General features: G+C 61.0%; 43 protein-coding genes and 1 tRNA gene. 26 read left to right on the forward strand and 18 right to left on the reverse strand.

Annotation, left to right across the window (positions count from 1 at the left end):
• Positions 1-6: 6 nt before the first annotated feature.
• Entirely contained in the window at positions 7-513 is a 507-nt protein-coding gene (locus tag DJ70_RS03865; protein WP_094530323.1) for a restriction endonuclease, read from the reverse strand.
• A 162-nt stretch (positions 514-675) separates the two neighbouring features.
• On the opposite strand from DJ70_RS03865, the gene DJ70_RS03870 reads away from it, so the two are divergent.
• Complete coding sequence (locus tag DJ70_RS03870; RefSeq protein WP_094530325.1) at positions 676-1494, forward strand: polysaccharide deacetylase family protein; 819 nt, start codon at positions 676-678, stop codon at positions 1492-1494.
• Between the two features lie 28 nt (positions 1495-1522).
• Here DJ70_RS03870 and DJ70_RS03875 read toward each other — a convergent pair whose 3' ends face one another.
• Positions 1523-2953: an MATE family efflux transporter gene (locus DJ70_RS03875; protein WP_094530327.1), complete on the reverse strand. Its 1431-nt coding sequence runs from the start codon at positions 2951-2953 to the stop codon at positions 1523-1525.
• Positions 2954-3121: 168 nt separating this feature from the next.
• Between DJ70_RS03875 and phoU the strand changes: the two genes are divergently transcribed.
• The 12 genes from phoU (at position 3122) to DJ70_RS16640 (ending at position 14147) form a co-directional block, all read left to right on the forward strand.
• Positions 3122-3796, forward strand: coding sequence for a phosphate signaling complex protein PhoU (gene phoU, locus DJ70_RS03880; RefSeq protein ID WP_094530329.1), 675 nt, complete (start codon positions 3122-3124; stop codon positions 3794-3796).
• A 60-nt stretch (positions 3797-3856) separates the two neighbouring features.
• Positions 3857-4252 carry an acyl-CoA thioesterase gene (locus tag DJ70_RS03885; protein ID WP_094530331.1) on the forward strand — a complete coding sequence of 132 codons (396 nt, stop codon included), beginning with the start codon at positions 3857-3859 and terminating at the stop codon, positions 4250-4252.
• Positions 4253-4296: 44 nt separating this feature from the next.
• Positions 4297-4536 carry a glutaredoxin family protein gene (locus DJ70_RS03890; RefSeq protein WP_094530333.1) on the forward strand — a complete coding sequence of 80 codons (240 nt, stop codon included), beginning with the start codon at positions 4297-4299 and terminating at the stop codon, positions 4534-4536.
• Positions 4533-5066 (forward strand): cob(I)yrinic acid a,c-diamide adenosyltransferase, encoded by a 534-nt coding sequence (locus DJ70_RS03895; RefSeq protein ID WP_094530335.1) that lies wholly within the window; start codon positions 4533-4535, stop codon positions 5064-5066. Before DJ70_RS03890 ends, DJ70_RS03895 begins: the two co-directional genes overlap by 4 nt.
• A gap of 66 nt (positions 5067-5132) precedes the next feature.
• Positions 5133-5411: a DUF7553 family protein gene (locus tag DJ70_RS03900; RefSeq protein WP_094530337.1), complete on the forward strand. Its 279-nt coding sequence runs from the start codon at positions 5133-5135 to the stop codon at positions 5409-5411.
• Positions 5412-5508: 97 nt separating this feature from the next.
• A tRNA-Val gene (locus DJ70_RS03905) sits at positions 5509-5583 on the forward strand.
• A gap of 372 nt (positions 5584-5955) precedes the next feature.
• Positions 5956-6516, forward strand: coding sequence for a hypothetical protein (locus DJ70_RS16635; protein ID WP_143420922.1), 561 nt, complete (start codon positions 5956-5958; stop codon positions 6514-6516).
• A gap of 160 nt (positions 6517-6676) precedes the next feature.
• A complete protein-coding gene (locus DJ70_RS03910) occupies positions 6677-8179 on the forward strand; it encodes a type I restriction-modification system subunit M (RefSeq protein ID WP_094530339.1) in 1503 nt (500 codons plus the stop codon).
• A complete protein-coding gene (locus DJ70_RS03915) occupies positions 8172-9512 on the forward strand; it encodes a restriction endonuclease subunit S (protein ID WP_094530341.1) in 1341 nt (446 codons plus the stop codon). Before DJ70_RS03910 ends, DJ70_RS03915 begins: the two co-directional genes overlap by 8 nt.
• Positions 9505-12480 (forward strand): type I restriction endonuclease subunit R, encoded by a 2976-nt coding sequence (locus DJ70_RS03920; protein WP_094530342.1) that lies wholly within the window; start codon positions 9505-9507, stop codon positions 12478-12480. The genes DJ70_RS03915 and DJ70_RS03920 overlap by 8 nt, the downstream gene beginning before the upstream one ends.
• Entirely contained in the window at positions 12473-13204 is a 732-nt protein-coding gene (locus DJ70_RS03925) for a M48 family metallopeptidase (protein WP_094530344.1), read from the forward strand. The genes DJ70_RS03920 and DJ70_RS03925 overlap by 8 nt, the downstream gene beginning before the upstream one ends.
• A gap of 136 nt (positions 13205-13340) precedes the next feature.
• Entirely contained in the window at positions 13341-14147 is an 807-nt protein-coding gene (locus DJ70_RS16640; protein WP_143420923.1) for a hypothetical protein, read from the forward strand.
• A gap of 1800 nt (positions 14148-15947) precedes the next feature.
• On the opposite strand, the gene DJ70_RS16645 is transcribed toward DJ70_RS16640, so the two are convergent.
• Together DJ70_RS16645 and DJ70_RS03930 are read right to left on the reverse strand one after the other, a co-directional pair.
• Entirely contained in the window at positions 15948-16634 is a 687-nt protein-coding gene (locus DJ70_RS16645) for a hypothetical protein (RefSeq protein ID WP_143420924.1), read from the reverse strand.
• A gap of 342 nt (positions 16635-16976) precedes the next feature.
• The gene (locus DJ70_RS03930; protein ID WP_094530346.1) at positions 16977-17213 is read right to left on the reverse strand and encodes an HTH domain-containing protein; all 237 of its coding nucleotides are present in this window, start codon (positions 17211-17213) and stop codon (positions 16977-16979) included.
• A 275-nt stretch (positions 17214-17488) separates the two neighbouring features.
• Between DJ70_RS03930 and DJ70_RS03935 the strand changes: the two genes are divergently transcribed.
• On the forward strand, positions 17489-18346 hold the full coding sequence (locus DJ70_RS03935) for a hypothetical protein (RefSeq protein WP_094530348.1): 858 nt from the start codon (positions 17489-17491) through the stop codon (positions 18344-18346).
• 6 nt (positions 18347-18352) lie between these two features.
• Here DJ70_RS03935 and DJ70_RS03940 read toward each other — a convergent pair whose 3' ends face one another.
• Together DJ70_RS03940 and DJ70_RS16650 are read right to left on the reverse strand one after the other, a co-directional pair.
• Positions 18353-18997, reverse strand: coding sequence for a hypothetical protein (locus DJ70_RS03940; RefSeq protein WP_094530350.1), 645 nt, complete (start codon positions 18995-18997; stop codon positions 18353-18355).
• Positions 18987-19916 carry a hypothetical protein gene (locus DJ70_RS16650; RefSeq protein WP_143420925.1) on the reverse strand — a complete coding sequence of 310 codons (930 nt, stop codon included), beginning with the start codon at positions 19914-19916 and terminating at the stop codon, positions 18987-18989. Before DJ70_RS16650 ends, DJ70_RS03940 begins: the two co-directional genes overlap by 11 nt.
• A 178-nt stretch (positions 19917-20094) precedes the next feature.
• Here DJ70_RS16650 and DJ70_RS03945 point away from each other — a divergent pair, with 178 nt between their 5' ends.
• Positions 20095-21771, forward strand: coding sequence for a hypothetical protein (locus DJ70_RS03945; protein ID WP_143420926.1), 1677 nt, complete (start codon positions 20095-20097; stop codon positions 21769-21771).
• Between the two features lie 164 nt (positions 21772-21935).
• Here DJ70_RS03945 and DJ70_RS03950 read toward each other — a convergent pair whose 3' ends face one another.
• Together DJ70_RS03950 and DJ70_RS03955 are read right to left on the reverse strand one after the other, a co-directional pair.
• Positions 21936-22970 carry a tyrosine-type recombinase/integrase gene (locus DJ70_RS03950; protein ID WP_094530354.1) on the reverse strand — a complete coding sequence of 345 codons (1035 nt, stop codon included), beginning with the start codon at positions 22968-22970 and terminating at the stop codon, positions 21936-21938.
• 662 nt (positions 22971-23632) lie between these two features.
• A complete protein-coding gene (locus DJ70_RS03955) occupies positions 23633-24427 on the reverse strand; it encodes a CPBP family intramembrane glutamic endopeptidase (RefSeq protein ID WP_179233953.1) in 795 nt (264 codons plus the stop codon).
• Positions 24428-24750: 323 nt separating this feature from the next.
• Between DJ70_RS03955 and DJ70_RS03960 the strand changes: the two genes are divergently transcribed.
• The 4 genes from DJ70_RS03960 (at position 24751) to DJ70_RS03975 (ending at position 27099) form a co-directional block, all read left to right on the forward strand.
• Positions 24751-25092 (forward strand): ArsR/SmtB family transcription factor, encoded by a 342-nt coding sequence (locus DJ70_RS03960; RefSeq protein WP_094530357.1) that lies wholly within the window; start codon positions 24751-24753, stop codon positions 25090-25092.
• Positions 25089-25421, forward strand: coding sequence for a DUF7521 family protein (locus DJ70_RS03965; protein ID WP_094530359.1), 333 nt, complete (start codon positions 25089-25091; stop codon positions 25419-25421). Before DJ70_RS03960 ends, DJ70_RS03965 begins: the two co-directional genes overlap by 4 nt.
• A 363-nt stretch (positions 25422-25784) precedes the next feature.
• Positions 25785-26828 (forward strand): aspartate-semialdehyde dehydrogenase, encoded by a 1044-nt coding sequence (gene asd / locus DJ70_RS03970; RefSeq protein WP_094530361.1) that lies wholly within the window; start codon positions 25785-25787, stop codon positions 26826-26828.
• 64 nt (positions 26829-26892) lie between these two features.
• Complete coding sequence (locus DJ70_RS03975) at positions 26893-27099, forward strand: hypothetical protein (protein WP_094530363.1); 207 nt, start codon at positions 26893-26895, stop codon at positions 27097-27099.
• A 46-nt stretch (positions 27100-27145) separates the two neighbouring features.
• Here DJ70_RS03975 and DJ70_RS03980 read toward each other — a convergent pair whose 3' ends face one another.
• Complete coding sequence (locus tag DJ70_RS03980; protein ID WP_094530365.1) at positions 27146-29116, reverse strand: 3-hydroxyacyl-CoA dehydrogenase/enoyl-CoA hydratase family protein; 1971 nt, start codon at positions 29114-29116, stop codon at positions 27146-27148.
• Between the two features lie 147 nt (positions 29117-29263).
• On the opposite strand from DJ70_RS03980, the gene DJ70_RS03985 reads away from it, so the two are divergent.
• The gene (locus DJ70_RS03985) at positions 29264-29860 is read left to right on the forward strand and encodes a DNA-3-methyladenine glycosylase family protein (protein ID WP_094530367.1); all 597 of its coding nucleotides are present in this window, start codon (positions 29264-29266) and stop codon (positions 29858-29860) included.
• Between the two features lie 23 nt (positions 29861-29883).
• Here DJ70_RS03985 and DJ70_RS03990 read toward each other — a convergent pair whose 3' ends face one another.
• Entirely contained in the window at positions 29884-30297 is a 414-nt protein-coding gene (locus DJ70_RS03990; protein ID WP_094530369.1) for a Rieske (2Fe-2S) protein, read from the reverse strand.
• A gap of 9 nt (positions 30298-30306) precedes the next feature.
• Positions 30307-31656, reverse strand: a complete 1350-nt coding sequence (locus tag DJ70_RS03995) for a RimK/LysX family protein (protein WP_179233955.1) — start codon at positions 31654-31656, stop codon at positions 30307-30309.
• A gap of 120 nt (positions 31657-31776) precedes the next feature.
• Between DJ70_RS03995 and DJ70_RS04000 the strand changes: the two genes are divergently transcribed.
• Together DJ70_RS04000 and DJ70_RS04005 are read left to right on the forward strand one after the other, a co-directional pair.
• Positions 31777-32802, forward strand: coding sequence for a succinylglutamate desuccinylase/aspartoacylase family protein (locus DJ70_RS04000; protein ID WP_094530371.1), 1026 nt, complete (start codon positions 31777-31779; stop codon positions 32800-32802).
• Positions 32803-32911: 109 nt separating this feature from the next.
• Positions 32912-33655, forward strand: coding sequence for a hypothetical protein (locus DJ70_RS04005; RefSeq protein WP_245810676.1), 744 nt, complete (start codon positions 32912-32914; stop codon positions 33653-33655).
• A gap of 40 nt (positions 33656-33695) precedes the next feature.
• On the opposite strand, the gene DJ70_RS04010 is transcribed toward DJ70_RS04005, so the two are convergent.
• The gene (locus DJ70_RS04010; protein ID WP_094530375.1) at positions 33696-34172 is read right to left on the reverse strand and encodes a hypothetical protein; all 477 of its coding nucleotides are present in this window, start codon (positions 34170-34172) and stop codon (positions 33696-33698) included.
• 131 nt (positions 34173-34303) lie between these two features.
• On the opposite strand from DJ70_RS04010, the gene DJ70_RS04015 reads away from it, so the two are divergent.
• Both DJ70_RS04015 and DJ70_RS04020 read left to right on the forward strand, forming a co-directional pair.
• Positions 34304-35155: a TatD family hydrolase gene (locus DJ70_RS04015; RefSeq protein WP_094530377.1), complete on the forward strand. Its 852-nt coding sequence runs from the start codon at positions 34304-34306 to the stop codon at positions 35153-35155.
• Between the two features lie 84 nt (positions 35156-35239).
• Entirely contained in the window at positions 35240-35818 is a 579-nt protein-coding gene (locus tag DJ70_RS04020) for a DUF2150 family protein (protein WP_094530379.1), read from the forward strand.
• Between the two features lie 147 nt (positions 35819-35965).
• Here the strand turns inward: DJ70_RS04020 and DJ70_RS04025 are convergent, their stop codons facing one another.
• The 3 genes from DJ70_RS04025 to DJ70_RS04035 form a co-directional block, all read right to left on the reverse strand.
• A complete protein-coding gene (locus tag DJ70_RS04025) occupies positions 35966-36796 on the reverse strand; it encodes a DUF63 family protein (protein ID WP_094530395.1) in 831 nt (276 codons plus the stop codon).
• A 68-nt stretch (positions 36797-36864) separates the two neighbouring features.
• A complete protein-coding gene (locus DJ70_RS04030; protein WP_094530381.1) occupies positions 36865-37314 on the reverse strand; it encodes a universal stress protein in 450 nt (149 codons plus the stop codon).
• A 76-nt stretch (positions 37315-37390) separates the two neighbouring features.
• The gene (locus tag DJ70_RS04035; protein WP_094530383.1) at positions 37391-38320 is read right to left on the reverse strand and encodes a DNA adenine methylase; all 930 of its coding nucleotides are present in this window, start codon (positions 38318-38320) and stop codon (positions 37391-37393) included.
• A gap of 96 nt (positions 38321-38416) precedes the next feature.
• Here DJ70_RS04035 and DJ70_RS04040 point away from each other — a divergent pair, with 96 nt between their 5' ends.
• Both DJ70_RS04040 and DJ70_RS04045 read left to right on the forward strand, forming a co-directional pair.
• Entirely contained in the window at positions 38417-38674 is a 258-nt protein-coding gene (locus tag DJ70_RS04040) for a DUF5789 family protein (protein ID WP_094530385.1), read from the forward strand.
• Positions 38671-38856 (forward strand): DUF7130 family rubredoxin-like protein, encoded by a 186-nt coding sequence (locus tag DJ70_RS04045; protein ID WP_094530387.1) that lies wholly within the window; start codon positions 38671-38673, stop codon positions 38854-38856. Before DJ70_RS04040 ends, DJ70_RS04045 begins: the two co-directional genes overlap by 4 nt.
• 31 nt (positions 38857-38887) lie before the next feature.
• Here DJ70_RS04045 and DJ70_RS04050 read toward each other — a convergent pair whose 3' ends face one another.
• From DJ70_RS04050 to DJ70_RS04060, 3 genes are all read right to left on the reverse strand, one after another.
• Positions 38888-39133: a hypothetical protein gene (locus DJ70_RS04050; RefSeq protein ID WP_094530389.1), complete on the reverse strand. Its 246-nt coding sequence runs from the start codon at positions 39131-39133 to the stop codon at positions 38888-38890.
• Complete coding sequence (locus DJ70_RS04055) at positions 39130-41121, reverse strand: TRAP transporter permease (RefSeq protein ID WP_094530391.1); 1992 nt, start codon at positions 41119-41121, stop codon at positions 39130-39132. Before DJ70_RS04055 ends, DJ70_RS04050 begins: the two co-directional genes overlap by 4 nt.
• A 74-nt stretch (positions 41122-41195) precedes the next feature.
• Positions 41196-42195: TAXI family TRAP transporter solute-binding subunit (locus DJ70_RS04060; protein ID WP_245810678.1), on the reverse strand; the 1000-nt coding region annotated here is incomplete at its 5' end.

The raw sequence follows: 42195 nt of genomic DNA on the forward strand, positions 1-42195 counted from the left end.
GAATATTTAGCTGACAGTATTACTACCAGGAACGTTGCCCGAGAGTACGATTCTGTCTACGGTTCGTGGTGTGTTGTCTTCGGAGCGATCTAGAGAAGGCTCACCAGATCGGATAGCAGATCCACCGTGTTCATGTATGAGCTCAGCGAGTTTCCGCCCATGAATGAGGCGGACGTCAAGATCGTGAGCGAGTATTATCGCTTCATCGGTGAATGAACTGGTCGTGACCAGCACGACCTCATCAATATCAGAATCTTGGAGATATAATGTCGCGTATCTCCGGATCTCTGGACTTCCAATCCGATTTTCCTTCTGATTACGTTTTACCTGTATAGCTTCTATTTTCTCAGATTCCACAGCACGAGCAACGACGTCGATCCCTCGGTCCCCACTATTGCTCGTTGATTTGGCGTGATACCCCATACTGTTCCACAGATCTGCGACAATGTCTTCCAACTCATAAGGAGAAACAGAAACGAGCCTACTTTGAATATCCTCTATCAGATCTCCCATACTAGGTGATCAGGGTAGTCATACTAATAATCAACACACAATCATCTCACTGTGGTCTTACGACACTGAACTAACCCTCTACGTCCCGTACGCAAGACCTGTCGTTTCGAGAGGATCGCAGCCGCCTCGAAGATTTATGCCTCCCGCCGAAGAGTACGCGGTATGTCACACAGCGTCTGTCTCACGTACGACTTCGACGCCGTTTCCGGGTGGACGAGCGCCGGGATGCCGGAGTACCGCTCGTGGGGCGTGTACGGCGCCGAGACCTGCGTTCCACGGCTGCTCGACCTCCACGACCGGACCGGCGTCTCCTCGACGTGGTTCGTTCCGGGACACACGATAGAGAGCTTCCCCGAGGCCGCCGGCGCGATCCACGACCGCGGCCACGAGATCCAACACCACGGGTGGAGCCACGACCCGCTCCCGTCCTTCGACTCGCGGGACGCCGAGCGCCGCGACTTCGTCCGCGGCATCGAGGCGATCGAGGAGTTGACCGGCGAGCCGCCGACCGGGTTCCGGAACCCCGCCGGCGGCTTCTCGGAACACACGGTCGACCTGCTCCGCGAGTTCGGCTTCGAGTGGGACTCGAGCGGCACCGAGCGCGACCTCCGGCCGTACTACCTCCGTGAACCGGGGACCGTCGAGCACGACCGGCCGTACCGGCGCGGCGATCGGACCGGGATCGTCACGGTTCCGGTCCCGTGGCACCGCGACGACTGGCTCCAACTGTTCCCCGTGGCCTCCGACCCGCAGTTCGTCTCCTACGGCCACGAGCCGGACGTGTTCCACCGCTGGCGGACGGAGCTGGAGTGGATGCGCGACCACGTCGAGGAGGGCGTGCTGACGCTGCTTTTACACCCGCAGTGTGCCGGGCGCGCCCCGTTCGTCGCCGAGCTCGAGGCGTTCATCGAGGACGTGACCGATCTCGACGACACGGGGTTCGCCGACGTCTCGACGGTCGCGGCGTCGTTCCGGTCGTAGGGGAGGACCCACGAACGCCGCCGTCCTCTCAATCGCTTCCCGCTCCCGACCGGTAGCGTCGGCTGACGGCCTTCCAGCGACCGGACCGGAACAGCCCGTAGTTGATCGCGCCCGGAACGAACGGCTCCAATATCAGCGCCAGGTAGAGCCCGACGACGCCGAGCGGCGTGACGAGTCCGACGAGCGCGGCGGGGAGCGCGAAGACGTACCGGCCGAGCAGCGAGGCGACGAAGGGCCACCGCGTGTCGCCGGCCCCCACGAGCGCGCCCGACGCGGTACCGTCGAGACCGAGTCCCACCGCGCTGACCGCGGCGACGCCGATGAACGCCGCGGTCGCGGCGATCTCCTCGGGCCCGGAGACGAACAGCTCCGCGAGCGGCGACGCGAAGAGGATCACGACCGCGGCGAGGAGCACGTAGATCACCATCGCGAGCCGGATGATCTCCGCGCCGTAGGCGCCCGCCTCCTCCTCCTCGTCGGCACCGAGTCGCTGGCCGACGAGGGAACTCGACGCCAGGGACATCCCCCAGTTGACGCTGTTTATCATCGCGCGAACCCGACGGGCGACCTCGAAGGCGGTCACGACGACCGGGCCGAACGAGGAGGCGACCCACAGGAGCGGGAAGACCACGAGCCCCTGGGCGAGCCGCCGGCCGATCTCCGGGGCGGACACCTCGAGCAGCTGTCTGACGATCGCCGCGTCCACGATCGGCTCCGACACCGAGACGGGAACCGGACTCGGCTCCATTCCCAGTCCGCCGTACGATCGGCCGAGCATCCCCCAGCCGAGGACGACCGTCACCGCGCCGGTCGAGAGCGTCGTCCCCAGCGCGACGCCGGCGACGCCCATGTCGAGCCCGAAGATGAACAGCGCGCTGAGCACGACGTTGAGCACCGCGCCGCCCGTCCGGGCGACCATCTCGGTGAAGGTGTCGCCGACGCCGGTGTACGTCCGGCTGGCGATGAGGTTCAGGGTCTCGAACAGCACGGCCGGCGTGACGTACAACAGGTACACCGTGCCGTACCGGAGCGACTCGGGCTCGGCACCCAACACGGCGATCAGCTCGGGCGCGAACCCCACGAAGAGCCCCATGATCGGCAGCGACATCCCCGCCGCGAGCAGCGTGCTCTGTGTGACCACGCGGGAGGCGCGGTCGGTCCGGCCGCCTCCGTAGTTCTGCGAGACGAGGCTCACCGTCCCGCCCGCGAGCCCGAGCCCCAACAGGACGACGATGCTCCAGTAGCCGAGCGCGAACGCCAGTCCGGCCGTCCCGGCGGTCCCGATGGCGATGCCGACCATCGCCAGGTCCGCGGTCTGTTTCGACATGATCGCGAAGCCCGTGACGATGCGCGGCCAGGCGAGGTCGAGCGTGGGACGGAACCGCTCGGCGGCGATGATCCCCCAGCGATCGAGGAGGCTGCCGAGGGCGTCGACCGGATCGTCACGAGGGATCGACATGGTCGGTACTGGCCCGGACGACACTTCGCTCTGGCGACTTCCCGAGTCGGTTGCCGGGGCCGCCGCGGGGCCCGTCGACGGCCGATCGGACCGATCGGGACGGGGCCGGCAGGCGGATCGGGTAGACGACGTGTTTTTAACCGTTCGGCGTGGTCTTCGACCGAGACGATGCCACGGGAACAGTATCAGACGAAACTGGAGAACCTCCGCGAGGACGTCCTCTACATGAGCGAACTCGTCGCCGACCGGCTCAGAATGAGTCTCGACGCCCTCGAGCGCCAGGACGCCGACCTCGGCGAACGGGTGATCACGGGCGACGCCGAGGTCAACGAGCTCTACCTGGAGCTGGAACGACAGTGTACGGACCTCATCGCGCTACAGCAGCCGGTCGCCGGCGACCTGCGGTTCATCGCGGCCTCGTTCAAGATCATCACCGACCTCGAGCGTATCGCCGACCTCGCGACGAACCTCGGCGAGTACGCCGGCGAGGCCGAACGCGAGGTGTTCCCCGACGTCGACGTCCAGCGGATCGGCGACGACACGCTGGAGATGCTCGACGTCGCGATGACCGCCTACGCCGAGTCCGATCCGGACCAGTGTCACGCGGTCGCCGAGATGGACGACGACCTCGACGCCGCCTGCGAGGCGGCGAGCGACCTCGTCGTCCGGGACCTGATAGAGCAGAACCACCTCGACGAGGACGCCGACGTGGAGACGACGATGGCGAACGTCTCCCGGCTGCTGTTGACGATCCGCGACCTCGAGCGCGTGGGCGACCACGCGGTCAACATCGCCGCCCGCGCGCTGTACATGATCGAGAACGACGACGAGCTGTTGTACTGACGCTCCCCGTCGATCGGCGACTTCCGACGCGTACATATCCCACCCCGGCGAGATGCGGGCATGAGCACGTACACCACGGAGGTTCCCGTGCGCTTCCGCGACATCGACGCGATGGGCCACGTCAACAACGCCGTGTACGCGACGTACCTCGAACAGGCGCGGACGGACTACTTCCGGGACGTCCTCTCGGCGGACCTCTCGGACGTCGCGACCGTCCTCGCGTCGGTGTCGATCCAGTTCCGGCGGCCGGTCGAGCTGGGAGACGGGGCGGTGGCCGTCGGGATCGACGTGCCCGATCTCGGCGAGTCGAGCGTGCCGATGACCTACGAGGTCCGGACCGGAGGGGACGTGGTCGCCGAGGCGGAGTCGGTCCAGGTCGCCGTCGACGACGAGGGGGCCTCGCGGCCGATCCCCGCGGCGTACCGGGAGGCGATCGAGGCGTACCACGGACTCTGAGCCGGACACGTACCTTCTTGCCCGCGCGGGCCCACGGTTCACGCATGTCGATCCGACTGTATGCCCTGGATGGCTGTCCGTGGTGTGAGAAGGTTCACGACGCGCTCGGCGACGCCGGGATCGAGTACGAGACGACGTGGGTCGACGCGTTACACTCCGACCGCGACGAGGTCAAACGCGTGAGCGGCCAGCGCGGCGTCCCCGTCCTCGTCGACGAGGAGCGCGGCGTGACGATGGCCGAGAGCGCGAACGTCCTCGAGTACGTCGAGCGAACGCTCGCATGACGATCTACACCGGCCGCGGCGACGACGGCGAGACGGATCTCCGCGACATGAGCCGGGTGTCGAAGTCCAGCCACCGGATCGAGGCGTACGGCACCGTCGACGAGGCGAACGCGCTGATCGGGACCGTCCGTCCCACCGGCCACGACGACCTCGACGCCCTGCTGGAGACGGTTCAGAACCACCTCCACGTGGTCCAGGCGGACCTCGCGAACCCCGATCCGGATCCCGACGATCCGGCGGTGGACTCGGACCACGTCGAGGCGCTGGAGGCTCGGATCGACGAGTTCGACGGGGAGCTGGAGCCGCTGCGGTCGTTCGTGCTCCCCGGCGGCGGGCGCGCGGGGGCGGCGCTTCACCACGCTCGAACCGTGGTCCGGCGCGCGGAGCGACGGACCGTCGACCTCGCCCGATCCGAGCCGATAAACGAGACCGTGGTCACCTACCTCAACCGGCTCTCGGACCTGCTCTTCACCCTCGGGCGGGTCGCGAACGCGCGCGACGGCGAGCCCGAGGAGTCGCCGTCGTACTGACGGGAGTCGGACGTTCTCGCCGCCGTCTCCACAAAGCATATATTCGTCCTTCACCAAAGGACAGATATGAGCAAGCACTTCGAGGACGCGCGATACTACCTGGGTCGAGCCGCTGAACACGCGAAGGCGGGCGTCAAGGAGGAACTCGAGCCGCTCCAGGAGCGGGTCTCGAAGCTCGTCGGCGACGAGCCCGAGGAGGAGCCGGAGCCGTCGCGCCTGGAGAAGCTCCAGGCGGACCTGAAGGAACTCGAGGAGCGCGCCGAGGGCGAAGCCCGCGAGGCCGTGGAGTCGGCACGCGAGCGCGTCGAGGCGTACCGCACGCGCGGCGAGAAGTCGGCGGAGTGACGCCGGCGCGGCGGACCGTCGCCGCCGGCCGGACGCCGTCCCGAGGTGACCGACAAAGCAACCCTTAAGTTCTGACGTCGGGAACGACGTATCGTACGGGTCGGTGGTCTAGTCCGGTTATGACGGCTCCTTCACACGGAGCAGGTCGGCGGTTCGAATCCGCCCCGACCCATCCGTTCTCCTGCCGTTTTCACAGTAAACTACCCCCCTCACGTCATGCGATTTGGGGGTGAATCTACTTTCAATCATATCCGGTCGCCGTGTTCGGGTCCGTCACGTACAGCGATTACGATAAAGTAGAAATGCCAGCCAACTAAACGTTTGGTGATAACGACCCTCAAGGTTGATCGGAGTATCGGTCTCCCAGACTGGGCTGGCCATAGACGGTGTTTTTCCTACCGAGTAGTATTTCTCTGCTAATCAAAACAACAGAGGTAGTTCACGCAGGAAAAGACTACTATAGCGAACTTCTGCCGCTTATCAAACGGCGCATAGATGAGATTGAGATACCAAGTGGAAGTCTTGCTATCGGGAAAACGAAGACGTGATACAAAGAGAATCTGTGACTACTAGTAAAATGAACATAATTGGACTGGAGAATATATTTCGAATATCCACAGTTCTCATTTCCCTCGCAGTTGTTTTGGCGCCAATTCTCTATCCGAAATACTCGCTATACACAAACCGAGCCACCACTGGCCTCCAACGCCTTGACAATGTTCGGGTAAAACGCGATGGTGTACGCTTTGCCTATATTGAACAGGGCGAAAAGGGGTTTAGTGAACTTTTAGAAGCCATCTGCGTCGTTTTCGGGGATATTGCTGGGGTAGAGCGGATCTGTTTTGCCATTGGAAGTCCACCAGATCTGGGTGAATTTACTGGATTGGGAATGGAGTACGGTATTGGCGACAATGGGGTCCTCTACGTTGAGAAAGAAGACGGTAGCCGCGAACTGCTGAGATGGGAACCGTGGAGTCCGATAACCTCGCTTGAAAAAGAGAAATTAGAACGAGGTATTACTTTACGAGCGCAGGAGAGGAGTCATTTTATCACCATGGCTTTGGCTGTGTTATGGACCACTCTCTCTATTGTGACTGTTATCTAACATTCTGGCTCTGTTGGAATCCTCAGCAAGTGATGTATAATCCTCTGCGGCCCCTTACTCCTCAATCAAGTAAACGTCAGAATATATTCTGGTGCCAACTGGGAGTTTCTCGCAATGACTCACCGCAGAACATATCACACCTCGCCGGGAGAGTGTGTGTATGCCAATCTCTTTAGAGGACCTTGAACCGCATCTCTTCAAATGCGCCGATATTATTCGAGACGCGGTCGACCCAACTGACTACAAGGAGTTCATTCTCCCGCTCGTCTACTACAAGTCTATCTCCGACGAGTTCGAGAAGCAGTACGCAGAGAATCTCGAAGAGTACGGCGAGGACTTTGCCCGTCGAAAAGACCTCTACGAGATTCCCGTCGTTCCCGAAGGCTACCTATGGGATGACATCAGGGCCGTCAGCGATAACGTCGACCAAGAGCTGAACGAAGCGTTTGATGCGCTAACCGAGGCAAATCCCGAACTGACGGGCGTATTCCGTGCTGATTACATCGATGCTGACGCTCTCGACGATGATCGGCTCGGGCGGCTAGTCGAACATCTCACGAAGTACGATCTCGACCGCGACAGCGTCCCGCCGGATATGCTTGGGGAGGCGTACATGGACTTGGTTCGTCACTTTGCGGAGGAGGAAGGCAAGTCGGGCGGGCAGTTCTTCACGCCGCCGCACATCGTCAATCTCTGTGTCCGGCTGGTAGACGAGTTTGAGGATGGGATGACGTTCCATGACCCGACAGTTGGCTCGGGTGGGATGCTTATCGAGGCCGCGCGGTACTACCGCGAAGAGCAGGACGGCGACCCGACGAAACTCACGTTCACCGGACAAGAGATCAACCCGGATATTGCTGCGATAGCGAAGATGAATCTCTCCATTCACGGACTCGACGGAGAGATCGAGCGCGAGGACTCACTTTCAAATCCGAAGTTCGCAGACAGAGAGAACAGCGAACTTGAACGGTTCGACCGGGTTCTCGCCAACTTCCCGTTCTCGGCAGATTGGGCGAAAGACGAGCTACAAGATGACCCCTATAGTCGATTCAACTGGCACGAAAAGCTCCCCCGAGCGGATCGCGGCGACTATGCCTTCATCCAGCACATTGCGAAGCAACTGAATCGTCCCGATAAGGACAACGAAGGCGGAAAGGCGGCTATCGTCATCCCTCACGGCGTTCTATTCCGGAAGCACGAGAGTCGGTATCGGAAGTATATGCTGGAGAACGACATGGTGGAGGCGATTGTCGGGCTTCCTAAAAATCTATTCCAGAATAACTCGATTCCGTCGGCTGTTCTCGTGTTGAACACGGACAAGCCAGAGGAGAGAAAGAACGAGGCCCAGTTCATACACGCCGCCGACGAAGACTTCTACACGGAACTCTCAAACCAGAACGAGCTGACTGAGGATGGGCTCGATCACATCATCGAGAACTTCCGTGGGTGGACGACCGAGGAGCGGATAAGTCGGACTGTCTCGTTGGAAGAGATTCGAGAGAACGACTACAATCTCAATATTGCTCTATACGTCGATACGACCGAGCCCGAAGAAGATATAGATGTTAAAGAGGAACTGGCGAAGTTGCGAGAGTTACAGGCGGAACGCGACGAGATTGAAACGAAGATGACGGAGCATATGGAGGTGTTGGATTATGAGTGAGGACCTGACTCTGGATGAGTTTCAGCAAGTAGAGCCGGAAGAGAACTCCGAATGGCAAGAGTCAAACCTTGATGATCTTCTTTCCGATCTACTAACTGGGAGTCGACCGACAGGTGGAGGTTTAGATGAGGGAAAATATATCAGTATTGGTGGAACTCAGATTGATTCAGAGGGGTATATTGATCTTCACGACTTAGTGTACATTCCTGACAACTACTTCGAACAGGTACAGGAGACTCAATTACAGAAACACGACATTCTGGTCGTTAAAGATGGTGCGAACACCGGAGACGTAGCCATTGCGTGGGAATCTGACGACCGCATAGTAACGAATGAGCACTTATTCACACTTCGCGCAGATTCAACGATTAATCCGCCCTATCTTTTCTACTTCCTACTGTCTCATCAAGGGTGGAAGCAGATTAATGGAACAATCACTGGTTCCGCCCAAGAGGGAATCAATCGGGGGTTCACTGGTAAGGTTGATATTCAATATCCCTCAGTCTCTGAACAGCGCAAGATCGCCACCGTACTCTACACGGTTGACCGAGCGATTGAGAAGACCCAGGAAATCAAAGATCAATTAAAGCGCGTTCGTGATGGGGTCCGTCAAGATATATTTTATCGTGGTGTACAAAAAACAGGGTTCAAACGGACAGTTGATGAATTAAAAGAAATATATCTTGGAACTATACCAAAAGACTGGAAATTGCGACGAGTTAATGATGTTTGCTCTCACGTCGTTGATTGTCCACACTCTACACCAAGCTATTCCGAGGAAGGAACTCCAGTTGTTCGTACCTCCGAGATAGAGGATGGTCGTTATTATCCGGAGGAGTCCCCACGAGTAGATGAACAGGGCTATCAAAACCGGATCTCTCGGCTAGAGCCAAAGCCAGGTGACGTAGTTTTTACTCGTGAGGCTCCAATTGGAGAAGCGTTCAAAATCCCGGAAGGAATGAGATTATGCCTTGGTCAGCGTTTGATACAATTTCGACCCGAAGAAGGGGTTCTTGATCCTGATTTCTTTATTGAACTTCTTTACTCCGATATGATACAGAGTTGGTTTGAACGGTCCGCAAGGGGAAGTACGAGTACGCACATTAATGTAGGAGATATAAAGAAAATGAATATTCCAATTCCATCAATTGAAGAGCAATACCGGATAGTCAATATACTCGGTGGGTTCAGGAAACAGTTAGATTCGGAACAGAATCTCTTGAGTACATATAAATGTCTCAAACGTGGCCTCCAGCAAGATCTTCTCTCTGGAACAGTCAGAACAATCGACACTAACATAGAGGTGCCCGACGAAATCGCCCAGCATGGTTAGCGTCCCCAACGAAGGCGGCGTCGAACGATCCCTCCTCTCGTGGCTCAACGCCGTCGGTTGGGAAACACACGGACAAGACGGAAGTCGGGGCGCTAACGTTCTTGACGAAACGTATAACCGCCAGAGCAACGAGGTCATCTACTGGAACCTCCTCAGAGAGCAGGTAATCCACATCAACGAGGAGATCAGCGATGACAACGCCGACCGATTCCTCAACTCACTCCGTCGTGAGCTTGATTACGAGAACCTGCTGGAAGGCAATCAGAACTTCCACGAACTACTCACCAAAGGCAAGAGCTTCGGCGTGGAGAACGCCAACGGTGGGACCGACACGGTCTACGTGGATCTCGTCGATTTCGACCTGGACGATTTCTTAGAGTCTAATCGTTTCCACGCGGTCAATCAGTTCTCCGTCTCGCGGGAAACGACTATCCGACCGGACGTGACCCTGTTCGTCAACGGGATCCCGCTCGTCACGATGGAGCTGAAGAGCGTCGCGCAGGACAACGACTACTACGACGCCATCAGCGACCTTCACGACTACGAGGAAGACGTTCCCCGGCTGTTCATCCCCGGACTGTTCAACGTCGCCGCCGACACCATGGAGTTCCGCTACGGCTCCGTGGGTGCGCCTGAGGAGTTCTACGAGCTGTGGAACGAAGCCCCCGAACAGTATGCCGACGAGGACAACCAGATGAAGCAGGCGGTCCAAGCCCTGTGTAATCCCGCGACCCTTATCGACGTCCTCAAGAACTTCGTTTTCTTCGAGAAGCGGGCCGGCGGCGACGCCAAGATCATCCCGCGATACACGCAGTACTATGCCGTCAACAGAATTCTCGACAGAGTCCGTGAGGGGGTCCACGACCGGGGACTCATCTGGCACACCCAAGGGTCTGGTAAGTCGTTCACCATGCTCTACGCGGCCGAAAACCTTCTCTCACGGAGCGAGGTCGCCCGTAACCCGCAGGTCTTCATTATCGTCGATACGGACAAGCTCAACAGCCAAATGCGGGACCAGCTTGCGAATCTCTCGCTGGGCCAGTGGACGGAAGCGGAGTCCATCGATCACCTCGAAAAGCTGATTCAAGAAGGGAGCAGCCAACTCGTTCTCACGACGATTCAGAAATTCCAAGACGTCGAGCCGGACACTCAAGGGAATGATGAGGTCATCGTCATGTCCGACGAGGCCCACCGATTCATGGAGGCCGACCTCGGAAGCCGACTCAAGGCCGCCCTTCCCGACTGTTCACACTTCGGCTTCACCGGGACTCCCGTTCGAGAGGGTGAGAAAAAGAAGGACCGGAATACGTTCGACGAGTTCAGCCCCGAGGGAGAAGAGTACCTCCATCGGTACTCTGTCAAACAGGGGATCGAAGACGGCCTGATTCTCCCGGTCTACTTCACCCTCCGCCACGAGATGGAGTGGAAGGTTTCTGAGGATGCCATTGACGAGGAGTTCGAACATGAGTTCCGTGGCATGACACCCGAGGAGAAACGAGAGTTCATCACCGATAACGTCACCAGCCGGACCATGGCTGAACTCGAACCTCGGGTTGATCGAGCGGTTGAGGAAATAGACGAGCACTACAGCGATAAGGTGGCCCCCAACGGCTGGAAGGGAATGATCGTTACTCCAAGCCGGCGGTCAGCTGCCATGTACGGAAAGCGTCTGAGAGAACGCCGGGGAGAGGACGCCGTTGAAGTTCTCTATACGTCTACCAACGACGATCCTGACCTCATTCAGGAGTTCCACACGGACCCCGAGGAGCGGGACAGCATCGTTGAGCGGTTCAAGGAACGCGACGAAGACCCCAGTCTACTTGTCGTCCACAATATGCTGTTGACGGGTTTCGACGCGCCAATTCTGAAGACGATGTATCTCGACCGGAATCTCAAGGATCATAACCTCCTCCAAGCCATCGCTCGGACGAATCGACCGGCGGACGGCAAACAGAACGGAGAGATCGTCGACTTCCAAGGGGTCTTCGAGAACATCGACGATGCGCTCGATTACGACGCCGAGACGAGAGAGTACGCGGCCCGCGACGAGGAGGAGCTGTTCGAGGACCTTGTCGACCAGTTGGGGGTGGTCATGGACATTTTCGATGGCATTCCGAAAGACGACTCTCAGGAGGCCACCAATGCTGCTGTCTCTCGGATCAGTACACATCCTGAACGCCGGAAGTTCAAGCAGGGGTTCCGTCGACTCCAGAATCTCTACGAATCCGTAGCGCCCGATGGACGTCTAATCAGCGAAGGAATTCAGGACCGATACAAGTGGTTGAGCCGGATACAGGTGGCCTTTGAGCGTACGACCTCTGGAAAGGAAGCCCCTGAAGACGATATGCGGGAGAAGACGCGGGAGATTCTCAACGAGAACGTGGACGTCGGTGAGATTCGTGACGACTTCCCCACCTACAAGCTTGGTGAGGAGTATCTCGAAGACGCGGAAAAACTCGATAACCCGGGGGTCAAGGCATCGCAGGTCGCCCACGCGACACGAGAACATCTTCATCCGCGGGAGAATCAGAACCCGCGCTACAAGCGTTTGAGTGAGCGTGTTACGGACATCGTTGAACGATGGCAGGGAGGCAATATCGGTGATCCCGAAGCGGTTGAGGCGCTGAAGTCAGTCGAAGCGGAGGTGCTGGAAGTCGAGAGAGAGGCCGAAGACGAGGGGATGGAAGCCGCAGAGTTCGCAATTTACACCCACCTGACCGAAGAGACACCTGACGCTATCGAGTCTGAAGAGCAAGCCAAGGAAGTGGCCGAGGAGATCGTCTCGCAGTTCCAAGAGCGGGTTGACCGAGGCTATAACGGCTGGAAGACCAACAAGAAGACCATTTCGGAGATAGAACATATCCTCCTTGATGTTCTCGTTGTCGAGTATGACCTCGGCCACCTAATCCGGGACAGTGACGACTTCGTTGACTCCGTTCGAAACTACCTCATCCAGAACAATGGCTAAGTCCAAATCGTCTGACCTCCGGACAATCGATCTATTAGGTAATGACGTCGAGTTCGGAGTACGTCAGAGTTCGGAGGCGACGAAGCCGCGCATCGACGTGGACATTCACGGTGTGACCGTTATTATCCCGAACTCGGTAGACATCCAACCCTCCGAAGTACTCCGAGAGAACGCCGCGTGGGTGGTCGAGAAGCAGCGTGACTTTGAGCGGTATCGTGAGAAGATACCTGACCGAACCTTCGAGGCAGGTGAGACGTTTCCGCTTCTAGGAACAGAGCGAGAGCTAGTTATCGAGCCAGCGCGTAGCCACTCAATTACTGATACATCAATCCGACTCAGGAAGAGTACGGTTAGCCAGTCAACGGTCAAGCAAGTGCTGGAAAACGTCTACCGGAGAGAAGCTCGCGACCACTTCACTAGGCGTGCCAATTTCTACGCAGAGGAGATGGGTGTTGAGTATGGGAAGATAATGATCCGAAATCAACGTACCAGATGGGGTAGCTGTTCCACAACGGGGACAATTAGCCTGAACTGGCGGCTGGTGATGGCTCTACCGGAGGTTGTTGACTACGTCGTTGTTCACGAACTCGCGCATCTTCAGGAAGCGAATCATGATGATATGTTTTGGTCCCTTGTCGCCGAGTACGACCCCGAATACGAAGATCACGCCCAATGGCTCAATGAACATAGTACGGAGCTGATCTTCTCTGAAGAGGATCTCTAGCTCAAATTAGATTCTCCGACACCGTTAGTGGACAAAGCAGCTCAGTTTAGAGCTTGTCAAACACTACCAAGCACATTTTATGTATCATCGTTTGTCATGTACCAGAAGGATTGACTACCAGAGTGAGACCATACCAATGGATATTGAATTACCCTCCGACGACGACTCATCAGATGATGATTCCGTATATGGTGGTAGAGTAGACCTCTATGAAGCGTACTGGTTATACGTTGATGGAGTCCGGTATATCGGTCCCGTTCTAAAGCAATCGGCAGCAACAGCCGAGGACACGGAGACATCTCCACTTGCGCGTCACTATACCCACTTCTACGAAAAGAAAGAGAACCACAAGGAAAGGTGCGCTGATCTTCCAGGGAACCTCCCCGGATACAAAGATCATTTTGAGGAACCCCGTGGGGATGTTCAAAAGGTACCCCGTAAAAGGTTAGACGAACTCGGCATTGATTGGGAAGAGACAGATGATCCAATCTGGCTTCCTCCCGAGTATGAACTACCGGAAGTCTGGGACGACGACCTCACAACGCTCGACAAAGCCGAATTACAGGACCTTGTCCACGAGCTTCGCTCCGAAAATGAGGAGCTACGAGACGAACGCGACGAATTGGAAAGCAAGCTAGCTGATGTTGCTAACGCACTTTCAAGATTCCTAGATTCACCGAGCGATGGTGAACGTCAAACTCCGAACGTAAGTGGTGAATCGACACATATCTGTGACAACTGTGGGAAATCATTTGACTCAAAAGCGGCAAAACATGGACACTCTTCTCATTGCGATGGATCTGGATCAGCGCTGGAAGATTTAGAGAAACTTGCGATGGAATTGCCAGAGCTGAATGATGAACAATCATCTGAAGGACATAGTGATATACCCCCTGAAGAGGAATTGGAGAACCTGAACCATCTACTCAAGGGAAGTTTGTGAGAGTTTTGAAATGATATTGTTCAAATGCGTTGAGACAACCGATAAGGGTGGCCGCCCACTCGGCCAGTTCCAGAGAGGTGGTGCTGAAGCGCAGTAGTAGATCACCACTACTGCCGAGCGCACCGGGTCGCTAGCGCGACTCAGAGCGGTGTGGAGCGGCAGCGGTCTGCTGCGGGCCTCCTTACCGCTTCAGACAGTGAACATAATGCTTCATCTTCTTACCATTTGGCTGAGATATTTCGGAGAGTTGCGGTGACGTTGGGACGGGGCTAGGAAACAGTAATTATCCCCTCAAATTCAGACAGAAATTGCTGTCCAATCTATCCCGGGTTACCAATCACGCGATCTGAAAATCCGACTGGTGTTCTAACCTCCCACCAGGCGGGGCCCTCTTACAAAGATCTACTCATATTCTAACCGGGGTTACTGCTCCATGAACCCCGTTTGCTAATAGGAAAGTGACCACTGTGATCGGAAAAATGCTGCTCGGCCACGACAAATAAGACATATAATACGATAGAGTTCACAAATGGAGACAGTTATTGCGGCCGCGAACCCCGGGTTCATCATCGAAAAATGAGGCTGTAAATCGGAACTCAGTAGAATATTATACACATCCTGAACTAAGAAATAGTACTCCTGTACAGCGTTTTCTATATTTAGTATCAGTTCAAAAGGTATTTACGTCCGGGACTATATTGTCTAACCAAGCAAACCCTTTAACGGAAAGCGTTGTCCACCGGGCAACGCTGTGCCGAACCTCTGTCAGGTCGTGGGACTGAGGATAGGAACCGGGGTAGAGGTAATGGGCGAATATATACTTTCAAAATAATTGTTGAAAACGTTGAATAAAAATGCCGCAGAAGGAACCGATAAGGTGGGCGTCTTTCCACAACGTTTGGAATCGTGGGATGAACTAGCAGTGAAAGAACCGATAAGGTGCCCTTCTTCGAATCATCGATTGAGAACGTTGAAGGAAACTACAGGAAAAGAATCGTAAGGATTCCTCAACAGCATCTGACAGGGTTCTCAATGTTATCAGCAGTTGATTTTTCCATCTGAGATAATTCTATTGAAACTGGACAGAATAGCTCATACACTGCTGCGTCAACAAGACTACCATAACTATTGGTAATCACCGAGCAATCCAACTGGCTCACGCTTAGTTTGAGACATAATTCAAAATAAGATACTAGAACGTCGGTAGTTATGCGATCTAGCGGCTCATAACTCTGAATCTTTCAGACGAATTCTCGGATTACGGCCGACTTTCAAGATCATAATCCAACTCCCACGTCCTTTCGCCGCGCCTTATCGAGTCTTTCCCCGCTGAGTGAGCAATCATCTACGCAATTGATGTCTCGGCGTTAGTTGCTGTGCGCGTCTCATAACTATGGTCACCACCATGTTGGGTCACATTCTCTGTGTAGTTACCATCTGAGCGGCAATTGGCTGAGCAATTTCTAATGACTATGTGCTAGTACTCGAAAAGCTCCCCCCGAGCGACTAGCCGCACCCAGACACCCAATTGGTCTCTCCATTCCTCACTTCACTCATCCGCTCCACGTCGCTGATAGAGAATCTCTTGCGATTTTGGGTCAGCATAGTGGAGTGGGTTCTTATACTGTAGAGGTTTTGACGGCCAGCTGCGAAGCAATGTTAGCATCAGAATCTCGTATCAACTACCTCCGTCGGAAGAGGGCACTATGTATTCCGACTATTGGAACAGCACACTTCTGCCGAGTTTTTGAATTCGATCTGAGAGGTGGTTCGGTTTTCGGTAGTTACCCCATAGTCATTCTAACTTGTTGAAACGCCGCCACTTGCCCGAAACCAGCGATATGGACTAGCCCAAGCGAGCGCGCCTCCGTTCAGTAGAGTGTCAGACGGATTGTCCCGCTCGCTGTTAACATAGTCTCCGACCGGAAGATGAGCAAGTTGGCCGGCAACGAACTTCGCACCGGTCGTGTTCGGGTAACTCGGTTCTTCGCTGGCTTCCTGAATCTTCCAGAAGTCATCTTTAGAGTGTTCGGCTAACGGCGGTGAATGTCTAACCGTAATGGCACCACCAGTCCCGTTCTCATGGTACGCATGGTTCTCTTCAAAAGCGTTCGCGCACTTATCCAGGTGCTTGTCTAGTGTAGGGGATAGCCAGTCGGTAGACACACCGTTATCGGGATCATCAATCCAGAGATACATATACTCTCGCGGCGCGCCCGTAGTTTGCGTTACGCTAGTCACGCCTACCCATTCGAAATCAAGATCTCTCTTTCTTGAAAGGTGATAGTTGAGGGCTTCTCGAACGCTCCGGCGTATCGTTCCGCCATTTAGCATGGCATCGAGCTCCCATGGTGTCATTCGTTCTCCTAATTCGTTGAAAGGAGAAAGGCCACGAGTCAGTTTGACCGTTGTCAGCCCTTCGTATTGCTCTTGAAGACGTCGATCAGATTCAAGAATTCGAGGGTAGAGTTCGTTGCGGTGACGCATATGCTTCGATGTACGCTCGTCAGAGTTCCACGAAGCTCGTTCAATTCGCAGGTATGTTTCTCGGGCCTCATCCACAGTCAGAGCTTGTGTCCCGTCATGTAGCGGCTTAGGGAGGCTGTCTACGTCGACCGATGGAGGAGCCAACCGTAGATTATCCGAATTAGACGAGTTCACAGGTGAGTTCAATCTATCTTTTGAATAGTACCATTTGGCAATTGCGTTCGGCTGCTTGTCAGTGCGGCGTGCTCGCCCAGTTCCTGAGAAGTGGATGGGACAGACACAATCTACTAACAAAATTAGTAGCGGGAAGTGGTCTCTGGTTTTCCACTTGGAGGCGTTTGATTACCTCTCCAACAAAATGTAGACTACGGCTCTCGCCCCTACCTTCTTTTTGTACAGCTCTCCAGAGTCAGCCAGTTTTTCTAACTTATTGTATGCTGACGGTCGGGAGCAATCTAATTCGTCAGCTACCTCGTTGGCAGTCAAAACCGGTAAATCCGCGTTCTTGAATACAGAGATGACGCTATCGAGAGTAACCTGCTCTGTGTATTGCCCGCTTTCGTCACGCTCTCTCTCCATGTGTGTACGTCCTTGCGGGCGAAGTATAACCTCTCTGACTTTGAGGTTATTGGGAAAGACTTATATCCATTAACCACGTGGTTACTGGTAGGAGGAAACTGGTCCCTCGGGGCGTTGGAGTTCGGAAACGCCCGGTGCTGGTACACCGGACGAGTGGCCTTCGTGGTGACAAAGACCATGTGTACGCAAATTTCCGAGCGTCTTGAGAGTGACGGACAGACACAGCACAAGAGCAGCGGCGACCCTGATGTAGCGAAGGGTGTGGAGGTCCAGTGATGACCGACGAGCGAACCGTCAGGTGCCCGGTTGAGGGGTGCGAGGATGAAGTCCTCGCTCGTGGGATTAACCTCCACGTCATGCGGTCAAGCGGTGGTGGTCACGGACCGAAAGGGGATGTGCCGGATCACCTTTCATTCGAGGATCTGGAAACCATCGGTAAGCAGGACGTCGAGATGGACTATCCGGAAACCCGCGATAACGAGAAGCACGCTCGACTCTGTCCGTACTGCTCTCAGGTTTTCCTTGGGATTCAGGGTCTCATGATACACCTTGGCCAGACAGGTGGCCGGAAGAACCATCCAGAGAACCCGAAGGAGAAACATGACCCGTCTGACTTCCCGCAAGTGAAGGTTGACGGGAAAGGGAACATTCAGGAGACTATTCAAACCGATCCGAACAATCAGGCCGAGCGGGCAGGAGTCATGATACCAGAGTCTCGCGTGTTCCAGCTAATCTCTGAGCTGGCTGCCGAAGGAAAAGAGGATGCTGCCAGTCGGGTTCGCGGCACCCTTATCGAGGCTAACGCTGCTAATCGTCCCGATCACAAAGACCTAGACTATCCTGATTTAGTCGAGTCATTGCTTGACTACGGTCGCGCTGACTCTGAAGAGACTACTATCACGGCCGCATTGGAGAGTGAAGGGATCATGGTTGCTTGTGACGGGGAGTCAGCGTTCCTTACGGCTGAGGAGGCTCTCAAGCTGGGGACCCATCTAGAGTTCGTGGCTGCGGGAGAGGGTTGGGAGGACAGGGACTGCCGCGACCTTATCGAGTTTCTCCGGCACGGGGCCGATGTACTCAACAGCGGTAGAGCAGGACGTGGGCTTCACGAAGAGTTCAGTCGCTGGAGATAGGCGAACTCACTGCTCGTTGTATTGCTGTCGCTGGTGGGCAAGTGTCTCGTTGAGATCGTACAACACCGTTGCGACCGTGCTCTTAGGATTGAACTGGTACGTTGTGTACGTCTGTGACCCACGAGACGCTTCATGCGTCGTAACAATTCCGTACTCAACAAGAGAATCAATATGATCTCTCACTGTCGTGTGACCGACAGGTGTGACATCAGCCATCTTAGAAATAGAATATTTTTCGTCGATGTCTGCTGCTGCGAGAAACCAACCAATCAGCCGCGCACGCCCGTTCGACTCCATCAAGTCTGGTAATACTACCTCGGACATCCCGTCGGACACAGTGGGGTCGTCTGATGAGTCGTACTCCGTATGGAACGAACGAAGTAACTGAACCGTCGGAGAATCAGGGATGCGGTAGCGAGGCATCCGCGCGGAGTCGTCATCTGTCGAGGGTTCCAAGAGTCCGTACGCAACAGCCTGATCCCGCATGTTCTGCGAGGCTGTACTGGACACGCCAATATCTTCCCCTAGTTTCGTCATACGGAACCACTCGGTGGGGATCTCCTCAGCATCCAAGATGTGCCGCGTCAGGCCATTGAACGTCTTGCCGCGGAACAGCGTGACTACGGGTAACTCGTCTGGATCAAACCCCATCTAACCACCCCTGTCCACGCGGGACTGCGGTGAAGCCAAGACTGTTCAATGAGAGCAGAATATCTCGGGGAATCTCGTCGTAGGCGTTCATTTTATTTCCAGATCCAGTTGAAGATACACCAGTCAGCCGCTCGCGTTCACCAAGTCCCGCGATTGAAATCGGTCTGAATGATAGCTCACGCATCTCGAACACGTCGCGGAAAGAGGGATCGTCTTCATCGTCGTTAGGTTTGTACCCACGAACAATGAAGGTCCCTGGATCATCGATAGGGTACTCACACACGACTCTCTCATACTCCCTAATTTGTTTATCAGACGATGATCCGGGCTCGTTGTTCCCCTTCACAGGCCAGTTCCATTCTACCACACGGAGGTCATGCCCATTCTCCATTGTGACAGATCGACTTCGCATAATTATCGTGTCAGATACCTGTCCGATAAGTCGTTCAACGCCTTCACAAATTAATTCTGAGAGCGTGTCGCGTTCCGTCTCACTAATTGCGTCTTGAAGCATCTTGTAGACAACCTCTGCCGTAGTGAACGCAATAGAACGCTCAGCAGGGTCCAAGTCGTCAGGAAGGTCTTCACGAGGAATGAGTTCATGTGGAGCAAAACGCCGCTCTCCAACCCACGATGTTGGGGGGATGGTGTACTCAATACTGTAGTCTTCACGCGAAAACGAAACCTCACCAGAGTCTATCAGATATGCGAGTTGGACCCGCAAGCCACGATCTATGGTCGCAGAGGCAGTTTCTAGCCCTTCTGCCAGTCGGGCTGTCTCAACCACCCGCGCGGAGTAATCTGTGGGATCCGAGAGTTGTCCGCGAGCATATCGACCCGCTTGAAGATCTGTATCAGTTACGAGACAGACATCATCGGGCCACCACGGAGCAGTTACGTCATCTTGGTTTTGACTCATTATCTCGAAGTACGTGAATCTGGTATAAATGAAATTGGGGTAACAGGTATATTGGGTGTATCTTACAACTTCTGTGTTTAGGTGTAAGCCATAGTCTGACAGTCCTCTCAGAGAACGTCTCCGACTATCGATCTTAGAACGGTCCCCAGCCAAGGTTTATTAAAATCATAAATATAACATGAACAAGGATATGCCCTGTTCTGAATGTAGCCATCTTCTCATCTTGGACCATGAAAACGAGAAACTGGTGTGTCCGAATTGTCTCGATATCCAGATCGCGGACCAGGACGAAATTGAGGAAAAAGTCAGACGCGACCGGCAGTTCTTCCGTGATGAGAATCTAGTCCAACTTATACAGGAGTACGACAAGGGCCACCTACTCCTCTACCTCATAGAACGTCTCAACAAGATCTCGTACAGTTTTTACGAAAACCGTCGCCTGAAGATGCGGGAGTTCGCCTACATCAACTACCTAATCAAAATCGTCTATTCGGCGGACGAGAGCAGTTTCGGAGACAAATACTTAGACCGCGGCGATGAACTCGATGAAGTAATCGACACGCTACTCTCCACGCAGGCAAAACTCGTGAGAGCACTCAAGCACGTCGAAGACCGGTTCCGGCTCTGTATCGAATACCCGGTCCCGATGTCAGATGCGAAATTTCTGTTCGGGGACTATGATCTGCGCGACACAGAATATAGATACTGCTTCCAGCGGTGCCTGAAAAGCCTGATCGGTGGACGGGAAGAGGAACTTGGGCTGTTCGACAAGACCCACGAGCAGATCCGAAACTTCGAGAGGCCGTCAAGCGACGATATCGACACGCTAGAGGACTTCGGCGACACGTTTTATGGATTCATCCTCTCGATGCTGTTCATCGCGTCGGCCGACAACACAGTCGGGGACATCTACGGCACTATGATGCCCGACCATGTCTCGGTATTCGACCTCTCGGACCTTTTCGACCGGATCGACGGCCAGTTCGTCAACGAAGATGGGGAGGTTATGCTTCAGGACAGTAAACTCGGGTGGACGACCGAAGAGGAGCTCACACAGGCGGGGGAGGACACCTTCAGCGACGACTGGGAAAAGGTCCAAGAGTACGTCGTGGTCGGCGAGGACAACCTCGACGCCCACCCCTTCTTGTTTGAGGTCACAATCAACGTACCCTATTACCAACAACAGGGCCGCCCGCCGAAGACACGGGAACAAACACGGTTCATCTATCCCCGATGGTACGCCCAGCTGCTTCGATACCAGATCTTTCCCCTCCTTCGGAACGGCAACGCGGATAGCGGCCACGAGATTCTGAACACGGTCGCCACGCGGCGTGGGAAGCAGTTCGAGGAAAACCTGTACGGGTACCTCACTGATCAGGGTTTTGAATGCTACCACAGCGCGGAGATCCCCGGCGAAGACTCATCCGAGATCGACCTACTCGTCGTGAACGACGAAGAGGGCGAACTCTGGTTCATCGAATGTAAGTACCTGATGCCGGAGATACTGATGAACACCGCCGAGGGCGTAGAGGATCTAAATGCTAAGTTCGACCACAAGGTCTTCAATATTGAGGCGGACAGATACGAGGGATCACCGACCGGACTTCCGTTCCCCGAAAAGGTAGAAACCTGGCTTAGACTGAACCCGGCTGACCGATTTACTGCTCAAAATAAGGATGGTAAAGAGATGGAACACGAGATGAAGGGCGGCTGGCAGGATCTAAAGGTACGGAAGATGGTGGTCTCGAACCTCGTCCCATCGTACATACAGAAAGACACGGTGGAGTTCAGGACTGATATGGAACTGCTGGAGATGATCGAAGACGAGGATGACGTGTACACGGTGGAATACTGACCATCAATCAAGTGTCCTCAGGGTCAGATATCGGTCGATGGCTACTTGGTGGCATTCTTATTGGAATAGGTGACAAACTATCACAACCGGTGTGATGGATACACACTCTACATCTCGCACGCCGGCCCTATCAGTTCTCGAGGATGTTAACAGAGCCAGTAGTCTTAATCTGATTCTTCCATCTCGAACAGTTCTCTCCGCAACTGACGCTTCTCCCCCTCGGTACGCTGGTCGTAGTGTTCTTCAATCACATCAGTAGACACGTCCATCCGGTCGGACACCAACTCCTTCGAGTGACCTTCGTTGAGCCACGCGGTAATGGCCCCGCGGCGAAGCGAGTGGGGCTTCACTGACTCCGGGCAGTCGGAAGCGTTTGCCCAACTGTTCGCTTCGCACGACTCGATCTCACGGTCAACAGGACACTCCCCGGTGTAGAAGCACGGGCGGGTTCTGGCTCGGACGTGACGGCGGAGGGTAGTGCGGGCCGGTCTTCCCTGACTTGTGGTGAGCAGGGGTGAACGCCCCACCTTATCGGTTACTTCCCCGCGAGGTCCGTCAATATAGTCGTCAACGATCTCCACCACCCACTCGTGGAGGTTGACTTCTCGCTCGGAGTCTTCCTCGTTCTTCAGCGGGGTCCCTCGGTCCTTATGGAGAGATTCGATACTCCCCTTTCCGGGTCGATGGTGAAGCTCGACGTAGGCTTCAGCCGAGTGGTAGTCCTCAACATCAAGAGATCTCACGGCTCCAATGCGGAGTCCAGCATCCCACATGAGGGCAATCGCAACGTGTTGGTACGTTGCGTATTCGTACTTCCCCATGTACTCTAGAAGAGCATCAGCCGCCTCGGGATCGAGCTTTTCGACGCGGGAAGCTCTCCCCTTGTCGGGCAGCATGATGTTCTCGGAGAGGCCTTCGAGTAGTCCTTTGGATTCGCACCATTTCAGGAAGGTGCGGAGCGACATTATCGCGTTATACAGCGTGGCGTCAGCTACATCGTCCCGCTTGTACATCTTGAAGTCGGAGACATCGAACTGGTCGAGATCTCCGATATACTGGATGTGGGACTGGTAGCTACACCAGTCAGTGAACAGGCCAAGGTTGGACTTGTAGTTGTAGAGGGTGCTGTCCGATAGGTCGTGTTTCCTCTCTTCGAGGTATCGTTCTACTGCTTCTTCGGGGGTGAAGTTGCGAGCCATTGGTGGTCATCGCAGTACATGACAGTCCCCTTCACACAGCGCAGGTCGCCGGATGGATTCACCAAGCGGCAATACTTGCCGGCCAGGTGAAATCGCAGGACGGCAGGCAGGTCGGCGGTTCGAATCCGCCCCGACCCATACGCGCTGCGGGCGTTTCTGAAGTAGCAAATCGCATGATGAGGAGACTATATCCTCTCCGTCAGCAATTCACTAAGTTACCGAGGGTGTTCTAGAACAGTTCGCACACCCTGCTACTCGTCGCAGGGAGAACCGGTCGATACAATCGAAGCGACGAGCGATTGCGGTGGCGCGCCGGTGAGGGCCCGGAGGGCACGAACCCGACCGCGAGGGACGCGGCGACCGAAGGGAGCCGCGAGGCTGGGGAGGCGTGAGGTGCGGGGCTGTGCAGGGCGGGACTCAAAGGGGCAGCCGGCTCCGGGAAGACGGCCGAAGCAAGCACCGCAGGAGCGAGCAACGCGAGCGACGAGGAGCACAGCGAGGCCCTCGACCGGAGCCGGCTGGGGCTTTGAAAGAGTTCACTGCGCCAGCAACGATCTCTTTTTCATCACCTCGATCACCGATGAAATACCCGTTCTATAAGCAGTTCTTTCCAACGGCTAATTCACCTAATTACGGGTGTAAACCACGCCTTGGGAATCGTTCTATGACACCATCGCTGAGTAAACGGGTGACAGTCGAACCCTGACAGAGTCGTACTGGAGTGCTACATACCCTGTTGCGAGTGTAGCGATGAGTACGACCACGCCGACGTTAACGAGTCCTGAAACTCCAACGTATCGTGTGGGGCCGGTGAACTCCGGGCGAAGCAGCGTGGCGGCGAACTCCGCGCTTTGCGGTCGGACGTTACTCAGCCCGTAGACGCTGTTGAACGCGAGGTTCGTTGTAAAATGAAGGCCGATAGGGATTGCCAGCGAGTCAGTTATAACATACGCACTGCCAAGAACGATACCCATCAACACCCAGAATCCGAGAGCAGGTAGTGAGGTCGCTTGATCGGCGTGGACGGCACCAAATAGCAGCGACGACACACCGAGTCCAGCTAATACTGCGCCGCGTTCGGAGATCCACTGTAGATGAAATCCTTCGGCGGCGTTTTTGAGTACGAGACCTCGAAACAGGAGTTCTTCCCAGATCCCGACGAACAAGAACTGAACAACGAACACGATTAATGCTAATCCGAAGGGAAGTGCGTTCGTTGCGTCACCCGGTGACAGCACAGCCGAGATGTGTGCCCAGCCCGTCGTTAGATGTACAGCAAGTGCTGCTCCCCACGCGACGAACGCGATGAGGGCACCAATACCCGCATCACGAATCCACTCTGATCCGATCTCAAAACCGTACTCGATGAGCCGGCGGTGATCAACGTACCGACCCCAGATTACAGTTACGAGAACCACGGTGAGAACAGCAAAGGCGTTTTGTAGTAATCCCAGCACTGACGGCGCGACCTCGATATTCGCGAACAGGATGGAGGGAAGAATCTGTGATCCCGTTGCGACGAGTACGAACGCACCCAAAATTCGCCATGGCGCCCGAGGACGACGTTCAGTACGATTCCAGAACGGTACAAGTAGCGTTCGTGTAGCCCGTTTGGAGAGCCCATCTACGTCGCGGGGAATACTTGACTTCGACATCAGCACGAGGGCCTATACGTGTCGTATCAAAGAGCACCATCGCTCGGTTTCAGCGACTGAAGCCAGGCATAACTGAGTCAACACACCGAACTGTTATTGAGAGTGACATAGATGTGGCAGCTGTTGTGTCGAATGGAACGGATACAGCGGCTCTCGCAGAGCTCCTCGGGGATGACTGTGCCAGGGAGATCCTCATCGAAACGAAGACCGATCCCTGTTCAGTATCCGAACTCAGCGCACGGCTTGAGGCGTCGGAGCCGACGATCTACCGTCGGCTCGACCAGCTCCAGCAGCACGATCTCGTGTCCGAAGAGATCCGACCAGTTACCGACGGGAAGAACTACAAAGTATACCAAGCACAACTCCATAGCGTCACGCTGGAGCTCACCGATGAGGGCTTCGAGAGCACTGTTTCCCGCCGTGAACGGATGTCCGACCGATTCACTCGCTTCGTCGAACACAAATGACCACACCTGAACTTCTCCTCCAGTCGATCGATCTCGATACGCTGAGTCGCATTCGCACCTACAGCGAATTGATCTCCGTTGCCCTCGGCTTAACGATCAGCTATCTCGCATATCTCGGCTACCGCCGGAATCAAAGCCGACCGATGCTGTTTATCGCTCTCGGATTCGTACTGATTCTCGGCGTTCCAGGCGCTGCCCTCGTGATCTTAGGATTCGGTCTTAATCTACCGATCCCGATCGTCAACAGTGTGGGTCAAGTTAGCGAGCTCGCAGGACTCGTGGCGATCCTCTATGGACTGTGGACCCCATACCGCACACAGGACGGGTGAGTTCACAATACAACCGCCGTGCGTGAAAGTGTTTCGTGGCGGTAGTATCTACGAGCGGCTTGTCGCCCGCAACACTAACGACCGGTCTCATCTCCGGCGGCGTGCCGCGTCGACCGGGAAACCCTCGTGGCGGGCGGTCGCCTGCGCGGCGACGGGCGGGTCGCTTCCGCGACCGGATGTCGCGTGCCTGGGTTCTCCGCGCGGTCATCGCTCCCAGCCGGGAGTACTCGGGCGGGGACTGAGGGCACGCGGGCGGTCGTAGACGACGCACGGTGTTAAACCGTCGGTCGGCGGCGCGTCGCGGATCGCCCCGGCGGACGCGTATCCGAACGCACTTATGCGACTGTCTCTCAGGGGCATCCAATGACTGTACGAGTCGGTATCCTCGGTGCGACCGGTGCGGTCGGTCAACGATTCATCCAACTGCTCGATGACCACCCGACCTTCGAACTGGCGGCCGTGACGGCGAGCCCGGAGAGCGCGGGGCTGACGTACCGCGAGGCCGCCAAGTGGCGTGTCGACACCGCGATCCCCGACGACGTCGCCGACATGGAGGTCGTCGCGACCGAGCCGGCGGCGATCGCCGACGCCGACGTCGACCTGCTCTTCTCCTCGCTCCCCTCCTCGGTCGCCGCCGAGGTCGAGCCGCCGTTCCTCGAGGCGGGGTACGTCGTCTCCTCGAACTCCTCGAACGACCGGATGGCCGAGGACGTCCCCCTCACGATCCCCGAGATCAACCCGGACCATCTCGGGCTGATCGACGTCCAGCGCGACGATCGCGGCTGGGACGGCGCGTTGGTGAAGAACCCGAACTGTTCGACGATCACGATGGTGCCCACGCTGGCGGCGCTCGACGAGTTCGGGCTCGAGGCGGTCCACGTCTCCACGCTTCAGGCCGTCTCCGGCGCGGGCTACTCCGGCGTCACGTCGATGGAGATCCTCGACAACGCCATCCCGCACATCGGCGGCGAGGAGGACAAGATGGAGACGGAGTCGCGCAAGCTGCTGGGCTCGTTCGACGGCGCGGAACTCAGCCTCCACGACGCCGACGTGGCCGCCTCCTGTAACCGGATCCCCACCCTCGACGGCCACCTCGAGAACGTCTTCGCCGACCTGGCCGAGAGCCCCGAGCCGGCGGCGGTTCGCGAGGCCATGCGCGGGTTCGAGAGCGCGGACCTCCCCAGCTCGCCGGAGCGGCTGATCAAGGTGTTCGGTCCCGACGAGCCGGACCGCCCGCAGCCCCGCCTCGACCGGACGTACGCCGACGGGATGGGGATCGTCGCCGGCGGCGTCGAGTCGACGACGGAGGGCGTTCAGTACAACTGTCTCGCACACAACACGATCCGCGGCGCGGCCGGCGCGTCGATCCTCAACGGCGAGCTGCTCGTCGAGGAAGGCTACGTCTGATCGAGGGAGCCGGACGGACGGGACCGCCGGAGTCTTCAGCCTCCGTCGTCAGTTCCCGACCGACATGTCGGAGACGACCCGATCCCTCCGGCGGGGCGTCGCCCTCGTCCTGATCCCCCTGTCCGGCGCGGCCGCTCTCCCCGAGCTCGTCGAGTCAGCGCTGCCCGGCGTCTCGGACGTCGTCGGCGTCGTGCTCTTCGTCGCCGCGGTCCTGTACCTCGTCGGCAGCCTCGGAAGGCAGGTCGCCGCCGCGGCCGACACTCCGCTGTAGCCGGGGAGGCCGGAGCGGGCGGCGTCACCGCGTTCGGCGTCCCTAACTACTTCCCCTCGAACTCCGGCTCCCCGTCGCCCATGAACGCCGTGATCCCCTCCATGAGGTCGTCGGTGTTCATCACGTGGCCGAAGCCCATCGACTCCACCTCCAGTCCGGCGTCGGCGTCGGTCCGACCGGCGTGGATCGCGCGCTTCGTGTACTTCTGGGCGATCGGGGGGCCGCCGGCGAGCTGCTCGGCGAGCTCGCGGGCGCGGTCGTCGAGCTCGTCGTTCTCGACGACCTCGTTCACGAAGCCGTAGTCGGACATCGTCTCGGCGTCGTAGCGCTCGGCGGTGAGGATGATCTCCTTGGCGCGCCCCTCGCCGACGATCCGGGCGAGCCGCTGGGTGCCGCCCCAGCCGGGGAGCAGTCCGAGGTTCAGCTCCGGCTGGCCGAGCTCCGAGCGCTCGGAGGCGACGCGCAGGTCCGCCGCGGTCGCGAGCTCCATCCCGCCGCCGAGACAGTAGCCGTCGATCGCGGCGACGACGGGTTTGTCCGACGCCTCGAGCTTCCCGAACGTCTCCTGTCCCTGCCGGGAGAGCTCCACGGCGTGGATCGGGTCCGCGCCGCCCGCGGCCATGCTCTGGACGTCGGCGCCGGCGGAGAACGCCCGATCGCCCGCGCCCGACAGGAGGATCGCCCGCACGTCGTCGTCGGCGTCGAGCCGGTCGATCGCGGCCGCGAGCTCGTCGAGCACCTCGTCGCTTATCGTGTTCATCCGGTGGGGACGGTCGATCTCGACGCGGCCGACCCGGCCGTCGACCGCGACGTTCAACACCTCGAACTCGGCCGCGTCGTCGTCAGCCTCGCCCCCGCCGCGGAACCCGCCCTCCGCGGCGGCCGCACGCAGGTACTCCGCCGCCTCGTAGCGTTCCTCGCCGGTCTCCTCGTGGAGGGCGTCGAGCGTCTCGACGAGCGCGTCGAGCCCCTCCTCGTCGGCGAGCTTCGCCGGGCCGTCGGGGAAGCCGGCCCCGAGCATGACCGCCCGGTCGATCGCCTCGGCGTCGGCCACGTCGTTCCCGATCAGTCCCGCGACCTCGTTGGCCATCACGGCGAGCAGCCGGCGTCGGACGTCCTCGTCGCCCTCGCCGGTGGGGATCTCGACGCGGCCGTCCTCGTAGTCGTAGAACCCCGATCCGGTCTTCTTTCCGAGCGTCCCGTCCTCGACCTTCTCGACGAGCAGCGGGCAGGGTCGGTACGCCTCGCCGAGCACCTCGTGCATGTACTCGAGGACGTGGTACCCCACGTCGATCCCGACCTGGTCGGCGAGCTCGAAGGAGCCCATCGGAAGACCCATGTCGTACTTCGTCGTGGAGTCGACGGTCTCGATCGTCGCGTCGCCGGCCTCGACGATCCACGCCGCCTCGTTCATCAGCGGGACGAGGACGCGGTTCACGATGAACCCCGGACTGTCCTTGCGGACGCGCACGGGCGTCTTGTCCATCTCCTCGGCGAGCCCCTCGATCAGCTCGAGGGTCTCCTCGTCGGTGTGGGCGCCGGAGATGACCTCGACGAGCTGCATCCTGACCGGCGGGTTGAAGAAGTGCATCCCACAGAAGCGCTCGGGGCGATCCGTGACCTCCGAGAGCTCCGTGATCGAGAGGCTGGAGGTGTTGGTGGCGAGGACGGCCTCCTCGGGGGCGTGTTCGACCACCTCGTCGTACACGTCCTTCTTGACGGCCATCCTCTCGGGGACGACCTCGATCACCACGTCGGCGTCGGAAAGGGAGTCCGCGAGGTCGACGAACGTCTCGACGCGGTCGAGCGCCGCCTCCGCCTCCGCGTCGTCGATGCGGTCCTTCTCGGCGAGCTTGCCGAGCGACCACTCGATCTGCTCGTAGCCGTCCCGAACGAACTCCTCCTCGATGTCGCGGAGCGCGACCTCGTAGCCGGCGAGCGCGGCCACTTCGGCGATGCCGTGTCCCATGTTCCCGGCCCCGAGTACCGCGATCCGTTGAACGTCTTCGAGTCGCATACGGGAGGGTTGCGAGCGGCGGGGTTCAACGTTTTCATTTCCCAAACGAGAAACGCAAGGTAAGTTTCTTTCGCGAGCCGGCGGACGCCCCGGCGAGCCGGTCGCCACCGGAAACGTACAGGTGTCTCCGCGCCCGACGTCGGGTCGATGAACGACCGGATCGCGACGACCCTGCGTGAGGACCCGACGATGGCCGCGCTCGTCGACCGGCACGGTCGGCTCGCCGTCGAGCCCGCGGACGACGAGTTCGCGCGCCTCTGTACCTCGATCGTGAACCAGCAGCTCTCGACCGCCTCCGCGGCGGCCATCCACGAGCGGTTCCTCGGAGTCGTCGACGGCGATCCCACGCCCGACCGCGTGCTGGCCGCCGACGAGGACGCCCTCCGCGAGGCGGGGCTGAGCGGCACCAAGGTCGAGTACCTGCGGTCGGCCGCGACCGAGTTCCGCGACGGCGAACGCGACCTCACCCGCGAGGGTCTCGCCGACGTCGACGACGACGCGGTCGTCGAGGCGCTCACGGAGATCCGTGGCGTCGGCGAGTGGACCGCCCGAATGTACCTCATCTTCGCGCTCGGCCGCGAGGACGTGCTGCCGCTCGGCGACCTGGCGGTACGGAAGGGACTGGAACGGGTGTACAACGACGGCGAGGAGCTGACTCGCGCGGAGATGCGCGAGATCGGCGAGGCCTGGCGACCCTACCGGAGCTACGGGACGCGGTACGTGTGGGCGGAGTACGAGTCCTAAGCCGGCCGCGTGGCGAGGTCCGCCTACAGCGAGAGGTGCGACGTCGACCCCGGCTCGTCGTCGTCGATCCCGCCCTCGTGGAGGAACGCGTAGCGGTCGTCGGCCAGGTGGACCGCGCCGTCCGCGACGGCCAGGTCGACGCCGGGGAGCGTCGTCCCGGCCGCCGGGCCGTCGTCGCACTCGCCGGAGCAGGCGTCGAAGTGCGAGCCGTGCCGCGGACAGACGATCGCGCCGTCCCGGATCGCCGCGCCGTCGCCGACGTCGAGGGACTGGCTCTCGTGCGGACAGGTGTTGCTCCACGCCCGGACCCCCGGCTCCCCGTCACACCGGACGAGGATCAGCTCCGTCTCGTTGCCGAACGGGTCCTCCGCGGTGAGGCGGTACGACCCGTCCTCGGGGACGGCTTCGAGGTCGACGATCCGCGTTCCGTCGGCCATCGGCTCCCGTTACTCCTCGAGGATCTCGCCGGACTCGCCGCGCTCCGTCTCGTCCGTGTCCGCGCGCTTCCGGACGTTGACGCGGTAGTCGGAGAGGATGTCCCGGCCCAGAAGCAGCGGGTAGTCCATGTGGCCGCGGTCCTCGACGCTCGCGGTGACGGTGTGTTGGTTCCCGCCGATCCCGATCACGAGGTCGACGACGGGGCGGGCCTTCCCGCCCTTCACGCTGCCGGACTTCACCCGCGTCATGCTCTTTATCGGTCCCGCGCCGATCTCCGCGGCGAGCGAGGTGTCGATGCTGGTCCGGGTCGCGCCCGTGTCCGACTTCGCGAACGCCTGGACCGACCCCGAGGTCCCCGTGGCGACGACCTCCTCGATGTAGCCGATGACGGGCTGTTCGCTCGGACGCGACTTCGGCTTCGGCGCACACGAGGGGCGGGAGTCGTCGAGCGTGCCCGCGATCCGGGCGACCTCCGCGTCGTCGACCTCGCCGTCGACGGTCTCGATGGCGAGCTTGGCGATGTGCGGGGCGGGGCTCGTCCCGGTCGCCTCGAAGAGGCCCTTGAACCCCGCGGTGGGGTTGACCTCGAGGACGTACCAGCCGTCGTACCCCTCGACGAGGTCGACGCCGGCGTAGTCGAGGCCCATCACCTCCGCGGCGTACAGGGCGGTGTCGGCGGCCTCGTCGGGCATGTCGTCGGTGGCGTCCTCGACCGCGCCCCCGAGCGCGACGTTGGTCCGCCAGTCGCCCTCGGGCGCGTAGCGGTACATGGAGCCGACGATCTCGTCGCCGACGACGTACACCCGCAGGTCGCGGTGTTTCTCGTCGTCCCGGTCGATGAGCTGCTGGAGGAACGCCTGACGGTTGCCCACCTTCGGGTTCACCCGCTCCGTGAGGTCGACCTTCCAGGTTCCGCCGCCGTGGGTGCCGATCGCGGTCTTGTACACGCCCACCTCGCCGAAGCGCTCGCGGTCCTCGTTGAGCCGGTCGTTCGAGAGCGCGAGCAGGGCGTCGGGCACGCGGATGTTCCAGTCGGCGAGCGTCGCCGCGGTCGCGAACTTGTGGATCGACGCGAGCACCGCGTCCGGCTCGTTCAGCATCGGCCGGATCCGCTCGAAGGTCGTCGCGAGCCCGAGGAGTTCGGCGGGCTGGTCGGTGTTCGAGAGGAGCAGCCGGTTCGCGATCACGTCGACGGCGGGCTCGACCGACACGTCGCCGTCCTCGACGCTTATCGCCGCGTTCTCCTCGCGAAGCCAGACCGGCTCGTGTCCGAGGTCCTCGACCGCGTTACAGATCGCCTTCGTCTCCTTGCTGTTGTGTAACGACAGCACGCCCACCCGTACCGGATCCGTGGTCATGGAAGCCAGTGTGACGGCCGGGATGAAAACTGGTCCGATCGTTTCACACGATTAAAACCAGTCTGACACGTTCGTACCCCGTGCGTCACGTATATACCCGGCCCCCGGTTCGCGTGTGACATGGGAAACGACCGGGCGTTCACGTACAACGGCGGCGCGGTCCCGCCCGGCGAGACGCAGAACATCCGTTACGGCATCAGCGAGACGTATCTCGGCGACCCCGTCCGCATCCCGGTGACGATCGTCAACGGCGAGCGCGACGGGCCGACCGTGTTCCTCACGGCGGCCGCCCACGGCGACGAGCTCAACGGGATCGAGGTCGTTCGGGAGGTCGCCCACGAGTGGGACCTCTCGGACCTCCGCGGCACCCTCGTCTGTCTGCCCGTGCTCAACGTTCCCGGCTTCCTCGCCCAACAGCGGTACCTCCCCGTCTACGACCGGGACCTGAACCGGTCGTTTCCGGGGAAGCCGGAGTCGACGAGCTCGAAGCGGATGGCCCACCGGATCTACTCGAACTTCATCGAGCCCTGTGACTTCGGGATCGACTTCCACACCTCGACGCGGGGACGCACCAACATGCTCCACGCCCGCGGCGACATGACCGACGAGGGCGTGTACCGCCTCGCGATGGCGTTCGGCTCGAGCGTGATCATCGACAGCGACGGGCCGAGCGGGACCCTCCGCGGGGAGGCGACCGCGGACGGGATCCCGACGGTCACCATCGAGATGGGCGAGGCACACCGCTTCCAGCGGCGGCTCATCGACGACGCGCTCGCGGGCGTCCGGTCGGCGTTCGCGGAGTACGGGATGCTGGAGAGCGAGTCCGTCCGCTGGCCCGGCTGGCGGACGGTGGTCGCGGGATCCGGCGAGAAGACGTGGCTCCGGGCCGACTCCGGCGGGATCGTCGACACCCACTACGAGAGCGGCTCGCTGGTTCGGGAGGGCGAACGGATCGCGACGATCACCAACCCGTTCAAGGAGGACGCCGTGGGCGTGAAGGCGCCCTTCACCGGCCTGCTGATCGGCGTCCTCGAGAACCCCGTCGTCTACCCCGGAAACCCGCTCTGTCACCTGGTCGAGGTCGACGAGTCGACGGAACGCGTCCTCGAATCGAGGGGGTCGCCGTCCGGGCCGAACCCGCGGTGACCGCCCGTCGGGTCGGCCCGGCGAAACGATCGGTATTACCCGCTGGCCTACGAACGGCCACCCGAAACGTGATGACCGGATCCATCGAGACACTCGGAGGGGAGCGCCGGTGAACCCTAATCGGGTCGATTTCGTCGTCGATCTGGCGTACGGGCTCATGATATTCATCGCCGTCGTCCTCTTCTCGGTCGTCGGCAACCGGGTCGGGATCGCCTTCGGGCTCGGCGTGCTCGTCTCCTACGCCATCCACGTCTTCTGGAAGATGGCCCGGTTCGATCCGGAGTGGATGACCCAGGAGGTCACGGAGAACGTCGAGGAGACGCTGCGGGCCGAGGTCGACGCGGTCATCGAACGGCTCGAGGAGGTGAACGACCGCGTCGACCGTCGTCCCCGCGCGGACGAGGTCGAGGAGGCGGTCGACGAGAGCGTCGGCAAGGTCTCCGAGGACGTCGAGAGGACCGTCGAGGAGAAGGTCGGCGAGGTGACGAAGGACGTCGAGGAGACCGTCGAGAGGGTCTCGGAGGACGTCGAGCGCACCGTCGAGGAGACGGTAGGCGAGACCGTCGAGGAGACCGTCGAGAAGACCGTCGAAGAGCAAGTCGGTGAGACCGTCGAAAAGCAGGTCGGTGAGACGGTCGAGGAGACCGTCGAGGGAACCGTAGAGGAGACGGTCGAGGAGACGATGGAGGAGACGGTCGAGAAAACCGTGGAGGAGACGGTAGGTGACACCGTCGAGGAGACCGTCGAGAAGCGGATCGAGGAGGTCGTCGACGAGGACGCCGTCGACGACGAGGGAGGTACCGAAACCGACGGGAACGCCGGCGGAACGGACGACGGCGACGAAGACAGGTAAGACGCGCGGGCCTCGGCGGAGTCGTCCCCCTCGTCCCCGCTCAGTCCCGGTCGCGGACCCCGACCGCGACCGCCGCGACGACCGACAGGAACCCGGCGAGGAAGCCGACCGGCTGAACCACCAGCCGCTGGAGAACGACCGCCCCCGCCTCCCGCTCGACGGAGCGGGTCCAGAACTCGTACCGTGTTCCCTCGTGAGCGACGACGATCAGCCCGTCGCCGAGCGTGGGACCTGACGGGTACGACAGCGATCCGGCCCGCTCGTCCGGATCCTCCACCGTGAAGCCGCCGCCGGGCGACTCGCGCGCCCGATCGAAGGCGGCACGCGCGGCGGCGTCGAGGTCGTCGCGGTCGACCACGTCGGCCTCGTCGTAGGGGGGCGTCTCGGGTCCGACCGGCTGGACCGCGTGGGCGTACGCGGTCGTCGGCTCCGCGACCGGTACCGGCAGGTACAGCGGGTTCGCCATCAGTAGCCCGCCGACCGCGAGGAGGAGGACGATCGTAACGCGACGGGGCATACGATCGACGTCGGCCGGCGACGACAAGAGGGTTTCCGCCCGGAGCGCCGTCGGTCGCGGCCGCGGTCGGCCGAGGTCCGCGACGGTGCCCGCACGGAACGCCTATCCGATCCGGGCCCCCGATCCGAGACGTGACCGACGACCTCGACACGCCGGTGCTCGACGACCACCTCCACCTCGACCCCCGGCACGGCCGCGGCATCGACGCCGTCGACGACTTCGTCCGCCTCGGCGGCACCCACCTCCTCGTCGTCAACAAGCCCTCGTGGCTCCTCGGCGTCGACGTCGAGGAGCCGGACGACTTCCGGGCGGTCTTCGAGGAGACGATCGACGCCGTCGACGCCGCGACGGAGGCGCTTCCCGGCCGGGCGTGGCCCGTCCTCGGCGTCCATCCGGGCCTCGTGAGTCGGCTCGTCGACGATCGGGGGTTCACGCCCGAGGCGGCCCGCGACCTGATGTGCGGCGGCATCGACGTCGCCAGCGAGTTCGTCGAGGCCGGCCGCGCGCTGGCGCTGAAGTCGGGTCGACCCCACTACGACGTGAGCGACGCGGTGTGGGACGCCTCGAACGCGGTGACCCGCCACGCGTTCGAGCGGGCCGCCGGGATCGGCTGTGCGGTCCAGCTCCACACGGAGGCGAGCGAGGACCTCACCGACCTCGCGGAGGTCGCCGAGTCGGTGGGGCTCGACCCGAGCAGGGTGGTCAAACACTACGCGGCCGGTCGGCTCGCGGGCCCGACCCCGAGCGTGATGAGCGAGAAGGACCGGCTGAAACGCGCCGCGGAGTCGGGCGAGCCGTTCCTGATGGAGACGGACTTCGTCGACGACCCCGACAGGCCGGGGATGGTGCTCGGCCCGAAGACCGTGCCGCGCCGGGTCCGGTGGCTGCTCGAGTCGGGGTACGAGGAGGCCGTCCGGCGCGCGCACATCGAGACGCCCGCCGCGGTGTACGGGATCGACACCGAGGCGACCCTGGAGGAGTGAGACGGATTCTCAGCCGGGTGTGACGCCGTCTCTCGGGGGCACAGATAAGAAAGGCCTTTGAGTAGTCCGGGAGAGGTATGGGATATGACCGAGGACGAGGCGGTGGAGACGTTCTACTCCGAGGAGCGCTGGCAGAACTGGCTCGACAGGCTCGCCGACGAGGACCTCGACCCCGAAAACGAGGACTCCGCGCGGCTGTTGTTGAACCTCCAGGACGACGCCGCGATCGCGATCGCGAAGATCCTCGCGGCGCTGGAGGAGGAGCGGATCGACGAGGACCGCGCAGTCGAGGAGATCCGTGACGTGAGCGACATCGTCCTCGCGGAGGTCTCCTTCGACGACGAGGACAAGGCCATGCTCATCGACGGGGTCCAGACGTCGCTCGTCCCCGTCTTCTACGCGGCCGAGGAGTTCGTCGTCGGCGGGGTCGTCGAGGGCGACGTCGACGAGTTCGTCCACGCGGCCGCCGACGCCGAGGCCGACGAGGACCTCGACGCCGCCTTGGGGTACGTCGTCCAGGCCGGCACCCGCGTCATCGACGGCGAGCGGCTCGACATGGAACTCGTCGAGGACCTGGAGTACGGACTCGTCTCCGAGTGGGTCAACGGGCTCGACTCGCTCCAGTCCGCCATCGAGGACCCCGAGGTCGTCGAGGAGGACTGACCGCCGCGTCGTCGCGGTCTCGACGCCGAACCGTCGGTTCGCGGTCCTCCCTCCGGTCCTCGCCGCGCTCCGTTCGGAATCCTTCCTCCCCGGCCCGGTCACGCGTCGTCCTCCTCTCGGAACGCCACCGTCGGGCGGCGACTCGGCTCACGCCGTCAGCGTGAACAGAAGCAGGTTGTGGACGGCCGGGCCGAGTCCGACGGCGGCGACGAACCCCAGGAGGAGCAGCCCCTCGGACGGCTCCTCACGGACGTACGGAACGAAGAGGTACACGACGGCGCTCGCGACGGCCAGCTTGACGAGGAGGAACAGCCACCCCTCGCCGACCACCGGAGCCGCCGGGATCCCGTCGAGCTCGAGGATGATCCGCGAGAGCGGGCTGCGCTCGCCGAAGCCGAGCTGTGTCACCCCGAGCGCGGTCGAGAGGCCGTCGAGCGCGTGTCCGTACACCGCGAGCGCGCCGACGCCGCCGGTGACGGCGACGCCCGGCTCGATCCGACCGAGCGCGCCCCGGACGAGCGCCGCGATCGGAACCGCGCCGACCACCGCGACCGCCGACCAGTACCCGCCCGGTCCCGAGACGCCGCCGGCGACCGCGACGGTAACCGCGGGGACGGCGAGCAGCGTCCCCGTGGCCGCGAGCAGTGGCGGAACGCGCTCGGCGGCGGCCGAAACCGCCTCGACGACGATCCAGGTCGCGCCCGCGAGCGTCGCGACGGTGAGGTACACCGTCGGCGACCCGCCGAACGGCGCGAGGACGTCCGGGAGTCCCCCCACGACGTACAGCACGTGGAGCACGGACCCCAGAGCGATCCACGGGACCAACGCGAGCACGTGTGCGCTGGCGACCGCGGGTGGCCGTCGCCGGAGGGCGACCGCGACCGTGCCGGCCGACAGGAGGACGACGAGGAGGTACGGAAGCGGGGGCAGGGTCGTCCCGGCCGGGAGAAACGGGAGGTCGCCGAGCGTCGCGGGGATCGGCGTCGACGCGCGGAGCGTCGCGGCCGGCGGTCGGAGCGTCCCCGACGACGAGGCCGGGATCGGGATCACACCGAGAGGACCGGCTGGCTCGCGTACAGCAGGACGTACTCCGCGGCCTTCTCGAGCACCTGTCCCGGCTCGCCGGTGACCGGCTCGCGGGGAACGACGATGAAGTCGGACTCGATCTCCTCGGCGGTGTCGAGGACGACGCTGCCGGGGTGGACCGTCTTCACCTCGGTGGAGAAGCCGTACGCGATGGAGTTGCTGTGACCGACGCCGGCCGCCTCGGCGCGCTCCGCGACCGACTCCGTGAACGCCGCGGTGTCCTCGGCGACGTCGCGCTCGTCTATCGAGCCGGACTCCAACGCCCGGACCACCTCCTCGTCGAGCACGTACAGCGCGTGGACGCTCGCCCCGTACTCGCTCGCGATCCCGATGGCGTAATCGACGGCCTCGTGGGACGCCTCGCTGCCGTCGACGGGCGCGAGAACGAGGTCGATGTCGAGCTTCGTCATACCCGACCCGACGGCGGGGGAGGTCAAAAAGCCCGTCGGATGGCGGGTCCCGGACGGTTCGCCGCTCCTCGCCCGGTCACTCGTCCTCGAAGGTGGACAGCGACCGCTGGCCGACGTCGCGGCGGTCGGACGCGGGCACGTTCGTCGCGATCACCTCGTCGACCGCCTCCCGGCCGTCGCCGTCGCTGTTGATCGCGCGGGTCGCGTCCACGGTGTCGACGTGAAAGCCCGCCTCGACGTACCGGTCGTACGTCACCCCGCTGTTCGAGACGATGACGCTCACCCCCCGGTCGTCGAGGGTCGTCGCGGTCTCGATCAGCCGTTCCTGGTCCCCGCGGTCGAACCCGTCGGCGCTGTAGGCGGTGAAGTCGGCGGTCGGGCTCATCGGCTCGTATGGGGGATCGAGGTACACCAGATCGCCGGGCTCGGCGGCCTCGAGGACGTACTCGAAGTCGCGGTTGTAGATCTCGACGTTCCCGAGCGTCCCGCTCGCCCGGCGGATCCGGTCGCGCCTGACCCACTCCGGGTCCGCGTACCGACCGATCGGGACGTTGAAGCCGCCGTCGGCGTTCTCGCGGTAGAGGCCGTTGTAGCAGGTGCGGTTCAGGTACACGAGAAGCGCGGCCTCCTCGAGGGGGTCGTACGCGCCCGTGTACGGCCGGTCGTTGAACCGGGCGCGCTGCTGGTAGTAGTAGCTCTCCACCTCACGACCGCGCTGGGTCGTCTCCGCGTACGGGAGGTCCGGGTCGGGGTCCGCCTCGGGGTCGTCGAACGACTCCAGCCGGTCGATGAGCCGGTCCGGCTCGTCGCGGACCCGTTCGTACAGCGAGACGAGGCGAGGGTTCGCGTCGTTGATCGTGCCCGCGCCGGGCTCGAGGTCGAAGAAGAGCGCGCCGCCGCCCACGAAGGGCTCGTGGTACCGGCCGTACGACTCCGGGAACCGGGCGTACAGCGCGTCGAGCAGCTGTCGTTTTCCGCCGGCCCACTTGAGGATCGGCTCGACCATGCGATGCCGAGGGTCGACCGCCGTCGAAAATAAACGTCTCGGGAGCGCCCCGCGAAGCAGATACGTTCATATCGTTCGGGAGCGTCCCGTCAGGATATGACACGAACGATCAGGTTGAATCGGGTCGGCGGCGTGCTCTCGGCGTTCGAGTATCCCGTCGCGCCCGCGACGGTCGCGACGGCGTGTGACGACGTGATGATCCGGCTCGCCGACGGCGAGGTCAACCTCGGCGCGACCGTGGGCGACTCGACCGCGACGGAGTTCGGCTCGGCCGAGGAGCTCACGGAGGAGGTGATGAGTCTCCTTCCCCGACGCGCGGTCGGCGAGCCGTTCCAGTCCGACGGGGACGCGTGAGCGCCGCCGACCGGCGCCGGGAGGATCCCGTTCGCGGGGTCGTCGCCGTCGCCGGGACCCGATACGCGATGTGGCGGTGTGGCTCCTGCGGCGAGATGGGACGGCTCCGGCGAACGCTGCCGGCGACGCGTCCGGGCTGTGACGGCGGAACGGAGTCGCCGTTCTACTTGGCGGAAGACTAAAGATCGATGACGACGGGAGGGCGGACCGTCCTCAGATCGTCACGGTGTTGTCCGCGATGAAGTAGATGTACGCCCACCAGACGTAGCCGGCGGCGAGGACGATCGCCGTGAGCGCCTCGAGAACGGTCACGTAGGTGTCCCCGTGCGTCTCGCGGAACTGCTGGATCAACTCGATCCGCTGCCACAGGGGCATGAGCGGTTCCGGAATCAGCTCCTCGAGACCGCCGACCTCGGACGTGTCGACCTGGTCCTCCGTGGAGTCCTTCGTCGAGCTCATTGGTTCACCCCCGATCCGAAGGGAAGCGTCATGCCGCGCACCATCACCTTCTCGCCGACGAAGACGGCGACGAAGACGGCGATCCCGGCGAGCTTCACGGCGAGCATCGGATACGTCATGATCAACACGCCGACGACCGTCAGCCCGACGCGTGCGAGGAGTATCCGCCCGACGGACAGCTCGAACGGGTAGTTGAGGCCATAGATGATCGTGATCGCGCCCAGCATCACCAACGCGCCGAGGAACAGCGTGTTTCCGCCCGGCGACATCGAGATCAGCCCCGGATTGTAGACGAACGCGACCGGCAACACGAAGAGCGGCGCGGCGATCTTCAGGGCGGCCCCGCAGGTCCGCCAGAAGTTCGCCTCCGCTATCCCGGCCGCGACCACCGCCGCGGTGGCCACCGGCGGCGTGATCCCGGCGAGGATGGCCGCGTAGAACATCGTGTAGTGAGCCGTCTCGCGGGCGATCCCGAAGTCGGAGACGAAGGTCGGAACGATGAGGATGGCCACGATGACGTAGGCGGCGACCGTCGGCATGCCGACGCCCATCACGATGGCGACCGCCATCCCGAGCAGCACGGCGAAGAGCAGGACGCCGCCGGAGAGATTGATCAACAGGAGCGCTATCTTCGCCGGGACGCCGGTCGTCGAGAAGAGGTTCACGACGCCGCTCACCACCACGAGGATGATCGCGATCGGCGCGAGGATGATGGCTCCGCGCCGGAACCCGTGTATCGTGTTCTTGACCTGGGTCACGAACTCCGTGACGGCGCCGGTCTCGGAGCCGTCGACGAGCCGCTGTACCGGCGGCATCAGGACGCCGGTGAGCGTCATCGCGATGACGGTGTACAGCGCCGACGTCATCACCGTGTACTGTGCGATTCCGAGGTAGTAGATCAGGACCCCGAACGGGATCCCGAAGCGGAGCCCCTCGACGACCTTCTGGCTCGTGGTCATCTCCTCGTCGAAGAACTCGGAGAACTCCATGCCCTGGTCGCTCGCGTCGCTGATCGCGGTGTAGTGGACCGCGATCGCGATCGAGGCGACCAGGATCGCGGCGGGGACGATCCCGGCGACGACGATGTTGAGGTACGCGACGCCGAGGTACGACGCCATCACGAACGCGGACGCGCCCATGACCGGCGGCAGCACCTGCCCCGACGTCGAGGCGACCGCCTCGATGGCGGCGGCGCGGTGGCCGGCCATCCCGCTCTCCTTCATCGTCGGGATGGTGAACGACCCGGTCATCGCGGCGTTCGCGGTGTACGAGCCGTTGATCGAGCCGATGACCGCGGAGGAGAGCACGGCCGTCTGTGCGACGCCCGACCGGATCCGGCCGGCGGCGACGATGGCGAGCCGGAGGATGAGATCGAACGCGCCGTACGCGAACAACAGCCCCGCGTACAGCAGGAACGGCGCGATCCACGACGCGGTCAGCTGCGTGAGCGACCCGTAGAACCCGTAGAGGTCGGTGACGAGCGCCTGGAGCAGCGTCAGTTCGCTCATCCCCGCGTGTCCGAGGACGCCGGGAACGCTGTCGCCGAATATCGCGTACACCATCACGCCGACGACGAGGCCCAGGAACAGGTTCCCGAACTCGCGCCACGTGAGGTACAGGAGCGAGACGATCACCAGCCGAGCGAGCATGTACTCGTGGGGCGTAGCGAAGCCCTGACGCAGGAGATAGACGGTGTCGAAGTTCGCGAAGAAGTACGCCGAGGCCGTGATCAACACGCCGGCGGCCGGAAGCAGGACCAGGGCGTCGACCCAACTACCCTCCTCCAGCGATTCCTTCGTTTCGTTGAGCGCGTACACCGTCATGATGCCGCCGACGAATATCACCCCGTACTTGACGGGCGACCACGTCTGTGTGTGTATCCAGCCGAGCGCTATCGCCCAGAACAGGAGGGCGGCGAGCGTGACGGTCGCGTCGAGGCCACGAAGCCAACTCGACGGTCCGGTCGTGTGTTCCGCTTGTGAATCCATTTGTTGTGTCGTGTAGAAATGTAGTGTCGTTTGCCGGCTACGCGGTCGAAGCGGGAGAGGTCAGCCGGAACGGTCTACTCGCCTTCCTGGAGGCTGTCGTCCCACGCATCGTTGTCCCGGTAGTACTGCGCCGCACCGGGGTGAACGGGGATCCGTTCCTGCGCGTACCCGAGCATGTCGGCGGTCGACTCGTAGTCGTTGAACTGGGCCTCGCCCTCGTTCACGACGTCGTTGTGCTCGTCGACGACGCGGCACAGCTCGTAGACGGCGTCGGCGTTGGCCTCGGGGTTGAACGCGTACAGCACCTCGAGGTCCCACGTGAACACTTCGTCCGTCCCGATGTCCGCGTTCGCGATGGGCCAGTCGTCGTAGCTCGTGGTGGTCGTCCCGGCGCCCGCGAACGACTCGGCGGACTCGATGAGCGCGTCGGTCGGCTCGACGTAGTGGAGGTCGATGCGGGAGGCCATCTCCTGGACGAAGCCGGTGTACCGTACGCCGGGCGTCCCGTACGCGATGCTGGCGTCGATCGTCCCCTCCTCCATCGCGCCGGGGGCGTCGCCGACGCCCATGTCCTGGATGTTCATCTGCTCGTAGACGTCCGCGGTCGGCTCCTGCGACCAGACGTCGAGCGTCGTCGCGCGCGTCGAGTACCCCGGCTCCGCGGGGTAGACGTTCGCGCCCGCGAGGTCGTCGAACGTCTCGATGCCCGTCCCGTCGCGGGCGACGATGTAGATGCTGTACGGGAACGCGGAGAACCCGTAGTGGGGGATGCGCGACACCGGCTGCTCCGCGAACTGCCCCGACTCGTCGAGCGCCTTGTTGAGCGAGTTGTTGTCGGTGATGCCGGCGTTGAACTGCTCCTGGGCCATCCGATAGATGGTCCCGATGTAGCCCGGACTCTCGATGGTCGAGTACTCGAGCGTGTCGCTCTCCTGGCTGACGGCCCGCTCGACCGCCAGACCGACGTCCTGGGTCCCCCCGGCGGACGTCCCGACGCGGAGCTGGAGGCTCGAGTCCCCGCCGTCGTCGCCGCTCGAGCCGTCTCCGGAGCCGTCGCCGCTCGAGCCGTCGCCG

This window comes from Halorubrum halodurans (genome assembly GCF_002252985.1).
In the GTDB taxonomy this organism is placed as follows: Archaea; Halobacteriota; Halobacteria; order Halobacteriales; family Haloferacaceae; genus Halorubrum; species Halorubrum halodurans.

What these genes read in the sequence shown, in the direction of transcription:
- DJ70_RS03865 (WP_094530323.1), bottom strand. Translation starts at nt 513, where the DNA reads ATGGGAGATCTGATAGAGGATATTCAAAGTAGGCTCGTTTCTGTTTCT.
- DJ70_RS03870 (WP_094530325.1), top strand. Translation starts at nt 676, where the DNA reads ATGTCACACAGCGTCTGTCTCACGTACGACTTCGACGCCGTTTCCGGG.
- DJ70_RS03920 (WP_094530342.1), top strand. Translation starts at nt 9,505, where the DNA reads ATGGTTAGCGTCCCCAACGAAGGCGGCGTCGAACGATCCCTCCTCTCG.
- DJ70_RS16640 (WP_143420923.1), top strand. Translation starts at nt 13,341, where the DNA reads ATGGATATTGAATTACCCTCCGACGACGACTCATCAGATGATGATTCC.
- DJ70_RS03950 (WP_094530354.1), bottom strand. Translation starts at nt 22,970, where the DNA reads ATGGCTCGCAACTTCACCCCCGAAGAAGCAGTAGAACGATACCTCGAA.
- phoU (WP_094530329.1), top strand. Translation starts at nt 3,122, where the DNA reads ATGCCACGGGAACAGTATCAGACGAAACTGGAGAACCTCCGCGAGGAC.
- DJ70_RS04035 (WP_094530383.1), bottom strand. Translation starts at nt 38,320, where the DNA reads ATGGTCGAGCCGATCCTCAAGTGGGCCGGCGGAAAACGACAGCTGCTC.
- DJ70_RS04010 (WP_094530375.1), bottom strand. Translation starts at nt 34,172, where the DNA reads ATGCCCCGTCGCGTTACGATCGTCCTCCTCCTCGCGGTCGGCGGGCTA.
- DJ70_RS03995 (WP_179233955.1), bottom strand. Translation starts at nt 31,656, where the DNA reads ATGACCACGGATCCGGTACGGGTGGGCGTGCTGTCGTTACACAACAGC.
- DJ70_RS03890 (WP_094530333.1), top strand. Translation starts at nt 4,297, where the DNA reads ATGTCGATCCGACTGTATGCCCTGGATGGCTGTCCGTGGTGTGAGAAG.
- DJ70_RS03980 (WP_094530365.1), bottom strand. Translation starts at nt 29,116, where the DNA reads ATGCGACTCGAAGACGTTCAACGGATCGCGGTACTCGGGGCCGGGAAC.
- DJ70_RS03930 (WP_094530346.1), bottom strand. Translation starts at nt 17,213, where the DNA reads ATGGAGAGAGAGCGTGACGAAAGCGGGCAATACACAGAGCAGGTTACT.
- DJ70_RS03935 (WP_094530348.1), top strand. Translation starts at nt 17,489, where the DNA reads ATGACCGACGAGCGAACCGTCAGGTGCCCGGTTGAGGGGTGCGAGGAT.
- DJ70_RS03945 (WP_143420926.1), top strand. Translation starts at nt 20,095, where the DNA reads ATGAACAAGGATATGCCCTGTTCTGAATGTAGCCATCTTCTCATCTTG.
- asd (WP_094530361.1), top strand. Translation starts at nt 25,785, where the DNA reads ATGACTGTACGAGTCGGTATCCTCGGTGCGACCGGTGCGGTCGGTCAA.
- DJ70_RS03915 (WP_094530341.1), top strand. Translation starts at nt 8,172, where the DNA reads ATGAGTGAGGACCTGACTCTGGATGAGTTTCAGCAAGTAGAGCCGGAA.
- DJ70_RS03885 (WP_094530331.1), top strand. Translation starts at nt 3,857, where the DNA reads ATGAGCACGTACACCACGGAGGTTCCCGTGCGCTTCCGCGACATCGAC.
- DJ70_RS03895 (WP_094530335.1), top strand. Translation starts at nt 4,533, where the DNA reads ATGACGATCTACACCGGCCGCGGCGACGACGGCGAGACGGATCTCCGC.
- DJ70_RS04020 (WP_094530379.1), top strand. Translation starts at nt 35,240, where the DNA reads ATGACCGAGGACGAGGCGGTGGAGACGTTCTACTCCGAGGAGCGCTGG.
- DJ70_RS03925 (WP_094530344.1), top strand. Translation starts at nt 12,473, where the DNA reads ATGGCTAAGTCCAAATCGTCTGACCTCCGGACAATCGATCTATTAGGT.
- DJ70_RS04055 (WP_094530391.1), bottom strand. Translation starts at nt 41,121, where the DNA reads ATGGATTCACAAGCGGAACACACGACCGGACCGTCGAGTTGGCTTCGT.
- DJ70_RS03875 (WP_094530327.1), bottom strand. Translation starts at nt 2,953, where the DNA reads ATGTCGATCCCTCGTGACGATCCGGTCGACGCCCTCGGCAGCCTCCTC.
- DJ70_RS04040 (WP_094530385.1), top strand. Translation starts at nt 38,417, where the DNA reads ATGACACGAACGATCAGGTTGAATCGGGTCGGCGGCGTGCTCTCGGCG.
- DJ70_RS03965 (WP_094530359.1), top strand. Translation starts at nt 25,089, where the DNA reads ATGACCACACCTGAACTTCTCCTCCAGTCGATCGATCTCGATACGCTG.
- DJ70_RS03910 (WP_094530339.1), top strand. Translation starts at nt 6,677, where the DNA reads ATGCCAATCTCTTTAGAGGACCTTGAACCGCATCTCTTCAAATGCGCC.
- DJ70_RS16650 (WP_143420925.1), bottom strand. Translation starts at nt 19,916, where the DNA reads ATGAGTCAAAACCAAGATGACGTAACTGCTCCGTGGTGGCCCGATGAT.
- DJ70_RS16645 (WP_143420924.1), bottom strand. Translation starts at nt 16,634, where the DNA reads ATGCGTCACCGCAACGAACTCTACCCTCGAATTCTTGAATCTGATCGA.
- DJ70_RS03990 (WP_094530369.1), bottom strand. Translation starts at nt 30,297, where the DNA reads ATGGCCGACGGAACGCGGATCGTCGACCTCGAAGCCGTCCCCGAGGAC.
- DJ70_RS03985 (WP_094530367.1), top strand. Translation starts at nt 29,264, where the DNA reads ATGAACGACCGGATCGCGACGACCCTGCGTGAGGACCCGACGATGGCC.
- DJ70_RS04050 (WP_094530389.1), bottom strand. Translation starts at nt 39,133, where the DNA reads ATGAGCTCGACGAAGGACTCCACGGAGGACCAGGTCGACACGTCCGAG.
- DJ70_RS03975 (WP_094530363.1), top strand. Translation starts at nt 26,893, where the DNA reads ATGTCGGAGACGACCCGATCCCTCCGGCGGGGCGTCGCCCTCGTCCTG.
- DJ70_RS03900 (WP_094530337.1), top strand. Translation starts at nt 5,133, where the DNA reads ATGAGCAAGCACTTCGAGGACGCGCGATACTACCTGGGTCGAGCCGCT.
- DJ70_RS03940 (WP_094530350.1), bottom strand. Translation starts at nt 18,997, where the DNA reads ATGGGGTTTGATCCAGACGAGTTACCCGTAGTCACGCTGTTCCGCGGC.
- DJ70_RS04000 (WP_094530371.1), top strand. Translation starts at nt 31,777, where the DNA reads ATGGGAAACGACCGGGCGTTCACGTACAACGGCGGCGCGGTCCCGCCC.
- DJ70_RS04030 (WP_094530381.1), bottom strand. Translation starts at nt 37,314, where the DNA reads ATGACGAAGCTCGACATCGACCTCGTTCTCGCGCCCGTCGACGGCAGC.